At 55.9% G+C, this 57,671-nt stretch carries 50 protein-coding genes and 1 riboswitch (2 of these 51 cut by a window edge); of the genes, 27 read left to right on the top strand and 23 right to left on the bottom strand.

The features are described 5' to 3' along the window. From cdd to HVX72_RS07640, 4 genes are all read right to left on the bottom strand, one after another. Positions 1 to 876, bottom strand: partial view of a cytidine deaminase gene (gene cdd, locus HVX72_RS07625; RefSeq protein WP_181822902.1) — the 5' portion only. The gene continues 9 nt to the left of window position 1, outside the view; only the first 876 of its 885 coding nucleotides appear in the window; it begins with the start codon at positions 874 to 876; the stop codon falls past the left edge of the window. Positions 877 to 1,005: 129 nt separating this feature from the next. After that, entirely contained in the window at positions 1,006 to 1,701 is a 696-nt protein-coding gene (locus HVX72_RS07630) for a CidB/LrgB family autolysis modulator (protein ID WP_042284486.1), read from the bottom strand. Next, positions 1,698 to 2,096, bottom strand: coding sequence for a CidA/LrgA family protein (locus tag HVX72_RS07635; RefSeq protein ID WP_042284484.1), 399 nt, complete (start codon positions 2,094 to 2,096; stop codon positions 1,698 to 1,700). The genes HVX72_RS07630 and HVX72_RS07635 overlap by 4 nt, the downstream gene beginning before the upstream one ends. Positions 2,097 to 2,227: 131 nt before the next feature. Then, positions 2,228 to 3,136 (bottom strand): LysR substrate-binding domain-containing protein, encoded by a 909-nt coding sequence (locus HVX72_RS07640; RefSeq protein WP_042284482.1) that lies wholly within the window; start codon positions 3,134 to 3,136, stop codon positions 2,228 to 2,230. A 126-nt stretch (positions 3,137 to 3,262) separates the two neighbouring features. Here HVX72_RS07640 and HVX72_RS07645 point away from each other — a divergent pair, with 126 nt between their 5' ends. The 8 genes from HVX72_RS07645 to HVX72_RS07680 all read left to right on the top strand — a co-directional run bounded on the left by HVX72_RS07645 (position 3,263) and on the right by HVX72_RS07680 (position 11,960). Next, on the top strand, positions 3,263 to 4,624 hold the full coding sequence (locus tag HVX72_RS07645; protein ID WP_060569313.1) for an aromatic acid/H+ symport family MFS transporter: 1,362 nt from the start codon (positions 3,263 to 3,265) through the stop codon (positions 4,622 to 4,624). Between the two features lie 11 nt (positions 4,625 to 4,635). Then, complete coding sequence (gtdA, locus tag HVX72_RS07650) at positions 4,636 to 5,673, top strand: gentisate 1,2-dioxygenase (protein WP_042284478.1); 1,038 nt, start codon at positions 4,636 to 4,638, stop codon at positions 5,671 to 5,673. 14 nt (positions 5,674 to 5,687) lie between these two features. Further along, complete coding sequence (locus tag HVX72_RS07655; protein WP_042284475.1) at positions 5,688 to 6,389, top strand: fumarylacetoacetate hydrolase family protein; 702 nt, start codon at positions 5,688 to 5,690, stop codon at positions 6,387 to 6,389. An 8-nt stretch (positions 6,390 to 6,397) separates the two neighbouring features. Next, the gene (maiA, locus tag HVX72_RS07660; protein ID WP_042284474.1) at positions 6,398 to 7,042 is read left to right on the top strand and encodes a maleylacetoacetate isomerase; all 645 of its coding nucleotides are present in this window, start codon (positions 6,398 to 6,400) and stop codon (positions 7,040 to 7,042) included. Positions 7,043 to 7,056: 14 nt separating this feature from the next. Then, entirely contained in the window at positions 7,057 to 8,250 is a 1,194-nt protein-coding gene (locus tag HVX72_RS07665) for a 3-hydroxybenzoate 6-monooxygenase (protein WP_042284472.1), read from the top strand. Between the two features lie 111 nt (positions 8,251 to 8,361). Then, the gene (gene dusC, locus HVX72_RS07670; protein WP_181822903.1) at positions 8,362 to 9,300 is read left to right on the top strand and encodes a tRNA dihydrouridine(16) synthase DusC; all 939 of its coding nucleotides are present in this window, start codon (positions 8,362 to 8,364) and stop codon (positions 9,298 to 9,300) included. A gap of 370 nt (positions 9,301 to 9,670) precedes the next feature. Further along, a complete protein-coding gene (gene mdtQ, locus HVX72_RS07675) occupies positions 9,671 to 11,110 on the top strand; it encodes a multidrug resistance outer membrane protein MdtQ (protein WP_181822904.1) in 1,440 nt (479 codons plus the stop codon). A gap of 88 nt (positions 11,111 to 11,198) precedes the next feature. Then, positions 11,199 to 11,960, top strand: coding sequence for an SDR family oxidoreductase (locus HVX72_RS07680; protein ID WP_042284467.1), 762 nt, complete (start codon positions 11,199 to 11,201; stop codon positions 11,958 to 11,960). Between the two features lie 8 nt (positions 11,961 to 11,968). Here the strand turns inward: HVX72_RS07680 and HVX72_RS07685 are convergent, their stop codons facing one another. After that, positions 11,969 to 12,538: a DedA family protein gene (locus HVX72_RS07685; RefSeq protein ID WP_181822905.1), complete on the bottom strand. Its 570-nt coding sequence runs from the start codon at positions 12,536 to 12,538 to the stop codon at positions 11,969 to 11,971. A 173-nt stretch (positions 12,539 to 12,711) separates the two neighbouring features. Here HVX72_RS07685 and HVX72_RS07690 point away from each other — a divergent pair, with 173 nt between their 5' ends. Both HVX72_RS07690 and pbpG read left to right on the top strand, forming a co-directional pair. Next, a complete protein-coding gene (locus HVX72_RS07690; RefSeq protein ID WP_042284461.1) occupies positions 12,712 to 13,299 on the top strand; it encodes a Yip1 family protein in 588 nt (195 codons plus the stop codon). A 169-nt stretch (positions 13,300 to 13,468) separates the two neighbouring features. Beyond that, positions 13,469 to 14,395 (top strand): D-alanyl-D-alanine endopeptidase, encoded by a 927-nt coding sequence (gene pbpG / locus HVX72_RS07695; protein WP_181822906.1) that lies wholly within the window; start codon positions 13,469 to 13,471, stop codon positions 14,393 to 14,395. A gap of 47 nt (positions 14,396 to 14,442) precedes the next feature. Here the strand turns inward: pbpG and HVX72_RS07700 are convergent, their stop codons facing one another. After that, positions 14,443 to 14,997 carry a GNAT family N-acetyltransferase gene (locus tag HVX72_RS07700; RefSeq protein ID WP_181822907.1) on the bottom strand — a complete coding sequence of 185 codons (555 nt, stop codon included), beginning with the start codon at positions 14,995 to 14,997 and terminating at the stop codon, positions 14,443 to 14,445. A 101-nt stretch (positions 14,998 to 15,098) separates the two neighbouring features. Next, on the bottom strand, positions 15,099 to 16,829 hold the full coding sequence (gene dld, locus HVX72_RS07705) for a D-lactate dehydrogenase (protein WP_181822908.1): 1,731 nt from the start codon (positions 16,827 to 16,829) through the stop codon (positions 15,099 to 15,101). 216 nt (positions 16,830 to 17,045) lie between these two features. On the opposite strand from dld, the gene bglX reads away from it, so the two are divergent. The 5 genes from bglX (at position 17,046) to HVX72_RS07730 (ending at position 23,242) form a co-directional block, all read left to right on the top strand. After that, entirely contained in the window at positions 17,046 to 19,343 is a 2,298-nt protein-coding gene (gene bglX / locus HVX72_RS07710; RefSeq protein ID WP_042284453.1) for a beta-glucosidase BglX, read from the top strand. Between the two features lie 143 nt (positions 19,344 to 19,486). Further along, positions 19,487 to 20,404, top strand: coding sequence for an ABC transporter substrate-binding protein (locus HVX72_RS07715; RefSeq protein ID WP_042284451.1), 918 nt, complete (start codon positions 19,487 to 19,489; stop codon positions 20,402 to 20,404). A gap of 16 nt (positions 20,405 to 20,420) precedes the next feature. After that, positions 20,421 to 21,587 (top strand): ABC transporter permease, encoded by a 1,167-nt coding sequence (locus HVX72_RS07720; RefSeq protein ID WP_042284449.1) that lies wholly within the window; start codon positions 20,421 to 20,423, stop codon positions 21,585 to 21,587. Next, positions 21,580 to 22,527, top strand: a complete 948-nt coding sequence (locus tag HVX72_RS07725; RefSeq protein WP_181822909.1) for an ABC transporter ATP-binding protein — start codon at positions 21,580 to 21,582, stop codon at positions 22,525 to 22,527. The genes HVX72_RS07720 and HVX72_RS07725 overlap by 8 nt, the downstream gene beginning before the upstream one ends. Further along, positions 22,511 to 23,242: an ABC transporter permease gene (locus HVX72_RS07730; protein WP_181822910.1), complete on the top strand. Its 732-nt coding sequence runs from the start codon at positions 22,511 to 22,513 to the stop codon at positions 23,240 to 23,242. Before HVX72_RS07725 ends, HVX72_RS07730 begins: the two co-directional genes overlap by 17 nt. Here the strand turns inward: HVX72_RS07730 and HVX72_RS07735 are convergent. Both HVX72_RS07735 and mlrA read right to left on the bottom strand, forming a co-directional pair. Then, positions 23,223 to 23,330: a protein YohO gene (locus HVX72_RS07735; protein ID WP_042284438.1), complete on the bottom strand. Its 108-nt coding sequence runs from the start codon at positions 23,328 to 23,330 to the stop codon at positions 23,223 to 23,225. The genes HVX72_RS07730 and HVX72_RS07735 overlap by 20 nt on opposite strands. A gap of 59 nt (positions 23,331 to 23,389) precedes the next feature. Beyond that, positions 23,390 to 24,121, bottom strand: coding sequence for an HTH-type transcriptional regulator MlrA (gene mlrA, locus HVX72_RS07740; protein WP_181822911.1), 732 nt, complete (start codon positions 24,119 to 24,121; stop codon positions 23,390 to 23,392). A 223-nt stretch (positions 24,122 to 24,344) separates the two neighbouring features. Here mlrA and HVX72_RS07745 point away from each other — a divergent pair, with 223 nt between their 5' ends. Genes HVX72_RS07745 through HVX72_RS07755 form a run of 3 tightly spaced genes read left to right on the top strand, consistent with a single transcriptional unit; the run spans position 24,345 to position 27,281 of the window. Beyond that, complete coding sequence (locus tag HVX72_RS07745; RefSeq protein ID WP_181822912.1) at positions 24,345 to 26,030, top strand: sensor histidine kinase; 1,686 nt, start codon at positions 24,345 to 24,347, stop codon at positions 26,028 to 26,030. Next, positions 26,027 to 26,746 (top strand): two-component system response regulator BtsR, encoded by a 720-nt coding sequence (gene btsR, locus HVX72_RS07750; protein ID WP_181822913.1) that lies wholly within the window; start codon positions 26,027 to 26,029, stop codon positions 26,744 to 26,746. Before HVX72_RS07745 ends, btsR begins: the two co-directional genes overlap by 4 nt. 46 nt (positions 26,747 to 26,792) lie before the next feature. Continuing rightward, the gene (locus HVX72_RS07755) at positions 26,793 to 27,281 is read left to right on the top strand and encodes a DUF1456 family protein (protein WP_042284424.1); all 489 of its coding nucleotides are present in this window, start codon (positions 26,793 to 26,795) and stop codon (positions 27,279 to 27,281) included. A 32-nt stretch (positions 27,282 to 27,313) separates the two neighbouring features. Here the strand turns inward: HVX72_RS07755 and metG are convergent, their stop codons facing one another. Continuing rightward, positions 27,314 to 29,347, bottom strand: coding sequence for a methionine--tRNA ligase (metG, locus tag HVX72_RS07760; protein WP_181822914.1), 2,034 nt, complete (start codon positions 29,345 to 29,347; stop codon positions 27,314 to 27,316). A gap of 165 nt (positions 29,348 to 29,512) precedes the next feature. Between metG and apbC the strand changes: the two genes are divergently transcribed. The 5 genes from apbC (at position 29,513) to HVX72_RS07785 (ending at position 35,881) form a co-directional block, all read left to right on the top strand. Beyond that, positions 29,513 to 30,622 (top strand): iron-sulfur cluster carrier protein ApbC, encoded by a 1,110-nt coding sequence (apbC, locus tag HVX72_RS07765; protein WP_181822915.1) that lies wholly within the window; start codon positions 29,513 to 29,515, stop codon positions 30,620 to 30,622. Between the two features lie 436 nt (positions 30,623 to 31,058). Then, positions 31,059 to 31,592, top strand: coding sequence for a fimbrial protein YehD (gene yehD / locus HVX72_RS07770; RefSeq protein WP_042284416.1), 534 nt, complete (start codon positions 31,059 to 31,061; stop codon positions 31,590 to 31,592). 55 nt (positions 31,593 to 31,647) lie between these two features. Further along, entirely contained in the window at positions 31,648 to 32,328 is a 681-nt protein-coding gene (locus tag HVX72_RS07775) for a fimbrial assembly chaperone (protein ID WP_181822916.1), read from the top strand. Positions 32,329 to 32,356: 28 nt separating this feature from the next. Beyond that, the gene (locus tag HVX72_RS07780) at positions 32,357 to 34,843 is read left to right on the top strand and encodes a fimbrial biogenesis outer membrane usher protein (RefSeq protein WP_181822917.1); all 2,487 of its coding nucleotides are present in this window, start codon (positions 32,357 to 32,359) and stop codon (positions 34,841 to 34,843) included. Between the two features lie 15 nt (positions 34,844 to 34,858). After that, entirely contained in the window at positions 34,859 to 35,881 is a 1,023-nt protein-coding gene (locus HVX72_RS07785) for a fimbrial protein (protein WP_181822918.1), read from the top strand. 43 nt (positions 35,882 to 35,924) lie between these two features. Here HVX72_RS07785 and rcnB read toward each other — a convergent pair whose 3' ends face one another. Together rcnB and HVX72_RS07795 are read right to left on the bottom strand one after the other, a co-directional pair. Beyond that, positions 35,925 to 36,257 (bottom strand): Ni(II)/Co(II) efflux transporter accessory subunit RcnB, encoded by a 333-nt coding sequence (gene rcnB, locus HVX72_RS07790; protein ID WP_042284405.1) that lies wholly within the window; start codon positions 36,255 to 36,257, stop codon positions 35,925 to 35,927. A gap of 243 nt (positions 36,258 to 36,500) precedes the next feature. Then, positions 36,501 to 36,896, bottom strand: a complete 396-nt coding sequence (locus HVX72_RS07795; protein ID WP_181822919.1) for a hypothetical protein — start codon at positions 36,894 to 36,896, stop codon at positions 36,501 to 36,503. A 499-nt stretch (positions 36,897 to 37,395) separates the two neighbouring features. Next, a riboswitch (TPP riboswitch) is annotated at positions 37,396 to 37,492 on the top strand. A 31-nt stretch (positions 37,493 to 37,523) separates the two neighbouring features. Here HVX72_RS07795 and thiM point away from each other — a divergent pair. The 3 genes from thiM to HVX72_RS07810 are packed head-to-tail and all read left to right on the top strand — an operon-like array spanning position 37,524 to position 39,897. Beyond that, complete coding sequence (gene thiM, locus HVX72_RS07800; RefSeq protein WP_181822920.1) at positions 37,524 to 38,312, top strand: hydroxyethylthiazole kinase; 789 nt, start codon at positions 37,524 to 37,526, stop codon at positions 38,310 to 38,312. Further along, a complete protein-coding gene (thiD, locus tag HVX72_RS07805; protein WP_042284397.1) occupies positions 38,309 to 39,109 on the top strand; it encodes a bifunctional hydroxymethylpyrimidine kinase/phosphomethylpyrimidine kinase in 801 nt (266 codons plus the stop codon). Before thiM ends, thiD begins: the two co-directional genes overlap by 4 nt. Positions 39,110 to 39,150: 41 nt before the next feature. Next, positions 39,151 to 39,897 carry a GntR family transcriptional regulator gene (locus HVX72_RS07810; protein ID WP_042284394.1) on the top strand — a complete coding sequence of 249 codons (747 nt, stop codon included), beginning with the start codon at positions 39,151 to 39,153 and terminating at the stop codon, positions 39,895 to 39,897. A gap of 69 nt (positions 39,898 to 39,966) precedes the next feature. Here the strand turns inward: HVX72_RS07810 and HVX72_RS07815 are convergent, their stop codons facing one another. The 3 genes from HVX72_RS07815 to HVX72_RS07825 are packed head-to-tail and all read right to left on the bottom strand — an operon-like array spanning position 39,967 to position 43,198. Continuing rightward, a complete protein-coding gene (locus tag HVX72_RS07815) occupies positions 39,967 to 40,929 on the bottom strand; it encodes a PfkB family carbohydrate kinase (protein ID WP_042284392.1) in 963 nt (320 codons plus the stop codon). Next, a complete protein-coding gene (locus HVX72_RS07820) occupies positions 40,926 to 41,930 on the bottom strand; it encodes an ADP-ribosylglycohydrolase family protein (protein WP_181822921.1) in 1,005 nt (334 codons plus the stop codon). The genes HVX72_RS07815 and HVX72_RS07820 overlap by 4 nt, the downstream gene beginning before the upstream one ends. Beyond that, entirely contained in the window at positions 41,927 to 43,198 is a 1,272-nt protein-coding gene (locus HVX72_RS07825) for a nucleoside permease (protein ID WP_181823253.1), read from the bottom strand. The genes HVX72_RS07820 and HVX72_RS07825 overlap by 4 nt, the downstream gene beginning before the upstream one ends. A gap of 249 nt (positions 43,199 to 43,447) precedes the next feature. Here HVX72_RS07825 and fbaB point away from each other — a divergent pair, with 249 nt between their 5' ends. Next, positions 43,448 to 44,500, top strand: coding sequence for a class I fructose-bisphosphate aldolase (gene fbaB / locus HVX72_RS07830; RefSeq protein ID WP_042284383.1), 1,053 nt, complete (start codon positions 43,448 to 43,450; stop codon positions 44,498 to 44,500). Positions 44,501 to 44,555: 55 nt separating this feature from the next. Here fbaB and yegS read toward each other — a convergent pair whose 3' ends face one another. The 8 genes from yegS to HVX72_RS07870 all read right to left on the bottom strand — a co-directional run. Further along, entirely contained in the window at positions 44,556 to 45,455 is a 900-nt protein-coding gene (gene yegS, locus HVX72_RS07835) for a lipid kinase YegS (RefSeq protein ID WP_181822922.1), read from the bottom strand. Positions 45,456 to 45,761: 306 nt separating this feature from the next. Then, the gene (gene yegQ / locus HVX72_RS07840; protein WP_181822923.1) at positions 45,762 to 47,123 is read right to left on the bottom strand and encodes a tRNA 5-hydroxyuridine modification protein YegQ; all 1,362 of its coding nucleotides are present in this window, start codon (positions 47,121 to 47,123) and stop codon (positions 45,762 to 45,764) included. Between the two features lie 172 nt (positions 47,124 to 47,295). Next, a complete protein-coding gene (gene baeR, locus HVX72_RS07845; protein WP_181822924.1) occupies positions 47,296 to 48,018 on the bottom strand; it encodes a two-component system response regulator BaeR in 723 nt (240 codons plus the stop codon). Next, complete coding sequence (gene baeS / locus HVX72_RS07850) at positions 48,015 to 49,418, bottom strand: two-component system sensor histidine kinase BaeS (protein ID WP_042284375.1); 1,404 nt, start codon at positions 49,416 to 49,418, stop codon at positions 48,015 to 48,017. Before baeS ends, baeR begins: the two co-directional genes overlap by 4 nt. Continuing rightward, positions 49,415 to 50,830, bottom strand: a complete 1,416-nt coding sequence (locus tag HVX72_RS07855; protein ID WP_181822925.1) for an MFS transporter — start codon at positions 50,828 to 50,830, stop codon at positions 49,415 to 49,417. The genes baeS and HVX72_RS07855 overlap by 4 nt, the downstream gene beginning before the upstream one ends. Then, positions 50,827 to 53,907: a multidrug efflux RND transporter permease subunit MdtC gene (mdtC, locus tag HVX72_RS07860; protein WP_181822926.1), complete on the bottom strand. Its 3,081-nt coding sequence runs from the start codon at positions 53,905 to 53,907 to the stop codon at positions 50,827 to 50,829. Before mdtC ends, HVX72_RS07855 begins: the two co-directional genes overlap by 4 nt. After that, positions 53,908 to 57,030: an MdtB/MuxB family multidrug efflux RND transporter permease subunit gene (locus tag HVX72_RS07865; protein WP_181822927.1), complete on the bottom strand. Its 3,123-nt coding sequence runs from the start codon at positions 57,028 to 57,030 to the stop codon at positions 53,908 to 53,910. Beyond that, positions 57,030 to 57,671, bottom strand: the 3' portion of a protein-coding gene (locus HVX72_RS07870; protein WP_060569284.1) for an MdtA/MuxA family multidrug efflux RND transporter periplasmic adaptor subunit. Its footprint extends 606 nt past the window's final position; the window shows 642 of its 1,248 coding nt (coding positions 607-1,248); its start codon lies off the right edge, out of view; the stop codon is at positions 57,030 to 57,032. The genes HVX72_RS07865 and HVX72_RS07870 overlap by 1 nt, the downstream gene beginning before the upstream one ends.

A 57,671-nucleotide genomic window follows, 5' to 3' on the forward strand; every position in this document is an offset into this window, starting at 1 on the left:
CAATACGCGGTCGATATTATTGCAGCCCAATGCCTTCAGCGTTGCGGCGGTGGCATCCCACTGAATCAACGAGGCATCCGCTTTTTCCGCCAGCACCGCCCGCTGAATATCGGCAAAATCATATCCGTTGAGATTCAATAAATTCAGCGCGCCCTGAAGCGGCGGCAGAGTCGGGTTAAACGCCGCATTTTCGGCGTAGCTTCCGCTAAAAATGTTGCCGTCTTTGCACGCCAGCGCCACGCCGCTTGGTGACTGGCTGTAAGGCATATGTGAGCGGTTCGCCGCGGCAATGGCCGCTTGCGCCAGCGCGTCGCCTTCGGCGGAGAAGCCATGATCCTGCTCGTCCATCAAGAGCGTCTTAATGTCCAGATCTTTAGGGCCGAAGGCGTCCGGCAGATAGTCGCGCAGGGTATGCGGTTCGCGTCCTGGCAGATGAATGCGCAGATCCAGCCCGCTGTTCAGTTCATTCATAAACTGACGACAGTGACCACATGGCGTGTAGTTGACAGTGATCGCCGCAAGGCCTTTTTCACCGCGCAGCCACGCGTGACTGATAGCGCTTTGCTCGGCATGGACGGTTTGCTGCATGGTGGCGCCCAGATATTCCATATTGCCGCCGAAATACCAGGTGCCGCTGACGCCGCGCGCAATCGCGCCGACGTTAAAATGGGAGAGCGGGGTACAGGCGCAGGCCGCAGCCAGGGGCAGCAGCGCAAATGCCAGCGCGTCTTCGTCAAGTCCCGTGGCGCTTTTCAGCCACGCGACCTGCTCTGCGGTCAGCAAGGCGGGGAAATGCGTTTCCGCCAGGATCGGCGCCAGCGCTGATTGCAAATTATCCGCAAGTTGGCCAAAGGCAGTGTGAAAACGTGGGTGCATGGCGTTGCCTCAAAATAATGTAATGGGATCGTAGTGTACGGGCCTGTCAGGGCTTTATATGTGATATGAATCTCATTATTTGTGCAACTTATGAAACTTAAATGAAAAATGCGCGACGTATCGCAAATTTTAGCCGGCTACCGCCAGAATGAGCGGAAACAAAAACGGCGCGATCAGGGAGGTGATGATCCCGCAGATCACCAGCGCCAGCGAACTGAACGCCCCTTCCTGATAATCCAGCTCCGCGCAGCGGGCGGTGCCGAGGGCGTGAGAAGCCGTTCCCATCGCCAGGCCACGCGCGGCTTTAGTACGAATACGCATGGCATTTAACAGGGTGTGGCCAAAGACGGCGCCGAGAATACCGACAAATATCACACAAACCGCGCTCACTGCCGGGATGCCGCCAATGCTGCCGCCCACCGCCATTGCGATTGGCGTGGTGACGGATTTTGGCAACACCGACGCGGCAATTTCCGGGGTTGCCCCCATCAGCAGCGCAACCGAGGTGCCGGTCACCATCGCCACAACGCTGCCGACAAAGCAGATGGTGATGATGGATTTCCAGCGGGCGCGGATTTGGTGCAATTGTTCATATAGCGGATAGGCCAGCGCCACGACCGCCGGTTGCAGCAGATCGTTTAACACTTCACTGCCTTTGAAATAGTGATCGTAGGGAATCCCCGTAAGCAGCAAAAACGGAATGATGACTACCATCGCCACCAGTAGCGGGTTCAGCAACGGAAACTTAAAGCGCGCCGCCAGCTTCCGCGCGGCAAAAAAGACCGCTAAGGTCAGCGGCAGCGACCACCAGATATAGGCCATCATTCTTTTGATCCTTTCTGTCCAACCACTTTACGTTCACCGTGAACCAGGTGTGAACTCCAGCTGACCACCAGAAAAACCACCAGCGTACTGATGGCGCACGAGACCACCACCGGGCCAAACTGCGCGCGCAGTAAGTCAAAATACTGCATTACGCCTACGCCAATTGGCACAAACAGCAGCGCCATATAGCGAATCAGGACATAGCAGCCAGGATTGACCCATTTAGCGGGGATGATTTGTAGCGCCAGCAGGACAAACAGGATCAGCATGCCGATAATGCTGCCGGAAATGGCGACAGGAAGCAGAGTTGCAATAAAAATGCCCGCATACAGGCAGGCATAGATCAGCACGAAAGCGCGTAAATATTGCCAGATGATATTCAGTGTCTTACTCATGGGATACGCCTTAAATGAGATGGATTCATCATACAATTAAACGTTAAAACGTGCTACCGATCACATCATGAATTCTTAGCATACTGAGGATAGACAACGGGAACATCGTGCCATGTTCTCCTTTCGTCGTGCTAGACCTGCGTCAGAAAGTGCAGAAAGCGGCTGAGCGCCGCCGAAGGCGTTTCGTTGTTGCGCCAGAACACGCCGACGCTGCCTTTCTGCTCTATCTTCGGCAGGTTCAGGATCACCAGTTGCCCCTGGCTGGCATAGCGCTGCGCCAGCCGTAAAGAAAGAATAGAGATCATGTCGCTGCTTTGCAGCAGGTTAGTGCTGACGTTCATGGATGCCGATTCAATGGTGTTTTCTGGCAGCATCACGCCGTTATCGACCAGCGCGTTATCAATGCTGATGCGGATGGGCGTCCCCGTGGGCCAGACGATCCAGCGCCAGCTGGCAAGATCGTTCCAGGAGAGGCTGGCATGGCTGGCCAGCGGGTGATCCGGCCGCGCAACAAAGCAGACGGGTTCGGTATACAGGACCTGATAGTTCAGCGGAAGCTGGAGCGCCCGCCCGCCAACCCGGCCAACCACCACATCCACTGACCCCGCCAGCAGATCGTGCAGCAGCGGCGTCATCACTTTTTCTTCGATGTTGAGGTGCAGCGTCGGCATTTCGCTAAGCAAACCGAGGATCGCCTGTGACACACAGTCAGTCGCCACCGGCGAGCAACCGATTTTCAGGCTGCCGACCAGACCACCGGCCTTAAAGCGGGCAATTTCATACTGGGATCGCTCCATGTCGTTGATTAAGCGCTGAGCATGCTGCAACAACAATTTGCCGCCTTCGGACGGGCGCAGGCCTTTACTGTGACGTTCGAAGAGCGTGATCCCTATCTCATCTTCGAGCTGTGACAACCATTTCGACAGCGCGGGCTGGCTGATATTCATCATTCGCGCCACCTGCGTGAGATTGCCCTGCTCGCCCAGCGCCATCAGCGTTTGCAGGTGATGAAGTTTCAATTTCTGCGCCCAGTTAGCCATCCGCGATAACCTCCAGGTTATGTCTCTGCATGAAAAGCCATTGTACATTTTATCGCCCAATCTACAAACTCGTAACATACCAAAAACAAAAGAACCTCTTACCTTACCTGCACCGAGGCATACACAATGACTCAACGACGTGAACTACAGGCTCTGATCGATGCCGCCCCCGTCGGCAAAACCCAGTGGCGGGTGATCATCTGCTGCTTTCTGGTGGTGATGCTGGACGGCTTTGATACTGCCGCGATTGGCTTTATTGCACCCGACATTCGCAGCCACTGGCAACTGACCGCCGGTGACCTCGCGCCGCTGTTTGGCGCGGGACTGCTGGGGCTGACGGCGGGCGCGCTGCTTTGCGGCCCACTTTCCGACCGCTTTGGCCGCAAACGGGTTATCGAGCTTTGCGTGGCGCTGTTCGGCGCTCTGAGTCTGATCTCGGCGTTTTCGCCGGATCTGCAAACGCTGGTATTCCTGCGCTTTTTGACCGGGCTTGGGCTGGGCGGCGCGATGCCGAACACCATCACCATGACCTCTGAATATCTACCTGCGCGGCGGCGCGGCGCGCTGGTGACCCTGATGTTCTGCGGCTTTACCCTCGGTTCGGCGATGGGGGGGATCGTCAGCGCCCAACTGGTGGCGGTCATTGGCTGGCACGGCATTCTGATCCTTGGCGGGGTGCTGCCGTTAATGCTGTTCGCCGCGCTGCTGTTCGTGCTGCCGGAATCTCCGCGCTGGCAGGTTCGTCGCCAGCTGCCGCAGGCCACCATTGCCCGCACGGTCAGCGCCATTACCCGTCAGCGTTACGAGGACACGCATTTTTACCTTAACGAAGCGGCGGCGATCGCCAAAGGCAGCATTCGTCAGCTTTTCGTGGGTCGCCAGTTGCCCATTACCCTGATGTTATGGGTGGTGTTCTTCATGAGCCTGCTGATTATTTATCTGCTTTCAAGCTGGATGCCCACGCTGCTCAACCACCGCGGCATTGACCTCCAGCAGGCCTCCTGGGTGACGGCGGCTTTCCAGATTGGCGGTACGCTGGGGGCGCTGGCGCTGGGCGTACTGATGGATAAACACAACCCGTTCCGGGTTCTGGCGGTGAGCTATGCGCTGGGCGCGGTGTGCATCATCATGATTGGCCTGAGCGAAAACGGCCTGTGGCTGATGGCGCTGGCGATTTTTGGTACCGGGGTAGGGATCAGCGGATCGCAGGTGGGACTGAACGCCTTAACCGCCACGCTCTACCCGACGCAAAGCCGCGCGACAGGCGTCAGTTGGTCAAACGCGGTGGGTCGCTGCGGCGCCATCGTCGGATCGCTGTCCGGCGGCGTGATGATGGCGATGAATTTCTCATTCGATACGCTGTTTTTCATTATCGCTGTCCCGGCGGCGATCAGCGCGGTGATGTTAACCCTGCTGATCGTGGTTGTCCGTCAGTCAGCCTCTGTCCCTGATAACGTGCCGCGCACTGGCGGTATGGTAAATGAATAAGGAGAATCCCTATGTCTGAACATAACCAGGATGTCAAAAACAGCCGTCAGCAGTTCTATCAGCATATTTCGGGGCAAAACCTGACCCCGCTGTGGGAGTCGCTGCATCACCTGGTGCCGCAAACCCCGAACGCCAACTGCGCGCCGGCTTACTGGAACTACCAGGAAATTCGTCCGCTGCTGCTGGAGAGCGGCAACCTGATTGGCGCAAAAGAGGCGGTGCGCCGCGTGCTGGTGCTGGAAAACCCGATGCTGCGCGGACAATCCTCTATCACCTCGACGCTGTATGCCGGGCTTCAGCTGATCATGCCGGGAGAGGTCGCCCCAAGCCACCGCCATAACCAGTCGGCGCTGCGGTTTATTGTGGAAGGGAAAGGGGCGTTCACTGCCGTGGATGGCGAGCGCACGCAGATGCACGTCGGTGACTTTATTCTGACGCCACAATGGCAGTGGCATGACCATGGTAACCCGGGCGATGAGCCGGTTGTCTGGCTTGACGGGCTGGACCTGCCGCTGGTGAATCTTCTCGGCTGCGGCTTTGCCGAGGATTACCCGGAAGATCAGCAGCCGGTGACGCGCAAAGAGGGCGATTACCTGCCGCGCTATGCCGCTAACATGCTGCCGCTGCGTCAGCAAAAGGGGAATTCATCACCGATCTTCAACTATCGCTACGATCGCAGTCGCGAAGCGCTGCACGATCTGACCCGTTTCGGCGAGGCCGACGAGTGGGACGGCTACAAAATGCGCTACGTCAACCCGGTCACCGGCGGGTACCCGATGCCATCGATGGGCACTTTCCTGCAGCTGTTGCCGAAAGGCTTTGTCTCGCGGATGGCGCGCACCACCGACAGCACCATTTACCACGTGGTGGAGGGCAGCGGCGAAGTGACCATCGGCAATGAAACCTTCACCTTTACCGCCAAAGACATTTTCGTGGTGCCGACCTGGCACGGCGTGTCGTTTACATCCTCCGATGACACCGTGTTATTCAGTTTTTCAGACCGGCCGGTACAGGAAGCCCTCGGGTTATTCCGCGAAGCACGTTATTAATAAGGGAGAAAACAATGACTCAGTATGTATTTGAACCGCAAGCGCCCGTTACCGTACCGGTGGTCGGCAGCGATGAACGCTTCCCCGTCCGCCGCGTGTATTGCGTCGGACGCAACTACGCCGCCCATGCCCGGGAAATGGGCTTCGACCCGGATCGCGAGCCGCCGTTCTTCTTCTGCAAGCCCGCCGATGCCGTAGTGCCGGTGCCGGCAGGTGAAACGCTCGAACTGCCGTATCCGGCGCAAACCGACAATTACCACTATGAAATTGAGCTGGTGGTGGCGATAGGCAAAAAAGGCAGTGATATCCCGTTAGAAAACGCCCATGAATATGTCTGGGGCTATGCCACCGGACTGGATATGACCCGCCGCGATCGGCAGATGGAGATGCGCCAGATGGGCCGTCCGTGGGAGATTGGCAAAGCGTTCGATCTCTCTGCGCCTATCGCGCCGCTGCATAAAGCCAGCCAGGCGCCGGACGTTAATGCCGCGCCTATCTGGCTCCAGGTCAACGGCGAAGATCATCAGCGCAGCGACATCCGCCACCTCATCTGGTCGGTGAACGAAACCATTAGCTATCTGTCCGGCTTCTTCGAACTGCAACCGGGGGATCTCATTTTTACCGGCACGCCGGAAGGGGTGGGGGCAGTGGTGAAGGGCGATGTGATCACCGGTAACGTGGACGGGTTAACCCCCCTCGCCGTGAAGATTGTCTGAGGTGAGACATGAAGCTGTACAGTTTTTTCAATAGTTCGGCCTCGTACCGCGTGCGCATTGCACTGGCGCTGAAAGGTATCGACTACCAGACGGTGGGCGTCAATATCCGCATCGGTCAGCAAAATGAACTGGCCTACCGGCGGATGAATCCGGTGGGGCTGGTGCCAACGCTGGTGACCGATGACGGCGACGCGCTTGGCCAGTCGCTGGCGATTATCGACTGGCTGGACCGGCATTTCCCGCAGTCGCCACTGCTGCCGGCCAGCGATCCGGCGCGCAGCCAGGTGCTGGAGATTGTCTACGCCATCGCCTGTGATATTCACCCAGTGAATAATCTGCGGGTGCTGCGCTATCTCACTGACGAACTGAAGATCAGCGAAGAGGATAAAAAACGCTGGTACGCGCACTGGATCCAACAGGGGCTGAGCGCTGTTGAACAGTTGTTGCGTCAAAGCCAGTCTCAGTCGTACTGCGTCGGAAACCGTCCAACGCTTGCCGACTGTTGCTTGATCCCGCAATGGGCGAACGCGCTGCGTATGGGGTGTGACTTAAGCGCCTTTCCGCGCTGCAATGCGGTGTATGAAGCCTGCACACAGCTTCCGGCGTTTATCGCCGCCGCGCCCGAAAATCAACAAGATAAACTCTCAGCCTGAGAAGGAGAACGACAATGGCTAAAGTGAAGAGCGCAATTATCGTTGGCGGCGGCATCGGCGGGGCAGCAACCGCGCTTTCGCTGGCGCGCCAGGGGATCAAGGTGATGCTGCTGGAAAAGGCGCACGAGATTGGCGAGATTGGCGCAGGCATCCAGCTTGGCCCAAATGCCTTTTCGGCGCTGGACAGCCTCGGTGTTGGCGACGTAGCGCGCCAGCGGGCGGTATTTACCGACCATATCACCATGATGGATGCGGTAAACGCGGAGGAAGTTGTCCGCATTGAAACCGGCCAGGCGTTTCGCGACCATTTCGGCGGGCCGTATGCCGTGATTCACCGCGTCGACATTCATGCCTCGGTCTGGGAAGCGGTGCTGACCCATCCTGATGTTGAATACCGGACGTCCACCAATGTGGTGGATATTCGCCAGACGCCGGACGACGTCACGGTATTTGATGAGCAGGGAAACAGCTGGACAGCCGATATTCTGGTGGGCTGTGACGGCGTGAAGTCGGTTGTGCGCCAGAGTCTGCTGGGGGATTCCCCGCGGGTGACCGGACATGTGGTCTACCGGGCGGTGATTGACTGTGACGATATGCCGGAAGATTTGCGCATTAACGCGCCGGTACTGTGGGCGGGGCCGCACTGTCACCTTGTTCACTATCCGCTACGCGGCGGCAAGCAGTACAACCTGGTGGTGACGTTCCATAGCCGTCAGCAGGAGGAGTGGGGTGTGAAGGACGGCAGTAAAGAAGAGGTGCTCTCGTATTTTGCCGGTATCCATCCTCGTCCACGTCAGATGCTCGACAAACCCACCTCCTGGCGTCGCTGGTCCACCGCCGATCGCGAACCGGTGGAAAAATGGGGAACGGAGCGCATTACGCTGGTCGGTGACGCCGCGCACCCGGTCGCGCAGTATATGGCCCAGGGCGCATGCATGGCGCTGGAAGATGCGGTGACCCTCGGCAAAGCGCTGGAAAAATGCGAGGGCGATGCGGCAAGCGCCTTTGCGCTGTATGAGTCGGTGCGTATTCCGCGCACGGCGCGAATTGTCTGGTCGACCCGTGAAATGGGGCGCGTCTACCACGCTGCGGGCGTCGAACGTCAGGTACGTAATCTGCTGTGGAAAGGCAAATCGCAGGCGGAATTTTATCGCGGCATGGAGTGGTTATACGGCTGGAAAGAGGATAACTGTCTGCTGCCGCGCTAGCGCTGTGCTTCATCATCGGCCTGAGCAGCCGTTTTTGCCGCCATCCGGCAAAAGGTTTTGATCCTCGCAGAGAGGCGCTATGATAGCGCCTCTTTTTTTGCGGATAACCTTATGCGTGTTTTACTGGCGCCGATGGAAGGCGTACTCGACTCCCTGGTACGCGAGCTTCTGACGGAAGTGAATGACTACGATTTATGCATCACCGAATTTGTGCGCGTGGTGGATCAACTTCTGCCGGTAAAAGTGTTTCATCGCCTGTGTCCGGAACTGATGAATGGCAGCCGAACGCCTTCCGGGACGCTGGTGCGCGTGCAACTGCTGGGCCAATATCCACAGTGGCTGGCGGAGAACGCCGCCCGCGCCGTTGAGCTGGGATCCTACGGCGTCGATCTCAACTGCGGCTGCCCGTCGAAAATGGTTAACGGCAGCGGTGGCGGCGCGACGCTTCTGAAAGATCCGGAGCTGATTTATCAGGGCGCCAAAGCGATGCGTGAGGCGGTGCCTGCCCACCTGCCGGTGACGGTAAAAGTCCGTCTCGGCTGGGACAGCGGCGATAAAAAATTTGAGATCGCCGACGCCGTGCAGCAGGCCGGGGCCAGTGAGCTGGTGGTGCATGGCCGCACGAAAGAGCAGGGCTACAAAGCCGAACATATCAACTGGCAGGCCATCGGCGAGATTCGCCAGCGTCTGACCATTCCGGTGATCGCCAACGGGGAAATCTGGGACTGGCAAAGCGCGCAGGCCTGCATGGCGGTAAGCGGCTGTGATGCGATAATGATTGGCCGTGGCGCGCTGAATATTCCCAACCTCAGCCGGGTGGTGAAATACAACCAGCCGCGGATGCCGTGGCCGGAGGTGGTGGCGCTACTGCAAAAATATACCCGTCTGGAAAAGCAGGGAGATACCGGGCTTTATCACGTGGCGCGCATCAAGCAGTGGCTGGGGTATTTGCGTAAAGAATATGATGAAGCCACCGTTCTCTTTCAGCACATCCGCGCGTTAAATCATTCACCGGACATTGCACGGGCGATCCAGGCGATAACCCTCTGATAACTGGCCGGGTAAGCGAAGCGTCGCTACCCGGCGCAGCCGTTAAAAAATCATCTTAAACACGCCGGTGACCACCAACAGCCCAATCAGAAAAATAATCAAAATCACCCACAGTAAAATCTTCATTGCCGTTCCCTTATTGGTAAGTTCAGATTAAGTATAGGAAATCTTCTGCAACCTGCCGCCGGGATATCGTCCGTAAATAACAAACACATAAATCAGATAAATGAATCCAATTAATGATATTTATTTGAAAAATACATTGCCGGATATGACGGTTATTTGCCAAAGATGTTATGCCACGCGTAACTAAAAAACCGCATTCAACAACGGGTAAGCTCCGCGCACCCTTTCTAAGCAGAACTTCTTCATGAATCGTAACTCTTTTCACGCTGTGAAAGCGTGCTTCCCCTTTGCACTTTTGCTGGCGGGATGCGCCCCCATGCATGACAGTCATCAGACGCTGGCGCAGCAAACCCCCGCGACTCACGTTGACGCCTCACTGCCTGCGTCACTCAAAAAAGGGTGGCCGGAAAGCCAATGGTGGCAGGTATATCACGATCCCCAGCTCAACGGTCTGATTGAGCACGCCCTGCTGCACTCGCCGGATATGCAGGTGGCTGAACAACGCATTCAACTGGCGGAAGCGCAGGCGAAAGCGGTTGAAACCCAGGACGGTCCGCAACTGGATTTTTCAGCGGATCTCGAGCGGCAGAAAATGTCAGCGGAAGGGTTAATGGGGCCGTTCGCACTGACCGATCCTGCGGCAGGCACCACGGGACCGTGGTATACCAACGGTACGTTTGGCTTAACCGCCGGTTGGGATCTGGATTTATGGGGGAAAAATCGTGCGGAAGTGACGGCGCGAATCGGCGCGGTGAAAGCGCGGGAAGCGGAACGTGAGCAGACCCGCCAGTTGCTGGCAAGCAGCGTCACGCGGTTGTACTGGGAATGGCAAACGCAGGCGGCGTTAAGCACACTGCTCCAGCAAATCGAAGACGAACAGCGCAATATTATTAACAGCGATCGCCAGCTGTACCAGAACGGGATAACGTCTTCGGTCGAGGGTGTTGAAACCGATATCGATGACAGCAAAACACAACAGCAACTGAATGATGCTGCCGGAAAGATGAAGGTCATAGAGGCGCGGCTCAGCGCGCTCATTAATGCCCAGTCGACCTCGCTGGCGCTTCACCCGGTGGCGCTGCCGAACGTGGAAAGCCGGCTGCCGGATCGCCTGGGCTATGAATTGCTGGCGCGCAGGGCAGATTTGCAGGCGGCGCACTGGTATATCGAATCGTCGCTCAGCAGCGTGGAGGCGGCGAAAGCGGCGTTTTATCCTGATATCAACCTGATGGCTTTTCTGCAACAGGATGCGCTGCATTTAAGCGATCTGTTCCGCAGTTCCGCGCAGCAGATGGGCGTTACCGCCGGGCTGACGCTACCGATTTTCGACAGCGGAAGACTGAACGCGAATCTGGATATCGCCCAGGCGCAAAGCGATTTGTCGATCGCGAATTATAACAAAGCGGTGGTGGAGGCGGTAAATGACGTCGCACGCGCCGCCAGTCAGGTGGCAATGCTGGCGCAAAAAAATGCCCATCAGCAGCAGATTGAGCACGATGCCCGGCGGGTGGTAACGTTGGCTGAAGCGCGCTTCAGGGCGGGGATTATTGCCGGTTCCCGCGTTAGCGAGGCGAAAATTCCGGCGCTGCGCGAACAGGGTAACGGCCTGATTTTACAAGGCCAGTGGCTGGACGCGTCAGTACAGCTCACCAGCGCGCTCGGCGGCGGCTACCCGCACTCCTGATCTTTCCGGCTCTCTCAGACTGAGCTTCTATACTTAGAGCCTGATGAGACAGATTCTTAAGGTTCAGTTTGATTCAACCGGAGATATTATGAGAAAAGTGGCCATTGTCACCGCGTCTGATTCAGGTATCGGCAAAGCCTGCGCCCTGCATCTGGCGCAGCAGGGATTTGATATTGGCATCACCTGGCATTCCGATGAACAGGGCGCGCGCGCGACAGCGCAAGAGGTGATGAAGCACGGCGTTCGCGCTGAGACCGTCCAGTTAGATCTCAGCCAGCTACCTGCGGGGGTACAGGCGCTTGAGCAACTGATTACCCGGCTGGGCCGGATTGACGTGCTGGTGAATAATGCGGGCACAATGCGCAAAGCCGCGTTTCTTGAGATGCCCTTCGACGACTGGCGACAGATTTTCACGGTGGACGTCGACGGCGCATTTCTCTGTTCCCAACTGGCTGCTCGCCAGATGGTAAAACAGGGGGAGGGCGGCCGTATTATCAATATCACCTCGGTACATGAGCATACGCCGCTGCCCGAGGCCAGCGCTTATACCGCCGCGAAACACGCCCTTGGCGGGCTGACCAAATCCATGGCGCTTGAGCTGGTCAAACACAATATTCTGGTCAACGCCGTGGCGCCGGGAGCCATCGCCACCCCGATGAATGATATGGACGACAGCGACGTGAAGCCTGGCGCTGAACCGTCGATCCCTCTGGGCAGAATGGGGGCGACGCGCGAAATTGCCAGCCTGGTGGCGTGGCTGTGTTCGGACGGGGCAAGCTACACCACCGGCCAGTCGCTGATCGTCGACGGCGGATTTATGCTCGCCAACCCACAGTTTACACCGCAGTAGCGTTCGTATTAGTCGGCTTTGCGGCGGCTGCGGCGTTTTAGCCACCCGCGAACGCCGAGCACCAGCGCAATGGCAAGAAACAGCCAGACCAGATGTTTTATATGGTGATCAAGGCTGTGCAGCCAGGGGGCAATGACTTCACCACCCGCGTAGCCGAGTGTGGTGAAGATCAGCGCCCAGATCAGCGCCCCGAGAATATTCAGCGGCAGAAAAATTTTTGGCGGCAGATGGCTTGCGCCAATCAGCAGCGGGCCAATGACGCGAAAACCGTACATAAAGCGCGTGCCGATGACGAACAGATATGGACGACGCTGGATCATCTTTTGCGCCTGGCGGATTTTGTCACGATGACGGGAAAAACGGCGCAGGAGCGGGTCACCGTAGCGGCGCCCGAGCAAATACAATACCTGATCGCCAATCATGCCGCCTACGGCGACGGCCAATACCACCAAAGGAAACTTCAGTAATCCCTGATGAGCGGCGACGCCGCCCAGCAGGGTTACAGTTTCGCCTTCCGCCAGACTACCGATGACCAGCGCGGCATAACCGTATTGTGCAATAAGACTGTTTATATCCATATGTCAGAATGACCTCCGCACGGTTAAGCATACACCTTGTGAATTTATGTTGCTGAATGAAAAAAGGAGGGAGGGGAGCGTCTGCCCTGACATTTCCTGAACTGTACATAAAATAATCGAAAAGCGAATTATACTTGAGGTGTTAGGGGCCGGAACTGACACAAGGGGGCGGTATGAACCATGTCTGGGGGTTGTTTTCCCATCCCGATCGTGAAATGCAGGTGATCAAAAGCGAGAATGAAACGGTATCGCATCACTACACCCATCATGTACTGCTGATGGCGGCGATTCCGGTTATCTGCGCGTTTATTGGCACTACGCAAATCGGCTGGAATTTTGGCGACGGCAACGTGCTGAAGCTGTCGCCGGTAACGGGGCTTGCGCTGGCTGTGCTGTTCTACGCCGTCATGCTCGCTGGCGTGGCGGTGATGGGACGGGTGATCTGGTGGATGGCGCGTAGCTTTCCGCAGCGCCCGTCGCTGGCGCACTGTATGGTGTTTGCCGGTTATGTTGCGACCCCGCTGTTTCTGAGTGGGGTGGTGGCGTTGTATCCGCTGGTCTGGCTGTGCGCGCTGGTGGGCACGGTGGCGCTGTTTTATACCGGTTACTTACTGTATCTCGGTATACCGACCTTCCTGAACATTAATAAGGAGGAGGGGCTAAGCTTCTCCAGTTCGACGCTGGCGATTGGCGTGCTGGTGCTGGAAGTGCTGCTCGCGCTGACCGTTATTCTGTGGGGATACGGTTACCGGGTCTTCTGAGGTCATTCTCTGCATTGTTGGTGTAAAAGCCAGCAATGCAGCCTTTCCTGACGATTCTCTTATGGCGACAACGTTATTAGCTCGCTATGATTCTTTCGCTAGCTTAAGTAAATTCTCACTCAAGCGGTGCGTGTTATCACACGTGTGAATCATTTTCTGAAATCTCATCATGCTGACATTCCGAGTTTCTGTTCTTAGCCTGGCGTTAATGCTGGCGGTGCCTTTTGCACCGCAGGCGATGGCCAAAGCGGCGGCGACGACCGCGGCCTCCCAACCGGAAATCGCCTCCGGTAGCGCGATGATCGTCGATCTGAACACCAATAAGGTGATCTATTCGAACCATCCGGATCGGGTGCGCCCGATCGCCTCGATAACCAAATTAATGACCGCGATGGTCGTGCTGGACGCGCGACTGCCGCTGGACGAGAAGCTGAAGATCGATATCAGCCAGACGCCAGAAATGAAGGGCGTCTATTCCCGCGTGCGGCTGAACAGTGAGATCAGTCGTAAAAACATGCTGTTGCTGGCGCTGATGTCCTCGGAAAACCGCGCGGCGGCAAGCCTGGCGCACCATTATCCGGGAGGCTATAACGCCTTTATTAAGGCGATGAATGCGAAGGCGAAAGCGCTCGGCATGACCCATACGCGTTTTGTCGAGCCGACCGGGTTATCCATTCACAACGTATCTACCGCGCGCGATCTCACCAAAATGCTGATTGCCAGCAAGCAGTATCCGCTGATTGGACAACTGAGTACGACGCGTGAGGATATGGCGACCTTCTCGAACCCGGCGTATACCCTGCCGTTTCGCAATACCAACCATCTGGTGTACCGCGACAACTGGGACATTCAGTTGACGAAAACGGGCTTCACGAACGCGGCGGGGCACTGCCTGGTGATGCGCACGGTAATTAATCACAAACCGGTGGCGCTGGTCGTGATGGACGCCTTTGGCAAATATACCCATTTTGCCGACGCCAGCCGTTTACGTACCTGGATTGAGACCGGCAAAGTGATGCCGGTTCCGGCGGCGGCATTAAGCTATAAAAAGCAAAAAGCCACGCAGATGGCGCAGCAGACCGCGCAAAACGATTGAGCTGAAAGCCGGATAAGGCGGTTCTCCGCCATCCGGCGACATCAACGTTATTCCGGCAGCGTCCAGTCACCCTCGTTAAGCGGGCGCTGCATAATCAATGTGTCCCGCCAGTCGCCTTTCTTGTAGCCGACGCTGCGAAGCTGTCCGGCAATTTCAAAACCATGTTTTTTATGTAACCGTAATGAGCCAGGGTTATTGTGCCCGTCGCCGATCACCGCCACCATTTGCCGCCATGGGCCTGCTTCACAGCGACTGATGAGCGTGGACATTAACAGGCTACCGATACCGCGCCCGGTCATGCTGGCGTCAACGTATATCGACTCTTCCAGGGTATAACGGTAGGCGGGGCGAGGGCGGTACTGAGTGGCATAGCAATAGCCCACCACCACGCCGCGATACAAAGCCACCAGCCAGGGCAGGCCATACTGCGCGACCTTGAGCATTCGCTGGCGCATCTCATCTACCGTCGGGGGGATCTCTTCGAAAGAGGCGCGACCATTCAGCACATGCCAGGCGTACAGCGCGGAAATGGCCTCCACGTCGCCGGGCGAAGCGTCGCGCACCACAATATCATCATCAGAAAGCGTATCGGCAGCAGACATGGTTATCACCTTCAGGATAAAAAGCCGGAGTCATTGCTCCGGCACATGTCGTTACTTTTGCACGATATTTCGAGCAGATCCAGCCTGCACGGCGGGTCTGCTTACGCGGTTTGCCCGGTAGAGGGGTCTTTCCAGAATTTCTGCTTGCTGGTTTTGCCAATTCCGGGATTCATACTGTTGGTCGGGTCATTTTCGCGATAAAAACGGGTCAACGCCTCCGGCGCTTTGTACAGATGCCCGACGTTGTGCTCGGCGGGATACTGCGCGCCGCGCTGGTGAAGCAGTTCAAGCATCTGCGCTTTCAACGCATGTACGTCAACGCCTTTTTTAACGATGTAATCCTGATGGAAGACGTAGCACATAAAGTGTCCGTAATAGAGCTTATGCACTAACTGGCTGTCAAGTTCCGGCGGCAGATGTTCATACCACTCAGTGTCATTACGACGCAAGGCGATGTCCAGCGCCAGAATATCCTCCACGTCATCGGCATGCACTGCCTGATAGCGGATTGCCGCGCCCGCCGCCGCGAAACGGTGCAGGAATGCTTTGCTGCCTTCCTCCGGCGTACAGGCGAAGAAGTCGCCTTCCGCGGTTTTAAAGAATTCGCTCAGCCAGCTTTGCGCTTCCGCCACGCCGTCCCCGGCCATTTTTAACAGCAGATGATGCTCGTATTTATCGCGCCAGCTTTTCATTCGCGGCGGCAAATGACTGGGGAACAGATGACCAAACTTCTGCATTGCGCGATCAGTGAAGTGCGGACGGAAAAATTTCACTTTCTCCAGCATTGCATCGGTACGGCCCTTCAGGGTAAAGAAGAACGGCATTTTGTCGGTACCGAGCTTGTCGATCATCAGGAACGTATCTTTACCGTACTGCTCCGCGATATCGTAAATATCACGATGCATGTACTCGCCCGCGACTGGCAGATTCTCAAAGTTTGCCAGAATATGGCGGCGGATTTCGGTCAGCACGTCAGGCTGATTGGTGCCGATGTAAAACACCTGCTGGTTTTTTTCCGCTTCAAAAGTGTCGAGGCGTACCGCAAACACCGCCAGCTTTCCGGCGCAGCCGGAGGCTTCAAACAGGCGGTCCGGGTCGGCGTTATAACGCGCCGGCGTGTCAGCCTCGATATCGCGCACGCGGGTTACGTAGTCGTGATCGTGGGCGTGACGCCCGTCGTGACGCACGTTTTCTTCTTTGATGCGCTCATCGTCCAGTTGACTGAGGATCTGCTCCGGCGTTTGACCAAGGTCGATGCCGAGATGGTTGACCAACTGGAGCTTGCCGTTTTCATCAATACGCGCAAACAGCGACATTTCGGTATAGGCAGGGCCGCGCTGAACCAGCGAGCCGCCGGAGTTATTACAGATACCGCCAATCACCGAGGCGCCAATGCACGACGAACCAATGACCGAATGCGGTTCGCGCCCCAACGGTTTCAGCGCTTTTTCCAGTGAATACAGTGTGGTGCCCGGCCAGGCCAGCACCTGCTCGCCTTTGCCAAGGAGATGCAGCTTGTCGAGGCGCAGAGTGCTGATAATCACAATATCGCGATCGTAGTCGTTGCCGTTCGGCGTTGAACCTTCGGTCAGGCCCGTGTTGGCGGCCTGCATCAGAATAATTTTGTCGGCATTCACGCAGGCGTTAAGGACGCGCCAGAGTTCAAGCAGCGAGCCGGGAAAGACCACCGCCAGCGCATCGCCCTGGCCGGAACGGAAGCCCTTGCGATAGCGGGAGGTTTTCTCAGGTTCAGTCAGCAGGTGTGAATGACCCACGAGACGGGCGAGTTCATTCAGAAAGGCTTTATTATCAGTTGTTGTCAGGGAAGACATTTTCCACTCCTTGTGGTGGGACAAAATATCACGTTCAAGCATAGCGCTTTGTCTGCCCCTGCGCTTACTCATTTACCCTGTCTGTGAATCAGCGGCGGTGAAAATTAAGAGAATAACCTTCGCTTTCTGCGTGGCTGCCAATTAGGCTTATGGCAACGTGCGGTTTTTGTTATATTTTCGCAGCCACGTCGGGCTAATGAGAAAGAGAGAAACAACATGAAATGGCTATGTTCTGTAGGTGTCGCGGTGAGTCTGGCGTTGCAGCCAGCGCTGGCGGAAGATCTGTTTGGTAACCACCCGCTGACGCCGGAAGCGCGGGATGCGTTTGTGACTGAACTCCTGACCAAAATGACCGTTGATGAGAAGATTGGTCAGCTTCGCTTGATTAGCGTCGGCCCGGATAACCCGAAAGAAGCGATCCGTGAAATGATCAAGGACGGACAGGTTGGGGCGATCTTCAATACCGTCACCCGCCAGGATATCCGCAAAATGCAGGATCAGGTGATGGAACTGAGCCGCCTGAAGATCCCTCTCTTTTTCGCGTATGACGTGTTGCACGGTCAGCGTACCGTTTTCCCCATCAGCCTGGGCCTGGCTTCCTCTTTTAACCTTGAGGCGGTGAAAACCGTCGGGCGCGTGTCGGCATATGAAGCGGCAGATGACGGCCTGAATATGACCTGGGCGCCGATGGTCGACGTTTCCCGCGACCCGCGCTGGGGACGCGCTTCCGAAGGCTTTGGCGAGGACACCTATCTCACATCGATCATGGGCAAGACGATGGTGGAAGCGATGCAGGGTAAAAGCCCGGCGGACCGCTATTCGGTGATGACCAGCGTGAAGCACTTCGCCGCCTACGGCGCGGTGGAAGGCGGCAAAGAGTACAACACCGTCGACATGAGTCCACAGCGTCTGTTTAACGACTATATGCCGCCGTACAAAGCGGGGCTGGACGCGGGCAGCGGCGCCGTCATGGTGGCGCTGAACTCGCTGAACGGAACCCCCGCCACGTCTGATGCCTGGCTGCTAAAAGATATTCTGCGCGACAAATGGGGCTTTAAGGGGATTACCGTTTCCGACCACGGCGCGATCAAAGAGCTGATAAAACACGGCACTGCCGCCGATCCCGAGGATGCGGTGCGCGTGGCGCTCAAGTCCGGCATTAACATGAGCATGAGCGACGAGTATTACAGCAAATACCTGCCGGGGCTGATCAAATCCGGCAAGGTGACGATGGAAGAACTGGACGACGCCGCCCGTCATGTGCTGAACGTCAAATATGATATGGGGCTGTTCAACGATCCGTACAGCCATCTGGGGCCGAAAGAGTCTGACCCGGCGGACACCAACGCCGAAAGCCGCCTGCATCGTAAAGAGGCGCGAGAAGTGGCGCGCGAAAGTCTGGTACTGCTGAAAAACCGTCTGGAAACCCTACCGTTAAAAAAATCCGGCACCATTGCGGTGGTAGGCCCCCTGGCAGATAGCAAACGTGACGTGATGGGCAGTTGGTCCGCGGCGGGCGTGGCGGATCAGTCAGTGACCGTACTGACCGGCATTCAGAACGCCGTGGGTGATAAAGCAAAAATCGTTTACGCCAAAGGCGCGAATGTCACTGACGATAAAGACATCGTCACGTTCCTCAACCAGTACGAAGAAGCGGTGAAGGTGGATCCACGCACGCCGAAAGCGATGATCGACGAAGCGGTGAACGCGGCGAAACAGTCCGACGTGGTGGTTGCCGTCGTCGGTGAAGCGCAGGGCATGGCGCACGAAGCCTCCAGCCGGACCGATATCACTATTCCGCAGAGCCAGCGCGATCTGATCGCGGCGCTGAAAGCGACCGGCAAGCCGCTGGTGCTGGTGCTGATGAATGGCCGTCCGCTGGCGCTGGTGAAAGAAAATCAACAGGCCGACGCGATCCTGGAGACCTGGTTTGCCGGTACCGAAGGCGGTAACGCCATTGCCGACGTGCTGTTTGGCGACTACAACCCGTCCGGTAAACTGCCGATGTCTTTCCCGCGTTCCGTCGGGCAGATCCCGGTCTACTACAGCCACCTTAATACCGGTCGTCCGTATAACGCCGATAAACCCAATAAATACACGTCACGCTACTTTGACGAGGCTAACGGCCCGCTGTATCCGTTTGGCTACGGTCTGAGCTACACCACGTTTACCGTGTCTGACGTCAAACTTTCCGCCCCGAGCATGACGCGTGACGGCAGCGTAACCGCGAGCGTGCAGGTGACGAACACCGGTAAACGGGAAGGCGCGACGGTGATTCAGATGTACCTGCAGGACGTGACGGCGTCTGTGAGTCGTCCCGTGAAAGCGCTGAAGGGCTTTAAGAAGGTGACCCTGAAACCAGGGGAAACCCAGACCGTCAGTTTCCCGATTGACGTCGAGGCGCTGAAGTTCTGGAATCAACAAATGCAGTATGATGCCGAACCGGGCAAGTTTAACGTCTTTATCGGCGTAGACTCAGCGCGGGTCAAGCAAGGGGAATTTGAGCTGCTGTAACAGAGACGAGAGGCGGGCGTAATCCCGTCTCTCTTTTTTGCGCTGGCGCGAAAAAACTGAATTCCCCGGTTAAAGAGACACTTTTCGACTATGCTTTTTGCTCAAGTCGCTGAAAAGGGCGGCAAAAGGATGAGGAAAGCATAATGACACTCTCAAAGATCTGTGCGGGCTCGCTGGCGCTGTTAGCGGCGGTGAGTTTACCCCTGCAGGCGGCGTCGCCGGTGACGGTGGGGTCGAAAATCGACACCGAAGGGGCTCTGCTCGGCAATATCATTTTGCAGGTGCTGGAAAGCCACGGCGTTAAAACGGTCAATAAAGTCCAACTGGGCACGACTCCGGTTGTGCGCGGGGCAATCACCTCCGGCGAACTGGATATTTATCCGGAATACACCGGCAACGGGGCTTTCTTCTTTAAAGATGAAAACGACCCGGCGTGGAAAAACGCCAACGCGGGCTATGAGAAAGTCAAAAAGCTCGATGCCGAACAGCATAAGCTGGTGTGGTTAACGCCAGCGCCCGCCAATAATACCTGGACCATCGCAGTGCGTAGCGATGTCGCTGAGAAAAATAAACTCACTTCGCTGGCCGATCTCGGACGCTACCTGAAAGCGGGCGGAACCTTTAAGCTGGCCGCCTCGGCCGAATTTATTGAGCGCGCCGATGCGCTTCCCGCTTTTGAAAAAGCCTACGATTTTAAACTGAGTCAGGATCAACTGCTTTCGCTGGCGGGCGGCGACACCGCGGTAACGATCAAAGCGGCAGCACAGCAAACGTCCGGCGTAAACGCGGCGATGGCTTACGGTACGGACGGTCCGGTGGCCGCGTTGGGGTTGCAAACCCTGAGCGATCCGAAAGGCGTTCAGCCGATCTATGCCCCTGCGCCGGTAGTGCGTGAAGCAGTGCTGAAAGACTATCCTCAAATGGCCGAATGGCTGCAGCCGGTATTCGCCAGCCTTGATGCGAAAACCCTGCAGCAGTTAAACGCCAGTATTGCCGTGGAAGGGCTGGACGCGAAAAAAGTCGCCGCAGATTACCTGAAGCAAAAGGGATGGGTGAAGTAAAAGGACTGAAATAAGGCTGGGTGACGTGGCAAAAGTCAGTATTAACCGCGTGCTGTTGCTGCTGGTGGCGCTCACCGCAGTTGCCGCCGCGCTGCCGTTCGTAAACTATGCTCCTAACCGACTGGTTTCTGGCGAGGGGCGTCCGATCTGGGCAGTCTGGCCCGGTTCGGTTTCGCTGCTGGTGGGCGCCGGGTGCGCCTTGCTCACGCTGTGCTTCGTGCCGGGAAGACGAGGCGCTGCGCTCACGCTTGCTGTTGCGCAACTGTTGGTGATCCTGATGCTCTGGAGCGCGGGAAAAGCCGCCAGCCATCTGGCTGAAACGGGCTCGCCGTTGGCGCGGACCAGCCTGGGAAGCGGTCTGTGGCTGGCGCTGGCGTTAGGGCTGCTGGCCTGTAGCGACGCGATTCGCAGAATCACCGTCCAGCCGCTCTGGCGCTGGGTTCTGCATGCCCAGATCGCCATCGTGCCGCTGGCGCTGCTGTTTTCCGGCGCGTTCGACGCGCTTTCTCTGCTTAAAGAATACGCCAACCGGCAGGACGTCTTTGACGACGCGCTGGCGCAGCATCTGACGCTGCTGCTGGGAACCGTTTTGCCTGCGCTGGCGATTGGCGTGCCGCTGGGCATCTGGTGCCACTTTTCCGCTGCCCGTCAGGGACCGGTGTTTACCGTGTTAAACGTGATCCAAACCATTCCGTCGGTGGCGCTGTTTGGTCTGTTAATTGCGCCGCTCGCCGGGCTGGTAAAGGCCTTCCCGTGGCTTTCATCGTTGGGCGTCGCGGGAACCGGTCTGACGCCGGCGCTGATCGCGCTGGTGCTGTACGCGCTGCTGCCGCTGGTGCGCGGCGTGGTCGCCGGGCTGGACCAGGTGCCGCGTGACGTGCTGGAAAGCGCGCGCGCGATGGGCATGGGCGCCGCCCAGCGCTTTTTTCACGTCCAGTTGCCGCTGGCGTTACCGGTATTTTTGCGCAGCCTGCGCGTGGTCATGGTACAAACAGTCGGGATGGCCGTGATTGCCGCGTTGATTGGCGCGGGCGGCTTCGGCGCGTTGGTTTTTCAGGGACTGCTCAGCAGCGCCATCGATTTAGTGTTGCTTGGCGTGATCCCGGTGATTGTGCTGGCGGTAGTGATTGACGCGCTGTTTGACTTAGGGAGCGCTTTGCTGAAGGTAACCCATCATGATTGAATTTAACCACGTGAGTAAAACCTTCGGTGAGCAGAGAGCGGTTAACGATCTCAATCTGCATTTTAAAGAAGGCAGTTTTTCGGTGCTGATTGGCACCTCCGGTTCGGGAAAATCAACCACGCTGAAGATGATCAACCGCCTGGTGGAACATGACAGCGGACGAATTCGCTTTGCCGGTGAGGAGATCCGCTCTCTGCCGCTGCTCGAACTTCGCCGACGTATGGGATACGCCATTCAGTCGATCGGTCTGTTTCCACACTGGACCGTGGCGCAAAACATTGCCACCGTGCCGCAGTTGCTCAAGTGGTCGCGACAGAAACGAGACGATCGTATCGATGAACTGATGGCGCTGCTGGGGCTGGAGCCGGGGCTGCGGGAACGCTATCCGCATCAGTTGTCCGGCGGGCAACAGCAGCGGGTGGGCGTAGCGCGCGCGCTGGCCGCCGACCCGCAGGTGCTGCTGATGGATGAGCCGTTTGGCGCGCTGGATCCGGTTACCCGTGGCGCATTACAGCAGGAGATGACCCGTATTCACCGCCTGCTCGGGCGAACCATTGTGCTGGTGACCCACGATATTGACGAGGCGTTACGCCTGGCGGAACATCTGGTACTGATGGACGGCGGCGAAGTGGTGCAGCAGGGCACGCCGCTCCAGATGTTGACCGCGCCGACCGATGATTTTGTTCGCCAGTTTTTTGGACGTAGCGAACTGGGCGTACGTCTGCTGTCGCTGCGTAACGTCGCCGACTATGTGCGGCGTGATGAGCACACTGACGGCGATGAGTTAACGGAAACGATGACGCTACGCGACGCGCTCTCCCTGTTTGTGGCGCATAACCGGGAAATCTTACCGGTGGTTAACCAGCATGGCGTTGCCTGCGGTACGCTGCACTTTCGCGATCTGCTTTCGGAGACGTTGCGTGATGAAACGACTGACTGATCCGCTGTTCTGGCTTATCGTCGTATTTGTGCTGATGCTGGTAGGCTTGCCGCATAGCGAAGCGCTGTTCGCTCGCCTGTTTCCTGAACTGCCGCGTCCGGTCTACCAACAGGAGAGCTTTGTCGCGCTGGCGCTGGCCCACTTCTGGCTGGTCGGCGTGTCGAGCCTGATTGCGGTGCTGATTGGCGTCGGGGCGGGGATCGCGGTCACGCGACCTGCCGGGGCGGAATTTCGCCCGCTGGTGGAAACCATTGCCGCAGTAGGACAAACCTTTCCGCCCGTCGCCGTGCTGGCAATCGCGGTGCCGGTGATGGGGTTTGGCCAGCAGCCGGCGATTATTGCGCTGATCCTTTACGGCGTGCTGCCGGTGCTACAGGCGACGCTGGCGGGGCTGGGGTCTGTCCCGGCAAGCGTACGGGAAATCGCCAGCGGGATGGGAATGAGCCGCGGCCAGCAGCTGCGAAAGGTCGAACTGCCGCTGGCTGCGCCTGTCATTCTGGCGGGGATCCGCACCTCGGTAATCATCAATATTGGCACGGCGACCATTGCCTCTACGGTTGGGGCGAGTACGCTGGGTACGCCGATCATTATCGGCCTGAGCGGCTTTAATACCGCCTATGTCATTCAGGGGGCGTTACTGGTCGCGCTGGCGGCGATCGTCATTGACCGCCTGTTCGAACGATTAGTTCAGCGGCTTAGCCAGCACGCAAAATGAAGGTATAACCCGCGAGCATGACGCCGCCGATACCGCCGATAGCCATGAGTAAAAAGAGGGCGATAACGCCGATTTTCGTTGCGCTCATGATGTTCTCCTTATGTTAACCAAGAGATTATACAGAGAAGCGCTCCTGTTAATGAATCATTAAATGCCAAGTGGGTAAATATCGTATCCCTGGGCACGCCAGGTCGCCAGTTGCTGTTGCTGCGCCGGTGTCTGGTTTTCGCCGCACCACACCAGGAGGGTGCGGCCTTCAAACTGCTCCGGGCGAAGCTGGTTCAGGGAGTGCGCCAGTACGTCAACGCGCCAGCCCTGCTGGCTGGCGATCCAGCCCTCAAGCCATAATCGGGTGGTGTCGTGAATATTCCAGCCTACCACCAGCGCGTCTTTACCCTGTTTCTTTCTCGCCGAGGCGAGACAAATCGCAATGTAGTTAATTAACACGCCGTCGAGAATGCCCAGCAGCGCCTGAAGCGTCGGCTGCGGGCACTGGAGACGGCGGCGTAGCGGAATAAACAGATGGCTGGTGAGCGTTTGCGCCGGATAATCCTGGCCGCGCTCTTTAAGCCAGACTCTGATGCTGTGCAGATTATTGTTTTGCAGGTAATGCAGGAGCGTTTCCTGATGCTCGCGCCAGCCGTTTTGCCGATCGAACGTGTCATTGTTCAACAGCACTTTGACTTTGCTGACCTGGACGCCGTTGTCGATCCAGCGTTTGATCTCGCGGATGCGGTCGATATCCGAGTCGTTGAAAAGACGATGTCCGCCGTCTGTTCGCTGCGGTTTCAGTAATCCATAACGCCGCTGCCACGCGCGAAGCGTGACAGGGTTGATATCACAAAGCAGAGCCACTTCACCTATGGTGTAAAGCGCCATCTTTTAATCCTTGCTCGCGAGGTCCCAGTTTAACTTTAGACGCTCTTTTTCGAACCAGGTAGTTTTGTCTGTTTTTTAATCAATTTAGCGGTAAAAATCTGAGAGTCGGCGGCGACATTGAGTGATCGTACTCACGATTTCATCTTTTTTTGCAACAGTTCAAAGAAAGATCAACGCAGTCGATGTATGTTACGCGGTTTTAATAGAAGTGTGGTCTGCGGGTATGTACGAGTTTAATCTGGTGTTGCTGCTGCTTCAGCAGATGTGCGTGTTTTTGGTTATCGCATGGCTGATGAGCAAAACGCGTCTGTTCATCCCCTTAATGCAGGTCACTGTCCGCTTACCGCACAAGCTGTTGTGCTACGTCACCTTCTCCATCTTTTGCATTCTCGGCACCTATTTTGGCCTGCATATCGACGATTCTATCGCCAACACCCGGGCGATAGGCGCGGTGATGGGCGGGCTGCTCGGTGGGCCGGTGGTCGGCGGATTGGTTGGGCTAACCGGCGGCCTTCATCGCTACTCCATGGGCGGGATGACCGCCCTGAGCTGCATGATCTCCACCATCGTCGAAGGTTTGCTCGGCGGGCTGGTACACAGCGTTCTGACGCGGCGGGGGCGGACCGACAAAGTCTTTAATCCGCTGACCGCAGGCGCGATTACCTTTGTCGCCGAGCTGGTGCAGATGCTGATCATTTTGCTGATCGCCCGGCCTTTTGACGATGCGTACCGACTGGTCAGTAATATCGCCGCGCCGATGATGGTGACCAACACCGTCGGGGCGGCGCTGTTCATGCGCATTCTGCTCGACAAGCGCGCCATGTTCGAAAAATACACTTCGGCGTTTTCCGCTACCGCCCTGAAGGTGGCGGCCTCGACGGAGGGGATTTTGCGCCAAGGCTTTAACGAAGTGAACAGCATGAAGGTCGCGCAGGTGCTGTACCAGGAGCTGGATATCGGCGCGGTGGCGATTACCGACCGGGAGAAGCTGCTGGCTTTTACCGGCATTGGCGATGACCATCACCTGCCGGGCAAGCCGATCTCATCGAGCTATACGCTGCGGGCGATTGAAACCGGCGAGGTGGTTTACGCCGACGGTAACGAAGTGCCGTACCGCTGCTCGCTGCATCCCCAGTGCAAACTGGGATCAACGCTGGTGATCCCGCTGCGCGGCGAAAACCAGCGGGTGATGGGCACCATTAAGCTGTATGAAGCCAAGAACCGCTTGTTCAGCTCCATCAACAGGACGCTCGGGGAGGGGATTGCCCAGCTGTTGTCCGCCCAGATTCTGGCCGGACAGTACGAGCGCCAGAAAGCGATGCTGACCCAGTCGGAAATCAAGCTGCTGCACGCCCAGGTGAATCCGCATTTTCTGTTCAATGCGCTCAATACCATTAAAGCGGTGGTGCGCCGCGACAGCGAGCAGGCGGGCCAACTGGTGCAGTATCTGTCCACCTTCTTTCGCAAAAACCTGAAGCGACCCTCAGAAATTGTGACGCTTGCCGATGAAATTGAGCACGTCAACGCCTATCTGCAAATTGAAAAGGCGCGATTTCAGTCGCGCTTAAAGGTGAATCTGAACGTGCCGGAGGCGCTGGCTCACCAGCAACTTCCGGCGTTTACCCTTCAACCCATTGTAGAAAACGCCATCAAACACGGCACATCGCAACTGCTGGAGACGGGCGAAGTGTCCATTACCGCCCGTCAGGAGGGACAACACCTGATGCTGGACATAGAAGATAACGCCGGGCTGTATCAACCGACGACCAATGCCAGCGGCCTGGGAATGAATCTGGTGGACAAACGCCTGCGTGAGCGTTTTGGCGATGACTATGGCATTAGCGTGGCCTGTGAGCCTGACCGCTTTACCCGAATAACCCTACGACTTCCGCTGGAGGAGAACGCATGATTAAAGTGCTGATTGTGGATGATGAACCGCTAGCGCGGGAAAATCTGCGGATCCTGCTACAGGAACAGAGCGATATTGAGATTGTCGGGGAGTGCGCGAATGCGGTAGAAGCGATTGGCGCGGTGCATAAATTACGCCCGGACGTGCTGTTCCTCGACATTCAGATGCCGCGCATCAGCGGACTGGAGATGGTCGGTATGCTCGACCCGGAACACCGTCCATATATCGTTTTTCTGACCGCTTTTGATGAGTACGCCATCAAAGCCTTTGAAGAACACGCCTTTGATTATCTGTTAAAGCCCATTGAAGAGGAGCGTCTGGAGAAAACCCTTAACCGCTTGCGCCAGGAGCGCAGCAAACAGGACGTTTCCGTGCTGCCGGAAAACCAGCAGGCGCTGAAGTTTATTCCCTGTAGCGGACACAGCCGGATTTATCTGTTGCAGATGGATGATGTCGCTTTCGTCAGCAGCCGAATGAGCGGCGTTTTTGTCACCAGCAGCGAAGGTAAAGAAGGCTTTACCGAACTGACGCTCAGAACACTGGAAAGCCGTACGCCGCTGCTGCGCTGCCACCGGCAATATCTTGTGAACATGGCGCATCTTCAGGAGATTCGGCTGGAAGATAATGGCCAGGCGGAGCTGATTTTACGCAACGGATTAACCGTGCCGGTGAGCCGTCGCTATCTGAAAAGTTTGAAAGAGGCGATTGGCCTGTAAAACTGGTACACTGCGCGCCATTGCATCATCGACAGTTGAAGGCTCTATGCTTAGTAATGATATTCTTCGTAGCTTGCGCTACACCCTGAAAGCCAATAATAACGACATGGTACGCATTCTTGCGCTTGCCGGTATGGAATCGACCTCTGCGGGTTTTGATACCTGGATGACCAAAGAGGATGAAGACGGTTTTGTGCGCTGCCCGGATATTGTCCTGAGCGGATTCCTCAACGGCCTGATTTATGACAAGCGCGGAAAAGACGACTCTGCGCCGGAATTGGCCCTCGAACGCCGCGTGAATAACAACACGGTGCTGAAGAAACTGCGCATCGCGTTTTCTCTGAAAACGGACGATATCCTCGCCATCATGACCGAACAGAATTTCCGCGTATCAATGCCGGAAATTACCGCGATGATGCGCGCGCCGGACCATAAGAACTACCGCGAGTGTGGCGATCAGTTTATGCGTTATTTTTTACGCGGGCTGACGAACCGGGAACATAGCGCGAAGCCGCCACAGGGCAAGAAGGCGTAAAAAAAAGCCGGAGACGATCTCCGGCTTTTTGGTTATTTAACCTGCTGACCCGGCTTTGCGCCTTCGTCAGGGGTTAACAGAAAGATATCTTTCCCGCCCGGGCCTGCGGCCATCACCATCCCTTCCGAGATGCCGAAGCGCATTTTACGCGGCGCGAGGTTAGCAACCATTACCGTGTGGCGGCCAATCAGCGCCTGCGGGTCAGGGTACGCGGAACGAATGCCGGAGAAGACGTTACGCTTCTCGCCGCCGAGATCCAGCGTCAGGCGCAGCAGCTTGTCGGAACCTTCCACAAACTCGGCGTTTTCAATCAACGCCACGCGCAGATCGACTTTGGCGAAGTCGTCAAAAGTGATGGTTTCCTGAATCGGATCGTCCGCCAGCGGACCGGTGACCGGCGCTGTCGCCGCCTTTACTTCCTCTTTCGACGCTTCAACCAGCGCTTCGACCTGCTTCATGTCGATGCGGTTATACAGCGCTTTGAAGGTATTTACCTTATGGCCCAGCAATGGCTGCTGGATAGCATCCCAGGTCAGTTCGGTGTTGAGGAAAGCCTCCACGCGTTCGGACAGGGTCGGAAGAACCGGCTTCAGATACGTCATCAGCACGCGGAACAGGTTGATGCCCATTGAGCAGATCGCCTGCAGGTCGGCGTCACGGCCTTCCTGTTTAGCCACAACCCACGGCGCCTGTTCGTCCACGTAACGGTTTGCCAGGTCGGCCAGCGCCATGATTTCACGGATCGCTTTGCCAAATTCGCGGCTTTCCCACGCGTCGCCAATAACCGCTGCCGCGTCGGTGAAGGTTTTATACAGCTCAGGGTCAGCCAGCTCCGCCGCCAGTACGCCGTCGAAACGTTTATTGATAAAACCCGCGTTACGCGACGCCAGGTTAACCACCTTATTAACGATATCGGCGTTGACGCGCTGCACGAAGTCTTCCAGGTTCAGGTCAATATCGTCGATGCGGGAAGAGAGCTTGGCGGTGTAGTAGTAGCGCAGGCTGTCGGCGTCGAAGTGGTTCAGCCAGGTGCTGGCTTTAATGAACGTTCCGCGAGACTTGGACATCTTGGCGCCGTTCACCGTCACGTAGCCGTGTACAAACAGGTTGGTCGGCTTACGGAAGTGACTGCCTTCCAGCATCGCGGGCCAGAACAGGCTGTGGAAGTAAACAATGTCTTTGCCGATAAAGTGATACAGCTCGGCGCTGGAGTCTTTTTTCCAGTATTCGTCGAAGCTTACGCTGTCGCCGCGCTTGTCGCACAGGTTCTTGAACGACCCCATGTAGCCAATTGGCGCATCCAGCCAGACGTAGAAGTATTTGCCCGGCGCGTTCGGAATTTCAAAGCCGAAGTAAGGCGCGTCGCGGGAGATATCCCACTGTTGCAGGCCGGATTCGAACCATTCCTGCATTTTGTTCGCGACCTGCTCCTGCAACGCGCCGCTGCGGGTCCACGCCTGTAGCATTTCGCTGAACGACGGCAGATCAAAGAAGAAATGTTCAGAGTCGCGCATCACCGGCGTCGCGCCGGAAACCACGGATTTCGGCTCGATCAGCTCCGTCGGGCTGTAAGTCGCGCCGCACACCTCGCAGTTGTCGCCGTATTGGTCGGGCGATTTACATTTCGGGCAGGTGCCTTTCACAAAACGGTCCGGCAGGAACATGCCTTTTTCCGGATCGTACAGCTGAGAAATGGTGCGATTTTTAATGAAGCCGTTTTCTTTCAGACGGGTGTAGATAAGCTCTGACAGCTCACGGTTTTCCTCGCTGTGCGTGGAGTGATAGTTGTCGTAGCTAATGTTGAACCCGGCGAAATCGGTCTGGTGCTCCTGACTCATCTCGCCAATCATCTGCTCCGGCGTAATGCCAAGCTGCTGCGCTTTCAGCATGATCGGCGTGCCGTGGGCGTCGTCGGCGCAGATGAAGTTGACCTCGTGGCCGCGCATTCGCTGGTAACGGACCCAGACATCAGCCTGGATGTGCTCCAGCATATGGCCGAGGTGGATTGAGCCGTTGGCGTACGGCAGCGCGCACGTTACCAGAATTTTCTTCGCGACTTGAGTCATAGTAGGTATTACTTCTTCTCTGTTAAAAGGGGGTTTTGATGTTACCTGAAAGGTAATAACTACGCCAAGAAATAAGGGCATCAAACCATAAATGATTAATCATTACCGCTGGAGTACACTAGGTCGCTACACTTGTACTTTTCAGAACAACAAAAAGGAGTCGGGATGAACGCACAATCCCAGGCCAAATCACCAGAGACCCTGCGCGCGATGGTCGCCGGGACGCTGGCGAATTTTCAGCACCCCACTTTGAAGCATAATCTGACGACCCTGAAAGCGCTGCACCATGTCGCGTGGATGGATGACACGCTGCACGTTGAGCTGGTGATGCCATTCGTCTGGCATAGCGCGTTTGAGGTGCTAAAAGAGCAATGCAGCGCTGATCTGCTGCGTATCACGGGTGCGAAAGCGATTGACTGGAAACTGTCGCATAACATCGCCACCCTGAAGCGGGTGAAAAATCAGCCGGGCGTGAACGGGGTGAAAAATATCATCGCGGTCAGTTCCGGGAAGGGCGGGGTCGGTAAGTCTTCTACCGCAGTTAACCTGGCGCTGGCATTAACGGCGGAAGGGGCAAAAGTCGGTATTCTTGACGCCGATATCTATGGCCCGTCGATCCCCACCATGCTGGGGGCGGAAAATCAGCGCCCGACGTCGCCGGACGGAACCCACATGGCGCCGATTATGTCGCATGGCCTGGCAACCAATTCCATTGGCTATCTGGTAACCGACGATAACGCGATGGTATGGCGCGGCCCGATGGCCAGCAAAGCGCTGTTGCAGATGCTGCAGGAGACGCTGTGGCCGGATCTGGATTACCTGGTACTGGATATGCCGCCGGGCACCGGTGACATTCAGCTGACGCTGGCGCAGAACATCCCGGTAACCGGTGCTGTGGTGGTGACCACGCCGCAGGATATCGCGCTGATCGACGCCAAAAAAGGCATCGTCATGTTTGAAAAAGTCGAGGTGCCGGTACTCGGTATCGTCGAGAATATGAGCATGCACATTTGCAGCAACTGCGGCCACCATGAGCCCATCTTTGGTACCGGCGGCGCGGAGAAGCTGGCTGCGCAATATCACACCCAACTGCTGGGGCAGATGCCGCTGCATATTAGCCTGCGCGAAGACCTTGACCGCGGTACGCCAACGGTAACCAGCCGTCCGGAAAGCGAATTTACCGCAATGTACCGTGAGCTGGCGGGACGTGTTGCCGCGCAATTGTACTGGCAAGGGGAAGTGATCCCCGGAGAAATCGCCTTCCGCGCCGTGTAATACCGCCTGACCGCCTGACATGGATACGTTCACCGCATCAGTGCTATATTGATGTGGTGAATGATTTGAGTGGTTCACTTCAGGTAAATTCCCCTCGCGCCTTCCCTTTGGCGTTGACTGCAAAAACAACGCGTTCTTTACTCACCCTGAATAACGTTATATTTACGCCTGTAACGTAATACAGATCATTTAAATGAATGATTTGTATTTTTATATTCCTCAATAAAATAAAAAGCCTCTTAAACGCGTATTAATTCATTAATTCTAAATATACCTTTAAGCTTAATTCATTTGTTGCAATTATATTGCGCAATGTAAATTGTTTTAAATCAATAAAACAACGCGTTCACATTGCGATAACTTTCTGAGAGTGTAAATTTCACTGCGTTGGAAACACACTGTAATAAACGGAAATATCTTTAATAGGGAAAAGACTATGAACAATTCTATTATTGCTGCTGCAGTACTGTCGGGTATTTTTATGAGTGCAGGGGCGTTTGCTGCAAATGAGGATATGGGGGAATTAAAAATCAAAGGCGAAATTGTGGGTACATCCTGTACTTTCGAAGGAGAAAATAACGCGACTATTGAACTGTCCCAGGTCGGTGCCGACAGATTAACGGGTTTAAACGCAGGTGACGTTTACAGCGGATATACAAGCCCGGAAGTTAGCTTACAAGTTAAATGTGCAGATAATAATAATCCGCGTATTAGTTTTAACCCTTCACAGTTTGTGGATGGGTTAAAGGTGACCAGAAATAACGCCGACGATAATGGGGCCGGTTTCGCGGTTTATCTTAATGGGAGCCAGGTAAAACCCGATGAAGCGGGTAATTTCCCTCTCAACAAAGATGATGCTGTCAATGGCGTTTATACTATGAAATTTTTTGCCCGCTATGCGGCGGTGACAACGAGTGTCACTCCCGGCCCTGTTGAATCCGTTCTGACGATGACAGTCCTGACCGACTAAATATTTTGGGCGGCTAAATTTAGCCGCCTGCCTTACATGTAAAAGGTTAACTGCCATGAAAAGAATTATAGCGTTATGGCTGGTCTGCGCCGCTATGCCAGCGTGGAGCGGCATTTATATTTATGGAACACGCGTTATTTATCCCGCACAGAATAAAGATATTACAGTGCAATTAATGAATGATGACAAGCGAAGCGCTCTGATTCAGGCATGGATAGATGATGGCGATACCAGTCTGCCGCCGGAGAAAATACATGTTCCCTTTATGGTGACGCCGCCCGTCATCAGGGTCGCGACCAATTCAGGTCAGCAGCTGAAAATTAAGCAGCTTGCTCATCATTTACCGTCGGATCGTGAGAGTATGTTCTATCTGAACGTTCTGGATATTCCTCCAAACTCAGAAAGCAGCAAAGATAAAAATGTCATTAAATTTGCTTTGCAAAACCGAATAAAATTAATTTACCGACCACAAGGTATCAGGAGAGTTGATAAAAATACGTTTTCTCGCTTGCAGATTATCCGTACGCATACCGGGATAAAGCTAAAAAATAATTCAGCGAATTGGATTACCATTCCGGAAATTAAAGCGAAAGATAAAGTCAACAAACAAACGCTGCTGCTTGCCCCAGGAACGTCCCAGGCAATAACTTGCACGTCAATTGCGAATGACTTTACCGTGACGTTAATCGATGATTCAGGAAATTATTTGAGTGAATTAATAAAAGCAATAAATTAAAAATGGAAATAACATCTAAGGATAGGTAATGGAAAAGTTTAACACCATCACTCTGTCGATACTTTCAGCATTGCTCATTTCGCCCGCGTGGGCAGAAGAAGAATCATTCGATACGCATTTTATGTTCGGCGGAATAAAAGGCGAAAAAGTATCCCGATATCAGATCGACAGTAATAAACCTATGGCCGGGGTCTATGAGATGGATGTCTATGTCAATAAAGAGTGGCGCGGTACTTATAATATTGACATTCAGGATAAGACGGAAAATACCTGCATTCACCGGGAACTGATCGCCAGCCTGGGAATCAAATATCCGTCTCCAGTTGAAAGTTTAAGAAACGACTGCGTTCCTCTCAATAGTGTGGTGCAAGGTGGTAGCGTATTCTATGATACGGGTTCTTTTAACCTTTATCTTAGTGTGCCGCAGGCGTTTGTGCTGGAATATGAAGCTGGGTATTCGCCGCCGGAAACATGGGATCGCGGGATTAACGCTTTTTATACCTCTTACTATGCCAGTGAATATTATAGCCATTATAAAAAGGGTGGCAGCGAGAAAAATACGTACGCGAACTTTGTCAGTGGGGTAAATCTACTGGGCTGGCAATTACATTCAAACGCGAATTTTTCCAAAAACGAGAACGCGAAAGGCAAATGGCAAAGCAATACCTTATATCTGGAGCGTGATTTCCCTTCGGTGATGGGAACGATGCGAATTGGCGAGCAGTACAGCAGCGGGGATATGTTCGAAACGGTACGCTTTCGCGGCGTGCGCTTCTGGCGGGATATGCAGATGTTGCCGCATTCTAAGCAAAATTTCGCTCCGGTTGTACGTGGTGTGGCGCAAAGCAATGCATTGGTAACGATTGAGCAAAACGGCTTTATTGTCTATCAAAAAGAAGTGCCCCCGGGGCCTTTTATGTTTGAGGATCTTCAGCTCGCCGGGGGCGGCGCCGATCTTGACGTGAGCGTTAAAGAGACAAATGGTTCCGTTTCTCGTTATATTGTTCCTTATTCTTCGGTTACCAATATGGTTCAACCAGGCGTGGCGAAGTATGAATTTGTCGCCGGGAAAAGTGATATTGAGGGAGCATCCGAGCAAACCGATTTTTTGCAAGGAACCTACCAGTACGGGATCAATAACCTGTTGACGCTATATGGCGGAACAATACTTGCCAACGATTATCGCTCGTTCACCCTTGGGTCAGGGTGGAATACATTTATTGGTGCGGTCTCTGTCGACGGAACACTCTCGTATAGCAAGCAGGACAATGGCGATGCATTGGACGGGCAAAGCTACCAGGTCGCCTGGAATAAATATTTACCGCAGTCGGCTACCCATTTTTCTCTTGCGGCTTATCGTTATTCATCACGTAACTATCGGTCTTTTAACGATCATATTTGGGCCAATAATCGGGATCATTATCAACGTGATGAGGATGATATATATGATATTGCAGACTATTACAAAAATGATTTTGGGCGTAAAAATACGTTCACGCTCAATATCAACCAGTCTTTGCCGGATGGCTGGGGTTATTTTACCGCCAGCGCGTTATGGCGAGACTATTGGGGACGTAGCGGTAGTGGAAAGGACTACCAGTTAAGTTACAGCACCGCATGGCAACGCGTGAGCTTTACCTTATCCGCCACTCAGACGTATGACAGTAACAACCGGGAAGACAAACGTTTTAATCTCTATTTCTCAGTCCCTTTTTCGTGGGGAGAAGCGGGGTCTGGCGTGCATCGCGAAAGCCATTTTTCGAATTCCACCACCTTTGACGAAAAAGGTTATGCGTCAAATAACGCCAGCTTAAGTGGTACCTTTGGCCAACGCGATCAGTTTAATTACACCACGAATCTAAGCAATCAGCGGCAGGAGCACCAAACGACATTTGGCGGAGCGCTAACCTGGAATACACCGTTAGCGACCGTCGCAGGCAGTTACAGCCAGTCCAGTCATTATCATCAGGTTGGCGGTAATATCCAGGGGGGGCTAGTGGCCTGGTCCGACGGCGTCCATTTAGCGCCGCGTCTTAATGATACTATTGCGATTATTAAGGCGCCGCACCTTAACGATGCGACCGTGCAGGGACGATCATATTTACGCACCAATGCGAAGGGTTACGCTGTCTATGAAGCATTAACCCCCTATCGGCAAAATTTCATTTCACTGGACGTCTCTGATACTGACAGTGAGGTCGCCCTGGTGGGTAACCGGAAAGTCACTGTACCTTACCGTGGGGCAGTCGTGTTAATGGTATTTGAAACGGAAAAAAGTAAACCGTTTTATTTTCAGGCCCGGCGTCTGAATGGCGAACCGTTACCCTTTGGGTATGAGGTTGAAGATCATCACGGAAATAATGTTGGGCTGGTAGGTCAGGGAAGCCGGATATTCATTCGTACTGAAACCGTCCCCTCGTGGGTTAAAATCGCTACAGATAAACAACAAGGTCTTTTCTGTCAGATCACATTTGATAAGCAGATAGATGAAAACAACATTTATATTTGTCGTTAATATGCAGGTGATGCTATGAAAAGACTGTTATTTTTGTTTATGTTATCGTTATTGTCTCAGTTTAGTTATGCAGCATGCAGTGCGACAATAACGAATGCCAAAGATTATACTATTATTTCCGATAGCCTGATGCTGGGCGGTGAGGAGACAGTTATTATTGCTAACACTTTTAATGATACTAACTGTACTGGTAATGATACCGTCTCTAAATTAGAAGCATCTGAACATATTATAGGCATGGGTCCAAATGATAGCGTTGAATTGAAAGTGAAAGTGGAATGGCAAAGCAGTGCTTCGATAAGTATGCGTAACAAAAATGGTGTAATCGATTCGCCTTTTAAAATTACGCTATCTGAAATAAATACCACGGAAGCTGTGACGTATTCTGCGCAGGGGGGGTACTCTGCCACATTAGATAATATCGCCGTATTGTCAGGTGCAACAAATCAAAGAAGTTTAGGGGAATGGTTATACATCGGTTTACGGTACCTTGCGTGTCTGGGTAATCGTGAGTGTATAGCCGGAATTTTAGCTTCGCTGAATGGACAGGGAGTTTATAAGTCTAATTTAACAATAACGTATCATCGGAAAGAAACCACCTGTGCTCCGCAAAATTTAACTATTTCGTTGGATCCGATCCCTGTCACCAAACTTCGTACTAAAGGAGAAGTGAATGAATTTATGCAACAAGGCGATATTCTCTTAGACTGTAAAAACCAGGTGCGTAACGCGGCGTTGGCATCCCGGCAGATTTCCGTCAATCTGCGAAGCGACTTTGTCTGGGATGAAAATGAAGCAGTACTGACCCCCGATACAGAAAACGGGGTAGGATTTATACTCAGGGATGCCGGTCGTCAACCGCTCAAAATAAATAAAGGGACCACACTAAACAGTACGTTCAAAACGTTTAGCAAAGGCAGCGCCGTCAACGCGGTAGAATCCATTCCTGTTTTTGCCACCTACTACGTAATTGATCCCAAAAAAGTTAAAGCAGGCGCCTTGCAATCCAAAGCGTTAATCATTGTGACTTATAACTGAGCATCTTCTTGCCGCACTCTCCTGGAGGAGAGTGCGTATAGCGTCACCGATGATAAAAAATTTCGCCGTCGTAGGCTTTGATGATCTTACCGTCAGCGTCGTTGATCAGCACATACGCGCCGCCCATGTAGGTCCAGTGGGTTCCGGCATCGGGTGCGGGCAGATTACGTAATTTCCACTGTTTGATGTTGTACTCATCGGTGCGGTACATCTCGGGAACCGTATCGCCGGGTTTAAAATGGGTGAAGTCAGCCACGAAGCTGCTGAGCTCATATTGATCAATCCCCTTTGCGGCGACGGTTGTAGCAGGTGCGGCCCAGACCGCGCTGGAAGCGAGCAGCAATGCGCCCAGCAACATAGTATTTTTTATACCCATACACACTCCACTCTTCGGGTTATCCATCAAGGTCGTACATGATTCAACCGCAGAGCCAGGTCAGGCAAGCGCCTTTTTGTGAGATTCCCGGCTTTTGAGTAAAAATTGTAACCTTCCTCTCCGGCGTTTCACAAACAGAGATTACTTCCGCCGCATCTCATTGCGACATGAGATATGTCTTATCTGAACAGACTGACTGGAGGAAAGCGTTCGAGGAAAACCCCGCGCCGGGCGGGGGAATGGTTATTTCTGCACCACCTGAAGGATACCGTGTACGCGGCTATGCGCTTTACTGTAAGAGGCCGTTTCAACCCCTTCATCATTAAGCGAGATGGAGAGGATATATCCGTTACCGCTGACTTCGTAGTAAGCGGCATTGACGCGTTTGACGGTCGCTTTTTTGTGATTAATATGTGCAACGGTAAATCCGTTGTTAATTCTGGCGTTCATCCCCGGCCCGCTGAATTCTGCCATTCGCAATGGATCGGCAACATGACTGGCGTTCGCTGCCTGTGCATGTTGCGCTATATCGTTAACATTTTTTTGCCCACCGTATTTTGCCATGCTGTCGGCTGGCGACGCACATGCCGCCAGCGCGACGACAACAGGAATCAGACATAACCTCGTTACGTTTTTCACATCATCACCATTACATTTAACCCCATACACAAAAGCTTAGTCGCTGGGCGTACATCGCCCCGGCGAAAAAGCCACAAAGCAGAAACAGAAAATACATACTGACCTGCAAAATAAAAAATTTTAAGTCTTTCAAGGTAATTAACGTACACGTTGGCCAGACTGAATTTGGAATCAAGCGCGGAATGAGAGAAACATTGTATTAATGTCAGCAATCGGCCTGTTGAATATAAAGACTATGTTTTAAATAAGCCCGCATGACGTTGATGCAGATCATATGAAATGCCTCCTGGAAAATAAATGCCAAAAAATAAAATGATGACATTACGTTAATGTGGCGATTGCGTAAATAATTAGCATGGGTTATTTGAGAACAGGAGGCGGCGACGGGGAAAATAATCTGATATAAGGTGATGCTTATCCTTCCTGCCTCCAGTTTAAAACCATCTTGCAAAGCGCAGAGGCTTACCTTACCCTTTTAACCTTGCATAACGCATTTATGCACATTGACTCGGGGTGCCCTTCCACGTGAAGGCTGAGAAATACCCGTACCACCTGATCTGGATAATGCCAGCGTAGGGAAGTCAGACACTGCTCGTGTCCCTTCTTCGCGCGGGCAGGAGCGTAACTATGCAGCCTGACCTGCTCAGCCCCGCACTTGCGGTGCGTACTCTGCAACATTTTCGACAACACTCTCCGTTAACCCACTGCATGACCAATGATGTGGTTCAGAGCTTTACCGCCAATACGCTGCTGGCGCTCGGCGCTTCCCCCGCGATGGTGATTGAACCTGACGAAGCGTGTCAGTTCGCCGCGATTGCCAGCGCGCTGTTGATCAACGTCGGCACGCTAACCCAGCCGCGCGCAGTAGCGATGCGGGCGGCGGTTGAACGGGCGAACAGCGCGCATACGCCGTGGGCGCTCGACCCCGTCGCGGTGGGAGCGCTCGACTATCGCCGTGAGTTCTGCCTGGACATATTGAACCTGAAACCCGCCGCCATTCGCGGCAATGCCTCTGAAATTCTCGCCTTAGCCGGTGAGCGAGCCGGCGGTCGCGGAGTGGATACCACCGACGCTGCCGCCGCTGCGTTGCCCGCGGCGAAGCGGCTGGCCTTACGGGTGGGGGCCGTTGTCGTGGTCACCGGGGAAATAGATTATGTTACCGATGGCGAACGTACCCTGATCGTCGCCGGCGGCGATCCGTTAATGACCCGCGTTGTGGGCACCGGCTGCGCGCTCTCGGCAGCAGTAGCGGCTGTCTGCGCGCTGCCGGGCAGTCGGACAGAAAATGTCGCATCCGCCTGCTGGTGGATGAAACGCGCCGGACAACGTGCCAGCGAAGTCTGTCGCGGTCCGGGGAGTTTTATCCCGGCATTCCTCGACGCGCTGTATCAACTCGACCAGGAGGCGATAGCATGAAACGGATCAACGCATTAACTATCGCCGGGACGGACCCCAGCGGCGGCGCGGGCATTCAGGCCGATCTGAAAACCTTTTCTGCGCTTGGCGCGTATGGCTGCTCGGTCATCACCGCGCTGGTGGCGCAAAACACCCGTGGCGTGCAGTCGGTTTATCGTATTGAGCCTGATTTTGTCGCCGCACAGCTGGACTCGGTGTTCAGCGATGTGCGTATCGATACCACCAAAATCGGTATGCTCGCCGAAACCGATATTGTGGAAGCGGTAGCTGAACGTCTTCGGCGCCATCAGGTGAAAAATGTGGTGCTGGATACGGTTATGCTGGCGAAAAGCGGCGATCCGCTGCTATCGCCTTCGGCTGTCGCCACCCTGCGGACGCGTTTACTGCCGCAGGTTTCGCTGATTACGCCCAATCTGCCCGAGGCCGCGGCGCTTTTGTCATGTCCGCATGCCCGTACGGAAAAAGAGATGCTGGAGCAGGGACGTGCGTTGCTGGCGCTGGGATGTGGCGCGGTGCTGATGAAGGGCGGACATCTGGACGATACGCAAAGCCCGGACTGGCTGTTTACGCCGACGGGCGAGCAGCGTTTTACCGCGCCGCGGGTGATGACCAAAAATACCCACGGTACGGGCTGTACGCTCTCTGCGGCGCTCGCGGCGCTGCGCCCGCGCCATACCGACTGGACCGAAACGGTGCAGGAGGCGAAAAGCTGGCTTTCTGCGGCGCTGGCCCAGGCGGATACGCTGGAGGTTGGGGAGGGGATAGGACCGGTTCATCATTTCCATGCCTGGTGGTAGCGTATATACTGGCAAAAGACTTGCTGTCAGGAAAAACGTCCATGGAACAAGCGCATACCCGGCTTATCGCACAGCTCAACGAACGTATCGCAGCGGTGGACAATACACCGTTGTACATTAAGTTCGCCGAAACGGTAAAAAACGCCGTGCGCAGCGGCGTGCTGGAGCATGGCAATATTCTGCCCGGCGAGCGCGATCTGAGTCAGTTGACCGGCGTTTCGCGCATAACGGTGCGTAAGGCGATGCAGGCGCTTGAGGATGAAGGCGTGGTGACGCGCGCGCGTGGATACGGTACGCAAATTAACAACATTTTTGAGTACTCCCTGAAAGAGGCGCGCGGTTTCTCTCAGCAGGTGGTCCTGCGTGGGAAAAAACCGGACACCCTGTGGGTCAACAAGCGGGTGGTAAAATGCCCGGATGACGTGGCACAACAGCTGGCGGTCGAAACCGGAAGCGACGTCTTTTTACTTAAGCGGATCCGCTATGTTGATGAAGAGGCGGTATCCATCGAGGAATCCTGGGTGCCTGCGCATCTTATTCATGATGCGGATGATATCGGCGTATCATTATATGATTATTTCCGTAGTCAGCATATTCATCCGCAGCGAACCCGTTCACGGGTGAGCGCAAAAATGCCGGACGCCGAATTCCAGTCCCATATTCAGCTGGATGCTAAAATCCCCGTGCTGGTCATTAAACAGGTCGCGCTCGACCAGCAGCAGCGGCCCATTGAGTACAGTATTAGCTATTGCCGTAGCGATTTATATGTCTTTGTTTGCGAGGAGTAGCGCTTTTGCAGACCGGTCGTCTGCATGAGGCAGAAGCCGCACTGGTTTGCGCCGATGCGGCTTTATGATTTATCTCTTGAGCGAAACCAGCAACTGTTCACGGAACGGCGCACAGTCGCCGCCCCGGTGTCCCACGACCCACGACGCGACGGCGTTACCAAGCAGCACCGCGTCCGCAACTGACCAGCCAGAGGCCAGACCGGCCAGCAATCCCCCGGCATGACTGTCGCCCGCGCCAATGGTATCAACCACCGTTGTCGGGAAGGCGGGGACGCAGCCAGCGGCATCGTCAGTGAAATACCATGCTCCGTCTTTGTCATGACGCACTACCAGTGGCGCAGCGAAACGCCTGACCCATTCTGCGCCAAATGTCCGGATTTCCTTGCTTAGCGTAAAGCGATCGCTGACGATGTCCGCCTCCTGGCGATTAAGCGACACCAGCGGACGACAGGCCAGAATACGGGCCATCAGCGCATCGGGGATATCGCCAATCCGCGGACCAAAATCGATAACGGGCGTCACGTCCGTGAGGTTTTCAAGCCAGTGCGCCAGCAATTCGCCGCACGGCGACGCAAGTTGATAGCCGGACAGATAAATCAGGCTACCTCGCGGCACCGAGAGCTGAGCCAGCCAGTCGGCGTTCCAGGCATTTTCCACGCCGCTAAAAGACATAAAGGTGCGTTCACCGTCCGGCTCAACCAGGGCGAGACACCAGCCGTTATCACCCTGAGCATGATCAATCGGGCTGTATAAGCCCTCTTTGGCCATCCGGTTGCGGATAATCTCCGCCCATACGCCCTGGCCGAGCGGCAGGGCATTAGTCGCCGTAATCCCAAGGCGCTTAAGCGCGACGGCGATGTTTAGCGCGCAGCCGCCGACGTTAACGCTTTGCTGCTTAAGCTCGATGTCGCAGCCGCGCCAGGGCAGAGCGTAAGCGTCGGCGATAACATCGATGACCGCCGCGCCGACTACCGTGACCGGCTGGCGGGAGTCGAGATCCGCAAGCATCCCGTACAGGCGTGAAGCGTTCATATTCCCTCCCGTCGCTGACGCAGACGCGCCAGCTCTGTAGCATAGCGGGTGAAATCGAGGCGGTTCACCGTATCCAGCTCTCGTTTCAGTGTGGAATCGATGGCATCAATGCCGTGCAGTGCGCCGCAAATGGCGGTCGCCATCGCGCCGATGGTATCGGTATCGCCGCCCAGGTTAGCGCAAAGTATCGCGCAGCGGTTCGGATCGGTCTGCGCCAGCTCGACCATAGCGATGGCGCAGGCGACCGACTCCAGCGTGCTGGTGCCCGCGCCCACGACCTGATACAGCTGTTCACTGGCGGCTTCAGGGCCATCGGCCTGGCGAACGATTTTTAACGCCAATTCCAGCCGTGCAGCCAGCGAGGCGCTGAAAGTGGTGATGCGTTTTTCCTGAGCGTATCGGGCAATGGCGGGCAGTGATGCCACGATGTCGGACCACGCGTCGCCGTCTACCGCCCGGGAAATGGCCCAGGCCACCACTACCGCGCCGGCAATGGCCAGATCCGACTTGTGGGTGGGGCTGGACGCCAGCGCCACGTCATCAATAAAGGCGCCGAGATCGCGCGGCGGCAACAGGCATCCCAACGGCGACACGCGCATCGCCGCGCCGTTAGTGACGCCGTTGTTTTCCAGTTCCGCTACCGGTTTACCGTCGCGTATGGCGTTAAGTGCAATCTTCGACGTCGGCCCGAGAACATTTTTATTGAAAGCGTCAAAGCCCTGCGCCCAGTCGAGAATCGTGTGGCCAATCAGGTCGGGATCAATGTCGCCGTCGCGCGCCAGTAGCGCATCTGCCAGACAGAGCGCCATCGAAGTATCATCGGTAAACTCCGCACGCTTAAAATAACAGGCCGCGCTGTTCTCCTGCGGACCTGGCAGAAAGCGGTCGATCCAACCGAAGTGCGCTTTCACGCGGCTTCTCGGCCACAGCTCAGAGGGCATCCCCATCGCATCCCCTAACGCCTGCCCGTAAAGAGCACCGAGAATACGCTCTGCTTTCATTTTACTTCTCCTTGTGTCAACGCAGAATCGCGAACCTCAATAGCGGTGATCTCTTTGTCTGATTCGCGAAAGAAAATCATAAACAGTACGGCAATGACAGCGATCATCACCGCGCCGAACGTCCACATTCCCGCCCAGTTGAAGGTGAGACCGTTAACCGGTTCCTGATAAGCAAACATTTTTTCCATCATCACGCCGCCAAGACGATAGCCCAGCAGGCTGCCGAAGCCCTGACAGCACAAGGTGATCAGCCCCTGGGCCGCGGTGCGCATATGCACTGGCGCTTTTTTATCCACGTAGATATAGGCGGTCACGTAGTAGAAGTCGTAACTGACGCCGTGCAGCAAAATGCCAAGGAACAGCAACGCATAGGTGAAGTATTCTTCTGCGCCGCCGTAGATAAAGAACGCGTACCGGATCGCCGCGGTGATAAGACCAAGTAATAATACCTTCTTAATACCAAAACGTTTGGTAAAAAACGGCAGCGCCAGCATAAAGAAAATTTCGGAGAACTGACCGAGCGTCATCCAGCCGGTGGCGTTTTTCATGCCGACTTCCGTCAGATACCCGTTGGCGAAGATGTAATAAAACGCCAGCGGCATCGCGAACAAAAACGAACAGAAGAAAAAAACGAGGAAGTTGCGGTCGCGCAGCAGGATCAGCGCGTCCAGCCCGAGCATGACCCGGAAGTCCATTTTCCCCGTGCTTTTTGGCGGGGTGTCCGGCAAAAAGAAAGCGAACACGCCCAGCAGCGCGGAACTGGCGGCGGTAATCAGCAACGGAATATTGGTCGGCGAGATATCGTTATAACCCAGCATCTGCGGCAGAAACCCGCAGGCAAGACCCGACGCAATCCAGCCAATCGTCCCCATTACGCGGATGCGCGGAAAATCACGTTCCACGTCCGGCACGTTGGCGAAAGCGATACTGTTGGTCAGGGCGATAGTGGGCATATAGGTCAGCGAATAGGCCAGCAGCAACGGAAAGAACCCGGCAAAGGTCGTTTGTCGGGCGGCAAAATACATCAGCGCCGCGCCTGCGAACATCAGCACAGCGAGCACCTTTTGCGCCGAGAAAAAGCGGTCGGTCAGCGAACCCACAAGGATCGGCGAGAGGATCGCCGCTATCGCCGTACAGGCGTAAGACCAGCCAATCTCACCGGCAGTAAAGCCGCTTTTGCTTAACCAGAGCCACAGCGGAACGAACCAGGCTCCCCAGATAAACCACTCAACGAACATCATGAATGACAGTTTCACTGTAGTTTTCATCATTAAATCCTTCATGACAGGTAAGGTACGTCATGACAGTACCATTAAATAATACCTTTTAAATACCTTTGCGGCGAAATCTTGACCGTCATAACACTTTTTCGTCAGTGAATCGTGCCAGCAGATAGCGCTGAAAAGTGCGCTGAAAATGGAAAAAATGGCCGGTCGGTACCAGGCTTAATGCTGCCCGCAAAAGCGGGTCAGGACAATCCACATTCCGAATCCCTCGGAACTTACGGGAGCATAGCTATGACTGATATTGCGCAGTTGCTTGGCAAAGACGCCGACAGCCTGTTACAGCATCGTTGTATGACCATACCTTCTGACCAACTTTATCTGCCAGGACATGACTACGTTGACCGCGTGATGGTGGACAATAACCGTCCGCCTGCGGTGCTGCGTAACATGCAGACGCTGTATAATACCGGACGTCTGGCGGGAACCGGTTATCTGTCTATTTTACCGGTTGACCAGGGCGTGGAACACTCGGCAGGCGCGTCGTTTGCCGCCAACCCGCTCTATTTTGATCCAAAGAATATTGTTGAGCTGGCGATTGAAGCCGGCTGTAACTGTGTGGCATCCACATACGGCGTGTTGGCTTCCGTCTCGCGCCGCTACGCCCACCGTATTCCGTTCCTGGTGAAGTTGAACCACAACGAAACGTTAAGCTACCCAACGGAATACGATCAGACCCTGTATGCCAGCGTCGAGCAGGCGTTCAATATGGGGGCGGTCGCCGTCGGCGCGACGATCTACTTCGGTTCCGAGCAGTCCCGTCGGCAAATTGAAGAGATTTCCGCGGCCTTTGAACGGGCGCATGAGCTGGGGATGGTCACCGTGCTGTGGGCGTATTTGCGTAATTCGGCGTTTAAGAAAGAGGGGACCGATTACCACGTTTCTGCGGATCTCACCGGGCAGGCTAACCATCTGGCGGCGACCATCGGCGCGGATATCGTGAAGCAGAAAATGGCGGAAAATAATGGCGGCTATAAAGCGGTTAATTTCGGCTACACCGACGATCGCGTCTACAGCAAACTGACCAGCGACAACCCGATCGATCTGGTGCGTTACCAGTTGGCGAACTGCTATATGGGACGTGCGGGTCTGATTAACTCCGGCGGCGCGGCGGGCGGCGAGACCGATTTGACCGACGCGGTACGTACGGCGGTCATCAACAAACGTGCTGGCGGTATGGGGCTGATCCTGGGCCGCAAAGCCTTCAAAAAGTCGATGGCGGACGGCGTGAAGCTGATCAACGCTGTACAGGATGTCTACCTCGACAATAAGGTCACTATCGCCTGACCAGCAGGGCTGCGGCGCGTGGTCGCAGCCTTTTCATCACGACCAGAAGGAAGCATTAACGCAACAACGGACAGTCCGGTGGTAAACGGCAGCGTAGCGCGGCGGGGAGGGTTTTAATATGAAAAGACTGACCGCTCAGCGGTTCGCCGTCCAGGTTAAAGGTAATGTCATGCGGCGCGCGTATCTCGAACCACGAGGAGGCGCCGTCGACGATATTGGGATTTTCTTCCGGCGGCTTGAGGGTGGAAAACAGCGCGGGCAGGATCTCCTCGCCGGTAAAGATTCGCAGTTGCAGTAAACCGTCATTAATCAGCGCGTCCGGGCAGAGCTGCTGTCCGCCACCCGCCTGGCGACCGTTGCCAATGCCGATCACCAGCGCGTCACCCTGCCACTGAAAGTTCTCGCCGCGAATTTCGCAGCGGTCAGGTTTCAGCGTATCCATGCGCATCAGACCGTGGATGATATACGACACGCCCCCCAGCGCGGCCTTCAGCTTTTCCGGCGTTTCGGTGGTAATACGGGTACCGAATCCGCCGGTCGCCATATTGATAAAGCAGGTTTTGTCGTTCACTTTTGCGATATCAATCGTGACGGCGTTCCCGGCGATGGCCAGCTTCAGCGCTTTATCCAGCGCGTCTGGTATGCCGACACTGGTAGCGAAATCGTTGGCTGTGCCGAGCGGCAGAATACCCAGCGCCGGAACGGCCTGGCCTTCGCACTGAATTAACGCGGTCGCCACTTCATTAATTGTTCCGTCGCCGCCGCCGGCAATCACCGTTTCCACGCCGAGACGGCGGGCTTCTTCAACATAGCGCTGCGCATCGCCTTTTTCCCACGTAACGCGAACATGAATTTCTACGCCTTCGTCACGAAGCAGCCCAATCGCTTCACGAAGCGTGGGGTTATCGGCCCCCTTGCCGTTCAGAATCAGTAAACTGGCGGGAAAATTAGCCATTCTCGTTTTTGCCTTATTGTTTTATCAGAACACAAGAAGTGTATAGCAGAATGAAAAACAGCGCGGACAGAACTGACTGAAAAAGGGTTCCGCTTTTCGCAGAATGGCGTCTGGAAATAAAAAAACAGCCGCCCAAAAAAATAAGCCTGCGTAAGGGAGATTACGCAGGCTAAGGAGGTGGTTCCTGGTACAGCTAGCATTTATGGGTTATGTTTTTCAGCACGGCGGATAATACCCTTAAAGAACGAAGCGGTATGTGATCGGTTTCTAAGAATCATCCTGGCATGAAAAAATAACCCTGATTAACTATTTACCGTGCGGATTACGCGTTGATTCACCGGAAAAATTGCGCATCAGCAGAGCATAATCCAGCGTAAGATCCTGCGGTACAGGGATCCATACGGTATAGCCGTCGCCCGGTGCGACCGGCATCGCTTCGCCTTTGCCGTTTTCCATTTGTTCCAGGGTAAAGTTGACGTTGCCCTGCGGCGTCATCAGCTCAAGGCTGTCGCCGACAGAAAACTTGTTCTTCACCGCAACGGCGGCTAACTCACCTTTACGCTCGCCGGTGAATTCCCCCACGAACTGCTGGCGCTCAGACACCGAATAACCATAGTCATAGTTCTGGTAGTCGTCGTGGGTATGACGACGCAGGAAGCCTTCGGTGTAGCCACGGTGCGCCAGACCTTCCAGGGTTTCCAGCAACTGCGGATCGAACGGTTTACCGGCGGCGGCGTCGTCAATGGCTTTCCGGTACACCTGCGCGGTGCGGGCGCAATAGTAGAAAGATTTGGTGCGGCCTTCAATTTTCAGCGAGTGCACGCCCATGTGGGTCAGGCGCTCAACGTGAGCGATGGCGCGCAGATCTTTTGAGTTCATGATATAGGTGCCGTGCTCATCCTCGAACGCGGTCATGTACTCGCCGGGCCGCTGGGCTTCTTCTATCATGAACACTTTATCGGTAGGCGTGCCAATACCCAGCGTCGGCTCGACGTTTTGCACCGGAATCGGTTCGTATTTGTGAACAATATTGCCGACCACATCCTCTTTGCCTTCCTGGACGTTGTACTCCCAGCGGCAGGCGTTAGTGCAGGTGCCCTGATTCGGGTCACGTTTATTGATGTAGCCAGAGAGCAGGCAACGGCCGGAGTAGGCCATGCACAGCGCGCCGTGCACGAAAATTTCGATCTCCATGTCCGGCACCTGATTGCGGATCTCCTCTATTTCTTCCAGCGACAGTTCGCGGGAAAGGATCACGCGCGTTAACCCCATCTGATGCCAGAATTTTACCGTTGCCCAGTTGACGGCGTTGGCCTGTACGGAGAGATGAATCGGCATATCGGGGAAGTTTTCCCGCACCAGCATGATAAGCCCGGGGTCAGACATGATCAGGGCATCCGGACCCATTTCCACCACCGGTTTGAGGTCGCGGATAAAGGTTTTCAGCTTTGCGTTGTGCGGCGCGATGTTCACCACCACGTAGAATTTTTTCCCCAGCGCATGGGCTTCATTGATGCCAAGCTGAAGGTTTTCGTGGTTGAATTCATTATTGCGCACGCGCAGGGAGTAGCGCGGTTGGCCCGCATACACGGCGTCAGCGCCATAGGCGAAAGCGTAACGCATGTTTTTCAGCGTTCCCGCCGGGGAAAGGAGTTCCGGTTTAAACATAGTGTTCTCGTTCTGATGACAGGTCAGATCCGCTTCACCTGATGAAGCGGCAGGAGGAGAGTCCTCACGTTAAGGGCGGGCATTGTAGCGCCGCAGAGAAGGCAGGTAAAGTAAAGGGAAACGCCTTATCCGACCTGAAGGAGGATAAACAGGCCGGATAAGCGTGGCGTCATCAGGCCATCCTGCAGGCGTCCGCTTCCCAGCGGTAGCCTACGCCGTACACCGCGCGGATAAACGACTGCTCTTCGTCCAGCGCTTCCAGCTTACGGCGCAGGTTTTTGATATGGCTGTCAATGGTGCGGTCGGTGACGACGCGATAATCATCATACAAACGGTTGAGCAACTGTTCGCGGGAAAACACTTTTCCCGGTTCGTGCGAAAGGGTTTTAAGCAGACGAAATTCCGCCGGGGTCAGGTCGAGCATCTTCCCGCGCCAGGAGGCCTGGAAACGGCCTTCGTCGACAATCAGCGGGCTTTCGGCGTCCAACTGTTGTAGCTCGCGCTGCGGCTTGCAACGGCGCAGGATGGTCTTCACGCGGGCGACCACTTCTCGCGGGCTGTACGGTTTGCAGATGTAATCATCCGCGCCAATCTCCAGCCCCAGCAGACGGTCGATCTCTTCAATCTTGGCCGTGACCATCACAATCGGCACGTCAGAGAAGCGGCGTATTTCACGGCTCAGGGTCAGGCCGTCAGTCCCCGGCAGCATCAGATCCAGCAGGATCAGGTCGGGCGGCGTCTGGCGCACATAGGGCAGCACCTTGTCGCCATGGCTAATCAGCGTCGGGGCATAGCTCGCGGCGCGCAGATAGTCGATCAGTAACTGCCCCAGCTTGGGTTCATCTTCCACGATTAGAATACGCGGTGTGTTTTCATCAATGGGTAACTCAGTCATACGTCTCTCTGTATATCGCGTTCCAGCGGAAATTCTACTGTAATGCTAACCCCGCCAAAAGGCGAATGGGCAGCGTGGATGCGGCCATTGTGCGCTTCAACAATGTTGACGCAAATCGCCAGCCCCAGTCCGGAGCCGCCGCTGGCGCGGTTGCGGGAGCCTTCGGCGCGGTAAAAGCGCTCAAACAGTTTATGTAACTGCTCATCGCTGACGCCCGGCGCAGAATCGGCAAAAACGAGAAGCACCCGTTTGTCGCGCTGTTCGGCGCTGATGTGCAATTTTCCGCCGCTGTCGGTGTAGCGCAGGCTGTTTTCCAGCAGGTTGTTAAAAAGCTGCATCAGACGATCCCGATCGCCAAACATCTGGATGCTGTCCGGCAGGGAAAGCTGTAACGTCAGGTCACGGCTGGCAAAGCGTTCCCGGAACGCGCCTCCCGCCACTTCCAGCAGCGGGATTAAATCCACGGACGTTTTTTGATAGGCCAGCGCGCCTTCGTCGGACATGGAAAGCTGGTGCAGATCGTCCACCAGCTTGGTCAGCGTCGCCACTTCAGCCTGTAATGATGCCACCGACTCCGGCGTGAACTGGCGAACGCCGTCCTGAATCGCCTCCAGTTCTCCGCGCAGTACCGCCAGCGGCGTGCGCAGTTCATGAGAGATATCGGCCATGAAATCGCGGCGCATCTGCTGGTTCTTTTCCAGCGTACTGGCCAGTTGGTTAAAGTCCTGCGCCAGTTTGCCCAGCTCGTCAGCGCTGGTGGCGGTCACCCGGGTAGTAAAATCGCCCGCCGCCAGCTTGTGAGTCCCGTCAACCAGGCGTTTGACCGGGGCCAGCAGCCCACGCGCCAGCAGGAAGGTCGCCAGGGCCGCGAGAAGCGTGGCGAGCGCGACGATAAGCCAACTGGTACGCCGCTGCTGCTTGTCGAAATTAATGTCGGTATTGCGGGTCAGGCGCTCTACAGGAGAGGCGATCACTGCGCCAACCTCCACGCCATTGACGATAATCGGCCGCCGTGAGCCGTCGTGCGGCACCGGACCGCGTGGGCCGACCAGGACTCTGGCGTTTTGATCGACCACCCAGAACTGAGTGCGCCAGCCATGCGGCGGCATGCCGGGCCCGGGCTTGTCGTCATCTCTCTCATGCTCGAACGAGCGCAGGATCTGGAACACAAAGCGGTCGTTATTTCGCAAAAAGCGCCAGTTGCCGTGCAGCGCATACTGTTCGCCCAGCGCGTCGCCCAGCAGGGTTAAGCGCTGCTCGTTGCCGTGCTTGATGTAGTCGATAAATCCGCGCTCAAAGCTGACGCGAACCGCCCAATGCATACTGATAAGCAGTACGATGCAGGTGGCGAAAATCGCCAGAAACAGTTTGCCGGTAATGCCGGGCCGCCAGAGCTTCATCTGGTTCTCCTTTTGCGCCGCGCAATGACGACATTTTTATGCGTGTCATTGGGGACACGGGCAAAGACAACGGCGGGCAGAGCGATGATCACCGCCATGCAAAGCCAGGTGTATATAAAAACGGTGTGGGTTGCGCCGCTGTCGGCGGTGATGTGCTGCTGTCCGAACATACCCAACAGCAGGCCAGCCACGGTCACGCCGATACTCATCGACAGTTGCATAATCATCGACAATAAACTGTTGCCGCTGCTGGCCAACTCATCCGGCAGATCTTTCAGCGTCAGGGTGTTCATGGATGAGAAACGCGTCGAGTTAATCATCCCCTGCAACAGCAGAACAAACGGCAGCACGTAGTACCAGCCCAGCAGGGCGGCGGACATAAACAGCAGCGTTACGCCTGCGAGCCCCAGCGTGGTGCATACCAGTACCCGACGATAGCCAAAGCGGTTAACCACCTGCACCACAATGCGCTTCATGCCCATGCTGCCAAGGACCATCGGGATCATCATCAGCCCGGCGTGAAACGGCGAGAAGCCAAGGCCAATCTGCAAAAAGACCGGGGTCATAAAGGGCAGCATACCGCTGCCGATGCGTCCGGCAAAGCTGCCCAGCAAACCGAGCGAAAAGGTCGGCGTGTGAAACAGGGTCAGGCTGAACAGGGCGCGTGGATTGTTTCTGGCATGGTTGAGGTACAGCAAAATCGCCGCGATGCCGCATACCACCAGCGCGCCGAGGGCGAAGTGAGTCATTCCCGTCTCTTTGCTGCCGTCCAGCGCAATGGTCAGCAGCGCCATGCCGGCGGCCAGCAGCAAAAAACCCGACAGGTCGAAACGCCGGGTTTGCAGGGTGTAGTTGGGCATCAGCATCAGCGTGGCAATGGCGCCGACGATGCCAACCGGCAGATTAATCAGAAAGATCCAGTGCCAGGAGGCGTATTCCACGAGGATCCCGCCCAGCGCGGGTCCCAGCAGCGGGCCGACCTGACCCGGCAGCGTGACGAAAGTCATCGCCGCCATGTACTGCGCGCGCGGAACGATCTTCATCACCGTCAGCCTGCCAACCGGCACCATCATTGCGCCGCCCACGCCCTGTAATACGCGCGCCATCACCAGTTCGTTTAGCGTGCTGGACCACGCGCAGAACAGCGATCCCAGCGTAAACAGCGTAATCGCCGTAAAAAAGATATTCCGCACGCCCACCCGATCCGCCAGCCAGCCGCTGGCGGGGAGCATCACCGCCACGGTCAGTACATATGACACAATCACCCTATGCATGTGAAGCGGGCTTTCCCCGAGGCTTGTCGCCATCGAGGGAAGCGCGGTATTCACGATGGTGGTATCCAGCGACTGCATAAAAAAGCCGAAGGCCACAATCCACAGTTGCCAGCGGGTGCTGTTAGGAAGTTCTGTCATAGGTCAGTTATCGGGTCACCTTTATTCCGGGAAAAACGCAGCCGCAGGCGGTCGAAAAAGAGATACACCACCGGTGTGGTATAGAGCGTTAACAGCTGGCTCATCACCAGACCGCCGACAATGGTGATCCCCAGCGGCTGGCGCAGTTCGGAGCCGTCGCCGCCGGAAAGCACCAGCGGCAGCGCGCCAAATAACGCGGCCAGCGTGGTCATCATTATCGGGCGAAAACGCAGCAGGCAGGCCTGAAAAATCGCCTGCTCCGGCGTGAGCGCGCCGTTCCTTTGCGCTTCCAGCGCAAAGTCGACCATCATAATGGCATTTTTCTTTACAATACCAATTAACAGCATGATGCCAATCAGCGCAATCAGGCTGAACGGGGCGTTGAAAATTTCCAGCGCCAGCAATGCCCCAACGCCCGCTGAAGGCAGGGTGGAGAGAATCGTGAGCGGGTGAACATAGCTTTCATACAATATTCCGAGCACGATATAAACCGTGGCAATGGCGGCGATAATCAGGATCACCTGTGAATTCATGGTTTCCTGGAACACCTGCGCGGTGCCGGCGAAACTGCCGCGTACGGTCGACGGCACGCCAAGCTGGGTCATCGCGCGGGTGATAGCCTCGCTGGCCTCAGACAGCGACGAACCGGTCGGCAGGTTAAAGGAAACGGTCGAGGCCGCAGACAGCCCCTGATGATTCACCGACAGCGGCGCGTTAGCCGGTCGCCATTTAGCGAAATAGGAGAGCGGAATTGCCTTGCCATCGCTGTTTATCACGAACATTTTCTCCAGCGCGCTGATGTCCTGGGTATAGCGCGGATCGACTTCCATCACCACTTTGTACTGGTTCATCGGCTGGTAAATGGTGGAGATTTGCCGCTGGCCAAAGGCGTTGTTCAACAGGCTGTTCGCCGCCTGCACGTCGATACCGAGGCGCGACATGGTTTCGCGATCGTAAACCAGATTCATCTCGGCGCCGTTATCCTGTTGATCCGAGTTGACATCCGCCAGTTGGGGCAGGGCTGCCAGCGCTTTACGGATCTTCGGCTCCCATTCCCGCAGGGCGGTCAGATCGTCCGACAGCAGCGTGTACTGATAGCTGGCGTTCGACTGGCGTCCGCCGACACGAATATCCTGCACCGCCATCAGGAACAGGTTTGCTCCCGGCTCTTTTGCTAGCTTCACGCGCAGGCGGTCAATCACCTGCTGCGCCGTTTCATTACTCTCGCCGCGAGGTTTTAGGGTAATGAACATCATCCCGCTGTTAACGCGCGAACCGCCAGTGAAACCCGTAACATTATCCACGGCCGGGTCGTCACGAATGATTTTCATGAAGTCCTGGAGTTTCCCGCGCATTGCCTGGAAGGAGATACTCTGGTCGGCCTGGATCCCGCCCATCAGCACGCCGGTATCCTGTTCCGGAAAAAAGGTTTTCGGAATCGAAATATACAGCCAGACGTTAAGGGCAATGGTGCCGAGCAGCACCACGCCCACCAGGCGGGTATGATTCAATACCCATTTTAGCGATTTGCCGTATCCCTGCTGCAGGGCAACCAGCATCCGGCCAAAGCCGCGCAGCCGTTTTTGTTCGCGCGGTTTGCTGGATTTCAGCATCCAGCCGCACATCATCGGCGTCAGCGTCAGGGACACCAGCAGCGAAATGCCAATGGCGACCGACAGCGTGACGGCAAATTCGCGCAGCAGGCGTCCCGGTAAGCCGCCCATCAGCAGCAGCGGTAAAAACACCGCCACCAGCGACAGGCTCATCGAGAGGACGGTAAAGCCCACCTCGCGCGTTCCCTGCAGCGCCGCCTGCAACGGTTTCATCCCTGCTTCCAGATGACGCGAGATATTTTCCAGCACGACGATGGCGTCATCGACGACAAAGCCGGTAGCAATCGTCAGGGCCATCAGAGACAGGTTGTTCAGGCTAAAGCCGCAGAGATACATCGCGGCGAAGGTGCCTATCAGCGAAACGGGTACCGCCACGGCGGGGATCAGCGTTGCCCGCCCGGAGCGCAGGAACAAAAAGACCACCAGAATCACCAGCGCGACGGAAATCACCAGCGTTTGCTCGACTTCTTCCAGTGAGGCGCGGATGGTGGGAGAGCGGTCCTGGGCGATTTGCAGATCGATTGCCGCCGGAATGGTGGACTGTAGCTCCGGCAGCTTTGCCCGAATGCTGTCGACCGTCTGGATAATATTGGCTTCCGGCAGCTTGCGGATCATCAGCAAAATAGCCGGTTTAGCGTTGGTCATCCCGGCGTTGCGCACATCCTGCACAGCGTCGGTCACGGTTGCGACGTCCCCCAGGCGTACCGCGCCGCCGTTGTTATAGTGGATCACCAGCGGCTGATAGTCTGTTGCGGTTTTCAGTTCGTCGTTGGTCTGGATCTGCCAGCGATGGCTGGCGTCCTCCAGCGCGCCCTGCGGTTTTCGCACGTTGGCATTGCTGATGGCGGTGCGCACGTCGTCAAGCGACACGCCCTGATTAAACAGCGCCTGCGGATTTAATCCCACGCGCACGGCGGGCAGCGAACTGCCGCCCACGTCAACATCGCCGACGCCGTCGATCTGCGCGATAGTCTGCGCCAGCTGCGTGGAGGCGAAGTCATACAGCTCGCCCTGCGAATACGTGTCCGAGGTGAGCGTCAGGATCATGATCGGCGCATCGGACGGGTTGGCTTTACGGTAAGTGGGGCGGCTCGGCATCCCGCTGGGCAGCAGGCTTTGCGCGGCATTGATTGCCGCCTGTACGTCGCGCGCCGCACCGTTAATGTCGCGATCAAAATTAAACTGCAGAATGATCCGCGTGCTGCCAAGCGAACTGCTTGAGGTCATTTCGCTGACGCCGGCGATGCGACCCAGCGATCGCTCCAGCGGCGTCGCCACCGACGACGCCATGGTTTCCGGCGACGCGCCCGGTAGCGAGGCGCTGACCATAATCACGGGAAAATCCACCTGCGGCAGCGGGGCGACGGGTAGCAGACGAAACCCCAACACGCCGCACAAGGTAATGGCGACGGAAATCAAAATCGTCGCCACCGGGCGATAGATGAACAGGGCGAAAAATTTCATTTACGCTTCCTCATCCTGACGCGGGAAGCGGCTTTTTACGTACAGCGACAGCCGATCAAACAGCAGATAAATAACCGGCGTGGTAAACAACGTCAGCACCTGGCTCACCAGCAGACCGCCGACCATGCCAATCCCCAGCGGACGGCGCAGCTCTGCGCCAACGCCGGTGCTGAGCATCAGCGGCAGAGCGCCCAGCAGCGCGGCAAGGGTGGTCATCAGGATCGGGCGAAAACGCAGCAGGCAGGCCTGATAAATCGCGTCGCGCGGCGCCATGCCCTGTTCGCGTTCGGCGGCAAGGGCAAAGTCGATCATCATGATGGCGTTTTTCTTGACGATGCCGATCAGCAAAATGATGCCGATGATCGCTATCACATCCAGTTCGCTTCCGGCGATCATCAGCGCCAGCAGCGCGCCGACGCCAGCGGTTGGCAGGGTGGACAGGATGGTGATCGGATGAATAAAGCTCTCGTACAGCACGCCGAGCACGATGTACATCGCCACCACCGCCGCGACAATCAGCCACACCGTACTGCCCAGCGCAGCCTGGAAGGCGAGGGTGCTTCCCTGGAACTGGGTGGTGATGTCCACAGGCAGATTAAGCGTTTTTTCCGCGTCGAGAATCGCCTGCACCGCATCGCCCAGCGAATAGCCGTCCGGCACGTTAAACGACAGGGTGGCGACCGGAAACTGATCCAGATGGTTAATGGAGAGCGGCGCAAAGCGCTGTTCAACGCTGGCGATAGCGCTCAGCGGCACGATGCCGCCGTCGCTGCTGGTCAGGCGAATGGTGTCCAGCGCCGCCAGTCCTGGCGTGCTTTCGGTATTATGCTCCAGGACTACGCGGTACTGATTAGCCTGAGTATAAATCGTTGAAATCAGCCGCTGGCCAAAAGCGTTATACAGGGCGTTATCGACATCCGCCATGCTGATGCCTAACCGGCTGGCGCTGTCGCGATCGACCTTCACATACGCCACCAGTCCCTTGTCCTGCCAGTCGCTGCTGACATCGGAAAGCTGTGGCAACTGCTGCAGTTTGTCCATCAACTGAGGCACCCAGGCGCTGAGGGCGTCCAGTGACGTGGCCTGAAGCGTAAACTGATACTGGGTGCGGCTCACCTGGGTGTCGATGGTCAGATCCTGCGTCGGCTGAAGATAGAGGTTAACCCCGGGAACGCGCGCCACCGCCTCCTGCAGACGGGCGATCACCTTCTGCACCCGATCGTCACGATCGTCGAGCGGCTTAAGGTTGATTTGCAGCCGCGCGCTGTTCAGCGACGGGTTAGTGCCATCGACGCCAACAAACGCCGTTAAGCTCTCCACCGCCGGGTCTTTGAGGATCACGTCGGACACCTGCCGCTGACGCTGGGCCATGCTGACAAACGAGCTGGACTGCGGCGCCTGCAGGGTGCCCTGAATAATGCCGTTATCCTGCACAGGGAAGAAGCCTTTCGGGATGACCACCCACAGCACCACGCTTAACAGCAGCGTGCCTAACGCCACGCTGAGCGTCAACCACGGGTGGTTAAGCACTTTCGCCAGCCAGCGGCCATACCCGGCGATCACCCGCTCAAACAGACGTTCCGAGGCCCGGGAAAAGCGATTTTGTTTGCGCAAGGATGCCTGGCTCAGCATTCGGGCGCACATCATCGGCGTCAGGGTAAGCGACACCACGGCAGAAATAAGTATTGCCACCGCCAGCGTGACGGCAAACTCGCGAAACAGGCGTCCAACGATATCGCCCATAAACAGCAGCGGAATCAGTACCGCAATCAGCGAGAGGGTGAGGGAGATAATGGTAAAACCGATTTCGCCCGCCCCTTTCAGTGCGGCGGCCAGCGGTTTTTCGCCCTTTTCGATATAACGCGAAATATTCTCAATCACCACGATGGCGTCGTCGACCACAAAACCGGTCGCGATGGTCAGCGCCATCAGCGTCAGGTTATTGATCGAGAAATCCAGAAACACCATCACCGCGAAGGTGCCCACCAGCGACAGCGGAACGGCGACGCCGGGAATAATGGTGGCGGGAACGTTACGCAGGAAAAGATAAATAATCATCACGACCAGCGCGATCGCCAGCATCAGTTCAAACTGGGTGTCGCTGACCGAAGCGCGAATGTTCGTGGTGCGGTCGGACAGCACCGTCACGTTTACCGACTTCGGCAGGCTTTCTTTAAGTTGCGGCAGCATCTGTTGAATGCTGTCGGCGGTCGCGATGATATTGGCGCCGGGCTGGCGCTGAACGTTCATCACAATCGCCTGTTCTTTATTGGCCCAGGCGCCGAGCCAGCTATTCTCCGCCCCTTGTTCGACGGTAGCGACGTCGCCCAGCCGCACCGGCGCGCCGTTTTGATAGGCGATGATCAGTTGACGGTATTCCTCGGCGGACTGCATCTGGTCGTTGGCAGAGAGCGTCACCGCACGAGTCGGGCCGTCAAGGCTCCCCTTCGCCGAGTTAACGTTGGCGCCGGTGATGGCGTTGCGTACCGTTTCGCTGGTCAGTCCCAACGCGGCGATCGCCTGGGCGTTGAGCTTCACCCGCACCGCCGGACGCTGCCCGCCGGAGAGGGTCACCAGACCGACGCCGGATACCTGGGAAATTTTCTGCGCGACGCGCGTTTCCACCATATCTTCAACCTGCGTCATCGGCATGGCGCTGGAGGTGACGGCAAGCGTCATGATGGGCGGATCCGCCGGGTTGACTTTGCTGTACACCGGTGGGTTCGGCAGATCGTTTGGCAGCAGGTTGGTCGCCGCGTTAATCGCCGCCTGCACCTCCTGTTCGGCCACGTCCAGCGGCAGGGTGAGCTGGAACTGAAGCGTGACCACCGAAGCGCCGCCGGAACTTTGCGACGACATTTGCTTGAGGCCGGACATCTGGCCGAACTGGCGTTCCAACGGGGCGGTGACGGCGGAGGTCATCACATCCGGACTGGCGCCGGGATAGAGCGTGACCACCTGAATGGTTGGATAGTCCACCTCCGGCAGTGCGGAGACGGGCAGAAAACGATAGCCGATGATCCCGGCCAGCAGTATCGCCACCATCAACAGGGTGGTGGCGACAGGACGCATAATAAACAGACGCGACGGGCCGCCGGTGCTGCCTGGAGGTAATACCTGCATCAGGAGCGCGCTCCTTTCTTGGCGTATTCGCGCGCGGTGGCTTTTGCTTCAGGCGCGGTGGCGCTTTGCGCTTCCACCACCTCCACTTTCGCCCCTTCGGTAAGACGGTCAATACCGTCGGTAACCACGCGGTCGCCAGCGGAAATCCCGGCGCTGATCACCACCTTCTGGCTGTCCTGAATACCGGTTTGTACCCGATGCTTACTGACTTTGTTTTCGTCATTTAACACCCAGACAAAGTGACCTTCGTTGCCCATCTGCAGGGCGGCGGTGGGTATAACCACCGCGTTCTGTTCGGTATCCACCAGCATTCTCGCGTTAACAAACTGATTGGGGAACAGCGTGTCATCCTGGTTCGTGAAGCGGGCTTTCACTTTGATGGTGCCGGTGGTGGGGTCAATCTGATTGTCGAGGCTCAGCAGCACGCCTTCGCTCAGCTTCTGCGCGTTGGTGCGATCCCAGGCTTCCACCACCAGCGGCTTACCGGTTTTTTTCGCCTGCATCACCGTGGCGATATCGCTTTCCGGCAGGGTAAAAATGAGATCGATCGGATGCGTCTGGGTGATCACCACAATACCTGTGGTGTCGCCGCTGGAAATCTGGTTCCCCACATCCACCTGTTTCAGCCCCACGCGACCGTC

This window comes from Citrobacter sp. RHB21-C05, from assembly GCF_013889015.1.
GTDB lineage: Bacteria > Pseudomonadota > Gammaproteobacteria > Enterobacterales > Enterobacteriaceae > Citrobacter_A > Citrobacter_A sedlakii.

Coding starts and splice junctions, on each gene's coding strand:
- HVX72_RS07865 (WP_181822927.1), bottom strand. CDS start 57,030: ATGCAGGTATTACCTCCAGGCAGCACCGGCGGCCCGTCGCGTCTGTTT.
- HVX72_RS07825 (WP_181823253.1), bottom strand. CDS start 43,198: ATGAAAACTACAGTGAAACTGTCATTCATGATGTTCGTTGAGTGGTTT.
- thiM (WP_181822920.1), top strand. CDS start 37,524: ATGCAGCCTGACCTGCTCAGCCCCGCACTTGCGGTGCGTACTCTGCAA.
- HVX72_RS07700 (WP_181822907.1), bottom strand. CDS start 14,997: ATGTCTGCTGCCGATACGCTTTCTGATGATGATATTGTGGTGCGCGAC.
- metG (WP_181822914.1), bottom strand. CDS start 29,347: ATGACTCAAGTCGCGAAGAAAATTCTGGTAACGTGCGCGCTGCCGTAC.
- HVX72_RS07640 (WP_042284482.1), bottom strand. CDS start 3,136: ATGGCTAACTGGGCGCAGAAATTGAAACTTCATCACCTGCAAACGCTG.
- bglX (WP_042284453.1), top strand. CDS start 17,046: ATGAAATGGCTATGTTCTGTAGGTGTCGCGGTGAGTCTGGCGTTGCAG.
- HVX72_RS07775 (WP_181822916.1), top strand. CDS start 31,648: ATGAAAAGAATTATAGCGTTATGGCTGGTCTGCGCCGCTATGCCAGCG.
- fbaB (WP_042284383.1), top strand. CDS start 43,448: ATGACTGATATTGCGCAGTTGCTTGGCAAAGACGCCGACAGCCTGTTA.
- gtdA (WP_042284478.1), top strand. CDS start 4,636: ATGTCTGAACATAACCAGGATGTCAAAAACAGCCGTCAGCAGTTCTAT.
- HVX72_RS07680 (WP_042284467.1), top strand. CDS start 11,199: ATGAGAAAAGTGGCCATTGTCACCGCGTCTGATTCAGGTATCGGCAAA.
- HVX72_RS07715 (WP_042284451.1), top strand. CDS start 19,487: ATGACACTCTCAAAGATCTGTGCGGGCTCGCTGGCGCTGTTAGCGGCG.
- baeS (WP_042284375.1), bottom strand. CDS start 49,418: ATGAAGCTCTGGCGGCCCGGCATTACCGGCAAACTGTTTCTGGCGATT.
- thiD (WP_042284397.1), top strand. CDS start 38,309: ATGAAACGGATCAACGCATTAACTATCGCCGGGACGGACCCCAGCGGC.
- maiA (WP_042284474.1), top strand. CDS start 6,398: ATGAAGCTGTACAGTTTTTTCAATAGTTCGGCCTCGTACCGCGTGCGC.
- HVX72_RS07665 (WP_042284472.1), top strand. CDS start 7,057: ATGGCTAAAGTGAAGAGCGCAATTATCGTTGGCGGCGGCATCGGCGGG.
- HVX72_RS07645 (WP_060569313.1), top strand. CDS start 3,263: ATGACTCAACGACGTGAACTACAGGCTCTGATCGATGCCGCCCCCGTC.
- HVX72_RS07685 (WP_181822905.1), bottom strand. CDS start 12,538: ATGGATATAAACAGTCTTATTGCACAATACGGTTATGCCGCGCTGGTC.
- yegS (WP_181822922.1), bottom strand. CDS start 45,455: ATGGCTAATTTTCCCGCCAGTTTACTGATTCTGAACGGCAAGGGGGCC.
- mlrA (WP_181822911.1), bottom strand. CDS start 24,121: ATGGCGCTTTACACCATAGGTGAAGTGGCTCTGCTTTGTGATATCAAC.
- yegQ (WP_181822923.1), bottom strand. CDS start 47,123: ATGTTTAAACCGGAACTCCTTTCCCCGGCGGGAACGCTGAAAAACATG.
- yehD (WP_042284416.1), top strand. CDS start 31,059: ATGAACAATTCTATTATTGCTGCTGCAGTACTGTCGGGTATTTTTATG.
- HVX72_RS07635 (WP_042284484.1), bottom strand. CDS start 2,096: ATGAGTAAGACACTGAATATCATCTGGCAATATTTACGCGCTTTCGTG.
- mdtQ (WP_181822904.1), top strand. CDS start 9,671: ATGAATCGTAACTCTTTTCACGCTGTGAAAGCGTGCTTCCCCTTTGCA.
- pbpG (WP_181822906.1), top strand. CDS start 13,469: ATGCTGACATTCCGAGTTTCTGTTCTTAGCCTGGCGTTAATGCTGGCG.
- HVX72_RS07855 (WP_181822925.1), bottom strand. CDS start 50,830: ATGACAGAACTTCCTAACAGCACCCGCTGGCAACTGTGGATTGTGGCC.
- HVX72_RS07735 (WP_042284438.1), bottom strand. CDS start 23,330: ATGAGCGCAACGAAAATCGGCGTTATCGCCCTCTTTTTACTCATGGCT.
- HVX72_RS07810 (WP_042284394.1), top strand. CDS start 39,151: ATGGAACAAGCGCATACCCGGCTTATCGCACAGCTCAACGAACGTATC.
- HVX72_RS07630 (WP_042284486.1), bottom strand. CDS start 1,701: ATGATGGCCTATATCTGGTGGTCGCTGCCGCTGACCTTAGCGGTCTTT.
- baeR (WP_181822924.1), bottom strand. CDS start 48,018: ATGACTGAGTTACCCATTGATGAAAACACACCGCGTATTCTAATCGTG.
- mdtC (WP_181822926.1), bottom strand. CDS start 53,907: ATGAAATTTTTCGCCCTGTTCATCTATCGCCCGGTGGCGACGATTTTG.
- HVX72_RS07815 (WP_042284392.1), bottom strand. CDS start 40,929: ATGAACGCTTCACGCCTGTACGGGATGCTTGCGGATCTCGACTCCCGC.
- HVX72_RS07755 (WP_042284424.1), top strand. CDS start 26,793: ATGCTTAGTAATGATATTCTTCGTAGCTTGCGCTACACCCTGAAAGCC.
- HVX72_RS07730 (WP_181822910.1), top strand. CDS start 22,511: ATGAAACGACTGACTGATCCGCTGTTCTGGCTTATCGTCGTATTTGTG.
- rcnB (WP_042284405.1), bottom strand. CDS start 36,257: ATGGGTATAAAAAATACTATGTTGCTGGGCGCATTGCTGCTCGCTTCC.
- HVX72_RS07780 (WP_181822917.1), top strand. CDS start 32,357: ATGGAAAAGTTTAACACCATCACTCTGTCGATACTTTCAGCATTGCTC.
- HVX72_RS07725 (WP_181822909.1), top strand. CDS start 21,580: ATGATTGAATTTAACCACGTGAGTAAAACCTTCGGTGAGCAGAGAGCG.
- HVX72_RS07785 (WP_181822918.1), top strand. CDS start 34,859: ATGAAAAGACTGTTATTTTTGTTTATGTTATCGTTATTGTCTCAGTTT.
- HVX72_RS07820 (WP_181822921.1), bottom strand. CDS start 41,930: ATGAAAGCAGAGCGTATTCTCGGTGCTCTTTACGGGCAGGCGTTAGGG.
- apbC (WP_181822915.1), top strand. CDS start 29,513: ATGAACGCACAATCCCAGGCCAAATCACCAGAGACCCTGCGCGCGATG.
- dusC (WP_181822903.1), top strand. CDS start 8,362: ATGCGTGTTTTACTGGCGCCGATGGAAGGCGTACTCGACTCCCTGGTA.
- HVX72_RS07745 (WP_181822912.1), top strand. CDS start 24,345: ATGTACGAGTTTAATCTGGTGTTGCTGCTGCTTCAGCAGATGTGCGTG.
- dld (WP_181822908.1), bottom strand. CDS start 16,829: ATGTCTTCCCTGACAACAACTGATAATAAAGCCTTTCTGAATGAACTC.
- HVX72_RS07690 (WP_042284461.1), top strand. CDS start 12,712: ATGAACCATGTCTGGGGGTTGTTTTCCCATCCCGATCGTGAAATGCAG.
- HVX72_RS07655 (WP_042284475.1), top strand. CDS start 5,688: ATGACTCAGTATGTATTTGAACCGCAAGCGCCCGTTACCGTACCGGTG.
- btsR (WP_181822913.1), top strand. CDS start 26,027: ATGATTAAAGTGCTGATTGTGGATGATGAACCGCTAGCGCGGGAAAAT.